Annotated in this window: 45 protein-coding genes and 1 pseudogene (2 of these 46 only partly in view); 39 read left to right on the top strand and 7 right to left on the bottom strand. The window is 41.9% G+C overall.

The features are described 5' to 3' along the window. Positions 1 to 219: the end of a Hint domain-containing protein gene (locus A7985_RS02720; protein WP_065788891.1), read on the top strand. 1,800 nt of this gene lie to the left of the window's left edge; the window shows 219 of its 2,019 coding nt (coding positions 1,801-2,019); the start codon falls outside the window, past its left edge; it ends in the stop codon at positions 217 to 219. 239 nt (positions 220 to 458) lie between these two features. Continuing rightward, entirely contained in the window at positions 459 to 4,220 is a 3,762-nt protein-coding gene (locus tag A7985_RS02725) for a PKD domain-containing protein (protein ID WP_065788892.1), read from the top strand. A gap of 107 nt (positions 4,221 to 4,327) precedes the next feature. Here A7985_RS02725 and A7985_RS02730 read toward each other — a convergent pair whose 3' ends face one another. Genes A7985_RS02730 through xthA form a run of 3 tightly spaced genes read right to left on the bottom strand, consistent with a single transcriptional unit; the run spans position 4,328 to position 6,609 of the window. After that, on the bottom strand, positions 4,328 to 5,140 hold the full coding sequence (locus A7985_RS02730) for a putative RNA methyltransferase (protein WP_065788893.1): 813 nt from the start codon (positions 5,138 to 5,140) through the stop codon (positions 4,328 to 4,330). Next, on the bottom strand, positions 5,137 to 5,760 hold the full coding sequence (locus tag A7985_RS02735) for an energy-coupling factor ABC transporter permease (RefSeq protein ID WP_065788894.1): 624 nt from the start codon (positions 5,758 to 5,760) through the stop codon (positions 5,137 to 5,139). Before A7985_RS02735 ends, A7985_RS02730 begins: the two co-directional genes overlap by 4 nt. 39 nt (positions 5,761 to 5,799) lie before the next feature. Continuing rightward, on the bottom strand, positions 5,800 to 6,609 hold the full coding sequence (gene xthA / locus A7985_RS02740; RefSeq protein ID WP_065788895.1) for an exodeoxyribonuclease III: 810 nt from the start codon (positions 6,607 to 6,609) through the stop codon (positions 5,800 to 5,802). Positions 6,610 to 6,848: 239 nt separating this feature from the next. Between xthA and A7985_RS02745 the strand changes: the two genes are divergently transcribed. The 3 genes from A7985_RS02745 (at position 6,849) to yccX (ending at position 10,628) form a co-directional block, all read left to right on the top strand. After that, positions 6,849 to 7,292: an exonuclease III gene (locus tag A7985_RS02745; protein ID WP_065788896.1), complete on the top strand. Its 444-nt coding sequence runs from the start codon at positions 6,849 to 6,851 to the stop codon at positions 7,290 to 7,292. 224 nt (positions 7,293 to 7,516) lie between these two features. Then, complete coding sequence (locus A7985_RS02750) at positions 7,517 to 10,183, top strand: TonB-dependent receptor plug domain-containing protein (protein WP_065788897.1); 2,667 nt, start codon at positions 7,517 to 7,519, stop codon at positions 10,181 to 10,183. A gap of 178 nt (positions 10,184 to 10,361) precedes the next feature. Beyond that, positions 10,362 to 10,628 (top strand): acylphosphatase, encoded by a 267-nt coding sequence (yccX, locus tag A7985_RS02755; protein WP_065788898.1) that lies wholly within the window; start codon positions 10,362 to 10,364, stop codon positions 10,626 to 10,628. A 119-nt stretch (positions 10,629 to 10,747) separates the two neighbouring features. Here yccX and A7985_RS02760 read toward each other — a convergent pair whose 3' ends face one another. Further along, on the bottom strand, positions 10,748 to 12,034 hold the full coding sequence (locus A7985_RS02760; RefSeq protein ID WP_065788899.1) for a citrate synthase: 1,287 nt from the start codon (positions 12,032 to 12,034) through the stop codon (positions 10,748 to 10,750). Positions 12,035 to 12,449: 415 nt separating this feature from the next. On the opposite strand from A7985_RS02760, the gene sdhC reads away from it, so the two are divergent. The 10 genes and pseudogenes from sdhC to A7985_RS02810 all read left to right on the top strand — a co-directional run bounded on the left by sdhC (position 12,450) and on the right by A7985_RS02810 (position 25,577). Beyond that, positions 12,450 to 12,827 carry a succinate dehydrogenase, cytochrome b556 subunit gene (gene sdhC / locus A7985_RS02765; protein ID WP_081227671.1) on the top strand — a complete coding sequence of 126 codons (378 nt, stop codon included), beginning with the start codon at positions 12,450 to 12,452 and terminating at the stop codon, positions 12,825 to 12,827. Further along, positions 12,818 to 13,165 carry a succinate dehydrogenase, hydrophobic membrane anchor protein gene (sdhD, locus tag A7985_RS02770; RefSeq protein WP_065788900.1) on the top strand — a complete coding sequence of 116 codons (348 nt, stop codon included), beginning with the start codon at positions 12,818 to 12,820 and terminating at the stop codon, positions 13,163 to 13,165. The genes sdhC and sdhD overlap by 10 nt, the downstream gene beginning before the upstream one ends. Beyond that, positions 13,166 to 14,938 carry a succinate dehydrogenase flavoprotein subunit gene (gene sdhA / locus A7985_RS02775; RefSeq protein WP_065788901.1) on the top strand — a complete coding sequence of 591 codons (1,773 nt, stop codon included), beginning with the start codon at positions 13,166 to 13,168 and terminating at the stop codon, positions 14,936 to 14,938. Positions 14,939 to 14,948: 10 nt separating this feature from the next. Next, entirely contained in the window at positions 14,949 to 15,674 is a 726-nt protein-coding gene (locus tag A7985_RS02780; protein ID WP_065788902.1) for a succinate dehydrogenase iron-sulfur subunit, read from the top strand. Between the two features lie 88 nt (positions 15,675 to 15,762). Then, positions 15,763 to 18,575 (top strand): annotated as a pseudogene (gene sucA, locus A7985_RS02785) (2-oxoglutarate dehydrogenase E1 component). A gap of 10 nt (positions 18,576 to 18,585) precedes the next feature. Further along, entirely contained in the window at positions 18,586 to 20,073 is a 1,488-nt protein-coding gene (gene odhB, locus A7985_RS02790; RefSeq protein ID WP_065788903.1) for a 2-oxoglutarate dehydrogenase complex dihydrolipoyllysine-residue succinyltransferase, read from the top strand. A 185-nt stretch (positions 20,074 to 20,258) separates the two neighbouring features. Further along, complete coding sequence (sucC, locus tag A7985_RS02795; RefSeq protein ID WP_023399327.1) at positions 20,259 to 21,425, top strand: ADP-forming succinate--CoA ligase subunit beta; 1,167 nt, start codon at positions 20,259 to 20,261, stop codon at positions 21,423 to 21,425. Further along, complete coding sequence (gene sucD / locus A7985_RS02800) at positions 21,425 to 22,297, top strand: succinate--CoA ligase subunit alpha (protein ID WP_046356227.1); 873 nt, start codon at positions 21,425 to 21,427, stop codon at positions 22,295 to 22,297. The genes sucC and sucD overlap by 1 nt, the downstream gene beginning before the upstream one ends. Positions 22,298 to 22,647: 350 nt before the next feature. Further along, complete coding sequence (locus tag A7985_RS02805) at positions 22,648 to 23,682, top strand: hypothetical protein (RefSeq protein ID WP_065788904.1); 1,035 nt, start codon at positions 22,648 to 22,650, stop codon at positions 23,680 to 23,682. A gap of 86 nt (positions 23,683 to 23,768) precedes the next feature. Beyond that, complete coding sequence (locus A7985_RS02810) at positions 23,769 to 25,577, top strand: diguanylate cyclase domain-containing protein (RefSeq protein ID WP_065788905.1); 1,809 nt, start codon at positions 23,769 to 23,771, stop codon at positions 25,575 to 25,577. Positions 25,578 to 25,607: 30 nt separating this feature from the next. Here A7985_RS02810 and A7985_RS02815 read toward each other — a convergent pair whose 3' ends face one another. Beyond that, on the bottom strand, positions 25,608 to 26,678 hold the full coding sequence (locus A7985_RS02815; protein ID WP_065788906.1) for a DUF3083 family protein: 1,071 nt from the start codon (positions 26,676 to 26,678) through the stop codon (positions 25,608 to 25,610). Positions 26,679 to 26,888: 210 nt separating this feature from the next. Here A7985_RS02815 and A7985_RS02820 point away from each other — a divergent pair, with 210 nt between their 5' ends. The 17 genes from A7985_RS02820 (at position 26,889) to A7985_RS02900 (ending at position 50,438) form a co-directional block, all read left to right on the top strand. After that, the gene (locus A7985_RS02820; protein ID WP_065788907.1) at positions 26,889 to 28,142 is read left to right on the top strand and encodes a hypothetical protein; all 1,254 of its coding nucleotides are present in this window, start codon (positions 26,889 to 26,891) and stop codon (positions 28,140 to 28,142) included. Positions 28,143 to 28,439: 297 nt separating this feature from the next. Continuing rightward, a complete protein-coding gene (locus tag A7985_RS02825) occupies positions 28,440 to 29,021 on the top strand; it encodes an RNA polymerase sigma factor (protein WP_081227670.1) in 582 nt (193 codons plus the stop codon). Positions 29,022 to 29,383: 362 nt separating this feature from the next. Next, the gene (locus A7985_RS02830; protein WP_065788908.1) at positions 29,384 to 29,899 is read left to right on the top strand and encodes a UpxY family transcription antiterminator; all 516 of its coding nucleotides are present in this window, start codon (positions 29,384 to 29,386) and stop codon (positions 29,897 to 29,899) included. Next, entirely contained in the window at positions 29,899 to 30,330 is a 432-nt protein-coding gene (locus A7985_RS02835; protein ID WP_065788909.1) for a glycoside hydrolase family protein, read from the top strand. Before A7985_RS02830 ends, A7985_RS02835 begins: the two co-directional genes overlap by 1 nt. 3 nt (positions 30,331 to 30,333) lie before the next feature. After that, complete coding sequence (locus tag A7985_RS02840; protein ID WP_065788910.1) at positions 30,334 to 32,286, top strand: ATP-binding protein; 1,953 nt, start codon at positions 30,334 to 30,336, stop codon at positions 32,284 to 32,286. Between the two features lies 1 nt (position 32,287). Then, positions 32,288 to 32,923: a DUF4255 domain-containing protein gene (locus A7985_RS02845; protein ID WP_065788911.1), complete on the top strand. Its 636-nt coding sequence runs from the start codon at positions 32,288 to 32,290 to the stop codon at positions 32,921 to 32,923. Positions 32,924 to 33,021: 98 nt separating this feature from the next. Next, positions 33,022 to 35,085, top strand: coding sequence for a tail fiber domain-containing protein (locus A7985_RS02850; RefSeq protein WP_065788912.1), 2,064 nt, complete (start codon positions 33,022 to 33,024; stop codon positions 35,083 to 35,085). Positions 35,086 to 35,102: 17 nt separating this feature from the next. Then, positions 35,103 to 37,127, top strand: a complete 2,025-nt coding sequence (locus tag A7985_RS02855) for an Ig-like domain-containing protein (protein WP_065788913.1) — start codon at positions 35,103 to 35,105, stop codon at positions 37,125 to 37,127. A gap of 144 nt (positions 37,128 to 37,271) precedes the next feature. Further along, positions 37,272 to 37,691 (top strand): hypothetical protein, encoded by a 420-nt coding sequence (locus tag A7985_RS02860; protein WP_065788914.1) that lies wholly within the window; start codon positions 37,272 to 37,274, stop codon positions 37,689 to 37,691. A 54-nt stretch (positions 37,692 to 37,745) separates the two neighbouring features. Continuing rightward, the gene (locus tag A7985_RS02865; RefSeq protein WP_065788915.1) at positions 37,746 to 38,102 is read left to right on the top strand and encodes a hypothetical protein; all 357 of its coding nucleotides are present in this window, start codon (positions 37,746 to 37,748) and stop codon (positions 38,100 to 38,102) included. Between the two features lie 37 nt (positions 38,103 to 38,139). Further along, complete coding sequence (locus A7985_RS02870) at positions 38,140 to 38,538, top strand: hypothetical protein (protein WP_065788916.1); 399 nt, start codon at positions 38,140 to 38,142, stop codon at positions 38,536 to 38,538. A 40-nt stretch (positions 38,539 to 38,578) separates the two neighbouring features. Beyond that, positions 38,579 to 40,846, top strand: coding sequence for a GNAT family N-acetyltransferase (locus A7985_RS02875; protein WP_065788917.1), 2,268 nt, complete (start codon positions 38,579 to 38,581; stop codon positions 40,844 to 40,846). A 70-nt stretch (positions 40,847 to 40,916) separates the two neighbouring features. Continuing rightward, entirely contained in the window at positions 40,917 to 42,083 is a 1,167-nt protein-coding gene (locus A7985_RS02880; protein ID WP_065788918.1) for a hypothetical protein, read from the top strand. Between the two features lie 150 nt (positions 42,084 to 42,233). After that, positions 42,234 to 43,979 carry a hypothetical protein gene (locus tag A7985_RS02885; protein WP_065788919.1) on the top strand — a complete coding sequence of 582 codons (1,746 nt, stop codon included), beginning with the start codon at positions 42,234 to 42,236 and terminating at the stop codon, positions 43,977 to 43,979. Between the two features lie 313 nt (positions 43,980 to 44,292). After that, the gene (locus A7985_RS02890) at positions 44,293 to 47,133 is read left to right on the top strand and encodes a hypothetical protein (RefSeq protein ID WP_065788920.1); all 2,841 of its coding nucleotides are present in this window, start codon (positions 44,293 to 44,295) and stop codon (positions 47,131 to 47,133) included. Positions 47,134 to 47,494: 361 nt separating this feature from the next. Next, positions 47,495 to 48,787, top strand: a complete 1,293-nt coding sequence (locus A7985_RS02895) for a hypothetical protein (RefSeq protein ID WP_065788921.1) — start codon at positions 47,495 to 47,497, stop codon at positions 48,785 to 48,787. 322 nt (positions 48,788 to 49,109) lie between these two features. Beyond that, positions 49,110 to 50,438 (top strand): hypothetical protein, encoded by a 1,329-nt coding sequence (locus A7985_RS02900; RefSeq protein ID WP_065788922.1) that lies wholly within the window; start codon positions 49,110 to 49,112, stop codon positions 50,436 to 50,438. Positions 50,439 to 50,488: 50 nt separating this feature from the next. Here A7985_RS02900 and A7985_RS02905 read toward each other — a convergent pair whose 3' ends face one another. Both A7985_RS02905 and A7985_RS02910 read right to left on the bottom strand, forming a co-directional pair. Beyond that, positions 50,489 to 51,277, bottom strand: coding sequence for a hypothetical protein (locus tag A7985_RS02905; RefSeq protein WP_065788923.1), 789 nt, complete (start codon positions 51,275 to 51,277; stop codon positions 50,489 to 50,491). Positions 51,278 to 51,607: 330 nt separating this feature from the next. Further along, entirely contained in the window at positions 51,608 to 52,222 is a 615-nt protein-coding gene (locus A7985_RS02910; protein WP_065788924.1) for a FecR family protein, read from the bottom strand. Positions 52,223 to 52,408: 186 nt separating this feature from the next. Between A7985_RS02910 and A7985_RS02915 the strand changes: the two genes are divergently transcribed. The 7 genes from A7985_RS02915 to A7985_RS02945 all read left to right on the top strand — a co-directional run. After that, positions 52,409 to 53,170 carry an enoyl-CoA hydratase-related protein gene (locus A7985_RS02915; RefSeq protein ID WP_081310402.1) on the top strand — a complete coding sequence of 254 codons (762 nt, stop codon included), beginning with the start codon at positions 52,409 to 52,411 and terminating at the stop codon, positions 53,168 to 53,170. Positions 53,171 to 53,279: 109 nt separating this feature from the next. After that, a complete protein-coding gene (locus A7985_RS02920) occupies positions 53,280 to 53,690 on the top strand; it encodes a hypothetical protein (RefSeq protein WP_141685253.1) in 411 nt (136 codons plus the stop codon). A gap of 568 nt (positions 53,691 to 54,258) precedes the next feature. After that, on the top strand, positions 54,259 to 55,959 hold the full coding sequence (locus tag A7985_RS02925; protein ID WP_065788927.1) for a phage tail sheath family protein: 1,701 nt from the start codon (positions 54,259 to 54,261) through the stop codon (positions 55,957 to 55,959). Between the two features lie 118 nt (positions 55,960 to 56,077). Continuing rightward, entirely contained in the window at positions 56,078 to 56,524 is a 447-nt protein-coding gene (locus A7985_RS02930) for a phage tail protein (RefSeq protein WP_039609825.1), read from the top strand. Positions 56,525 to 56,572: 48 nt separating this feature from the next. Further along, the gene (locus tag A7985_RS02935) at positions 56,573 to 57,034 is read left to right on the top strand and encodes a phage tail protein (RefSeq protein WP_065788928.1); all 462 of its coding nucleotides are present in this window, start codon (positions 56,573 to 56,575) and stop codon (positions 57,032 to 57,034) included. 17 nt (positions 57,035 to 57,051) lie between these two features. Beyond that, positions 57,052 to 57,285, top strand: a complete 234-nt coding sequence (locus A7985_RS02940) for a hypothetical protein (RefSeq protein ID WP_065788929.1) — start codon at positions 57,052 to 57,054, stop codon at positions 57,283 to 57,285. A gap of 2 nt (positions 57,286 to 57,287) precedes the next feature. Next, positions 57,288 to 57,671, top strand: the 5' portion of a protein-coding gene (locus tag A7985_RS02945) for a CIS tube protein (protein WP_065788930.1). 354 nt of this gene lie beyond the right edge of the window; only the first 384 of its 738 coding nucleotides appear in the window; the start codon lies at positions 57,288 to 57,290; the stop codon falls past the right edge of the window.

A 57,671-nucleotide genomic window follows, 5' to 3' on the forward strand; every position in this document is an offset into this window, starting at 1 on the left:
TACAAAGATAATGTATATAACCTTAAACTCGCACGTGTAAATGGTAAGCAAGACGCAGGCGAAACTTTTGTCATGTTTGCTAATGGTGTTTCTGTTGGTGATTTAGCGATGCAAACAGAAAACGAGCTAGAAACTCACAAGGAAACGGTTGAAGAAGCATTACAGCGTATTCCTCAAGAGTGGCACGCTGACTACCTAAATAGTTTAGAAACTAAGTAACCGGTAACCCTTTAAAAAAGCTGGCTTTATGCCAGCTTTTTTATTCAAAGCGATTATATTGAGAAAATATAAGCGTATTATTTTAATTTAATTATTTAAAAAAGCTGATTAATCTACTTGTGCATTCACCGATATTAATCAGGGTGCTAGATAAAAAGTATTTTTTAAAGGAATGATTGTAGAACATAATAATTAGTTGTGTAAAATAGAGGTTAACTTAATGAAATAAGGACTAGGCAGTGCGCATACTAGGAAGTGTCGTTGCACTATTTGCTTGCTTCTCCGCAGCGAGTAGTCAATCATCAAATCAATTTCAAAATGAAATCAATCATTCACTCCCTGCTGATTCATCAAGTGTGGAAGCGATTAATAACTCATCTCCATTTAGTTATAAGCAAATCAAATCGGTAGCAATATCACAAGAAAGCAAGTTAGAGCACTACGCACTTTACTGGCGCGATATTAAAGTTTTGAATAGTGATATCGTATTACGTGTTGATAAGAGCTTTAATCGGAGAATTGTTTCAGGCACGTTACATCAAGCGGATACATTGCAGTTGAGTCTATTGAGTCGTCAATCAATGTCAAATGCGTACCCTCATGATATTGAGGCTTTGAAGGAAACTGCCGTTAAACGCTATGACGTTGATAAGTCAAAATTAAGGAATATAAAGCAGTTCGTCGCTAAAAACAGGCTTGGTAATTTATCTCCGGTATATCAATTAGAGCTAGTTGATAATAATAAACAAAGAAGAGTGATAACCTTTGATGCGTCTACGCTTGTGGTGACTGGCGATATTAATGCAACGGCGTCATTTATCTCGCCTCATTCAGAAAGTTATTATGCGGTTGCCACAACCACAGGTAATTATAAGCTGGGCCTCAATTGTCATCAATCACCTGATATGTCGACTGAACAATGTCAAAATACAGTACTGCCCAATGAGCACCCTCTAGCTCAATTATATTTTCCTATTGCACCTACAATCAGTAACCTGTATTTCAGAAACTCAGGAGAAGGGGCATTTTCTGAATTTTCTGGTTATCCAATGGTCGTTAAATTAGAAAATGGGCAGTGTATATATAGTAATAATTTAGTGGAAACTTATTATGGCAGCAGCAATACACCTCATGCCTACGACTGCTCTTCTGGAGTGACAGAGAGCCATGGCATTGAAGGCAGTCCTTACATATATTATTTGGCGAAAGGCGCAATTAAAGCAGTAAATGATGCGCACTTCTATGCAGGTGTAACCGCACAGGTTGTTTACGACCATTTCTCAAACCTATACCCAGAACAAAATGAGCGATGCCCTGAAGGTGGGAGCTATTGCCTGAATGTTATTAAACAAAGAGCTGATTCGGGACACATTAGTCAAAGTAGTTGGGATGGTGAGTTTACAAATTATGCCAGTGGCTTTAGAGGCGCACCTTTCCCACACGGGAGTTCTATTGATATTGTGGCACACGAGATCGGTCACGCTATTTTAGAGTGGAACACGGGGAACATCATTTCAAATGTTGATGATATAGGAGACAGTGATGGCACTAGATCACAAAGAAGTGCTTTACATGAAAGTTTTGCAGATATTACCGCTATTGCAGTGAAGGACCACTATTATAGAAACCTGCTTTCAGATCCATCTGAGTCTAATTGGACAAATACGCCCGTGTTTTCAAAATTATCTTCACAGGAAGAGTACTTTTGGGCAATAGGTTGGGATGCACGTATCAGAAATACATATTCCAGGTTTCTTAAGCAGCCAAGGCGAGACGGAGTTAGTATCGATGACTATCGTGACTTTGAAAGTGTGACAGGTTCGCATCAAAGGGCAGGGGCATTTAACAAGCTATTCTATTTAATTGCGACCAGCGACGAGTGGAATGTTGAGAGAGCCTATGGGCTAGTTATCAAGGCGATGACTGCCTGCTTTAATGAAACAACGGGGATGCTAGAGGCTGCTCAATGTCTAATCGAAGTCGCGAATGATGAAGACAAACAACAGATAGCGGCACTGGCTAAGCGAGTTGGACTTATTCCACAAGATAGTCGGGCCACCACCTTAGAGGTATCTATAGAGCGTCTATTTGAACAAGTTTCTTATCATATCGCAGATGAACGTTTGTCTGGCGATACCGTTGATAAACTGATTATACGCCAAGGCGAAGAGACCTTGTTAGAATGGATTCCCAACACTCAAAAAACTTGGTTGGAGGCCTCAAAAGGAGAGTTCACACTAAGTAAAGGCGACCATGAGTTGTATTGGCAGGCAGAATTAAACAACGGCTCAACGTTAGAGAGCTATCGCATTGCCTCACTCATTGAGCAAGCCATTTGCAAGCCTGAAAGCTCAGCCGCATCACATCTAAATAGCCTCACCGTAAATGGAGAAGCTCTTGAAGTAACGGGGGGATACGAACATGTCAGACTTGTCGACGCAGTATACTCACAAGCACCTTTGAAAATTCAGTTGCCTATAGATATCAGCCAGTTGCAAGTTAAGGCGTATATTGATTTGGATCGGAATGGTTACTTTGATACAGAGGAGATAGCTTTACCAACCGGCATAACAAATGAAATCGTATTACCAAAGGAACCCTTTGGTGAATTAAAACAAGGGCCAGCTTTAGTTCGGTTAGTTGTAGGGGAGCAAAATGGCACTTCAAGTTGTACAAGCGAAGCAGAAGCGCAAACCATCGATGTGAAGTTTGCCTATTTACAAGGAGAGTATATCGCGCCAGCGCTAAGTTTTGGATACAAGCAGTTTAACGACACCATCAACCTAGACGTTCCTCATCAATATAGCAATGCATATTCATTTAAATGGTTAATTGACGATGAGCAATTTGACACAGACAGCTACACCTTTTCAAAGCAGATGTCTCAAAGTGCAGAAGTGAGCTTAGTTCTGCTTAGAGATGACGAAGAGGTAAATCGTGTTACTCAGCAAGTTACCGTAGTGAACGCACCTAACTTTAACGTGCAATGTGCGCAAAATGGCACTGTCTGTCAACTTAATTTAAATTACGACAATGAACTAACGGGGGCTAAGTATAGATGGGAAGTTAATGGCGAAACGATTGAGCGAAGTGATTTATCTACATTTGAGTACGATTTTGAGGCATATGGTGAGTATGTAATTTCGGTATTAACCTTGGTAGATGACGGTGCCGTACAGTTCACATATGAAGAAACGATCGAGTTACACGAGGCCCCAGAGTTAGACATTAATGTCACTCAACAAAATATGAACTTTACATTCAATATTGGAGAAGCACTCCCTGAAGGGTATGAGCTAGTGTTGATAATAGACGGTGTCGAGTATCAACACGATGCGCTTGAAACTGTTATTGAAATTGCTAAAAAGCCAAATCAAATCTCCTATGTTGTGAAAAAGGGTGGCATTGTGATTAAACAAGAGCCGTTGCAACTTGAATACATAGATGACCCTCAATTGTCTATTGATTGCTTACTTGAGGGCAGCACTTGCCAATTTACTTCTGAGCATGCGGATTTAGGGGAAAACCTGACATATCATTGGGATTTCGGCAATGGAGAGACGGCGATAACTGAAACGCCAACTGTTTCACATTCATATGAATACTCAGACACCTATATTGCAGCCTTGAAGCTAGTAGTGAATGAAGGTGCAGAGTTTACAGTGAGCACGGAGCTGACAATAGATAATCCAATTTCTACTTTTGAAGTAAGCTCAAGCCAACACAATCGAACGATTAAATTAGAAGTAACAGGTGAAACCTCGTCCGATATGAGCTTTGTTTGGTCTATTGGTTCCGAAAGACTATCTGGAAAAGTCGTCAGTTTTGATATTGCAGAACTAGGGGGTGAATACAATGTCCAGCTGCAAATACTGAAAAACGACGGTATCGTAAAAGAGATCAATAAAGTGGTGGTTGGACATCCTGATATAGGTTTAGACTTTGTTTGGAAGTTACATCGACCAAACACGTTGAATTTCGAGTTTTCTGTGTCTAAGTAATTCGTAAACCGGTTTTCAGACAGTAAATGCCCGATTGAGCAGCAGCTTATCGGGCATTCGCTTTTAGAGCGTTCAAAGCAATTATAAATCAGTTTTAAACAGTCGCTTTATTGCGGATGTGTTTTTCTGAATTGGGTAACCAAGAATGACAGAGTGATATCGTGGTGGGTTTTGCTTGATAATGCTTCAAAATGGGAATCTTTAAACTTCCAAGCAAAAGGCGTCATTTTTATTAAATTAAATATGACTTCAGTAGAAATGGAGTGTACTTCCTGGAACAATGTTTGTTCCGTTTCAATAAACCCTTCTGGGCAACCGGGCGATTCATGTAAACGCACTTCATCATATATGTGTTGTTTTAATTCATACAGGTGATGAGGACCTGGACTTACGATTATCAACGTGCCCGCAGGTGACAAAAGCCTTGCAGATTCTTTGTCAAAAACAGGGGCAAATATGCTCAAAACGACATCGGCTAACGCATCTTCAAAGGGGGCGTCTTTACTAGAAGCAACACTAAAGTTAGGTTTATCATAGCGTTTTGCTGCGTACTTGATCGCAGGTTTACTGATGTCTAAACCATAAATTGATGACTTTCCATCCAACTCATTGGCGATTGCTTGTGTATAGAACCCCTCTCCACACCCTAAATCAATCACCGTTTTTGGTTGTTTACTTGCTACAAGGCTGGCTAATGACCGTTGTAAAAATTGATAGTGAGGTGTGGCAAAAAACGCTCTTCTCGCTTGCACCATGTCTAAGTTGTCCCCTGGTTGCTTTGAGCGCTTAAATTGCACTGGCAACAGGTTTATATAACCTTCTTTTGCAAAGTCGAATTGATGACGGTTAGTACACCCTAAACTATTGCCTATTTGGACAAGTGATTCAGAGCATATTGGGCAACGGTATTCTAAAGTCATCTATCTAGGTATTCCTTATCATAAAAGGTTCTCACCCAATGAGGGCGATAAGTGATCAAGAGAGTTATGGCCATACCGTTTAGCATAGCTTCGGGAAACCACATGATCACGGCATAAAACATATAATTGCTTGTTAATACGTACCAGTCGTATTGGTCAATTGACCAATAGTATGCGCCAGAAAAGATAATTTTAATTGCAGCAACTAAACCGGCAGATATAAACGAACAAACAAAGATATAAATAAAAAAATGGCGCGGTAAATAGTGATAACACAACAGAAACAATGCATAACTTAGATAAACAGGCAGGATCCCGTTTAACAGCCAAAATGAGAAAAAGCTCACTTCGAAAGATGCTAAGAAATAGCAAAATATTGTGGCCAGCAACGTACTAAATAAGGACAACCGCCAGCCAAGGATCAAAGTTACCGCCGTTACGGCCAGTATATGGATGTTTAGGTCCGGTAATATGCCAGCTTTGATCTGCCATAATAGGGCCATTATCAATGCACAACTTAAGACGCCGATTTGTCTTTGCGGAGTTCTTAATAGTGCTTCGTACTGTAGTTTGTCTAAGCTGAGTACGAATGCAATTAAAGCAAACACAAAAGTCGTCATGATCTAACATCCAAATATTGGTTACGTATTGTTTAACAGCTAGATCTCAAAAGTCGCCCAGATAGGAGCATGGTCTGAAGGCTTTTCGATCCCTCTTAACTCATAATCGATATCACTTTCTTGACATACTTGCATTAGACTTTCTGTGGCCAATACAACGTCTATTCTTAGTCCGCGATTGTCATTAAACCCTTTTGAGCGATAGTCGAACCACGAGAACTTATCTTCTACTTCTGGTGTCAGTTCTCTAAACGTATCTTTGAAGCCCCAGTCCATTAATGTTTTTAGCCATTCTCTTTCTTCAGGTTGAAAAGAGCATTTGCCAGTTTTTAACCAGCGCTTACGATTCGCTTCGCCAATACCGATATCGCTGTCAGTTGGAGAAATGTTGATATCTCCCATCACCACTAGATTACTATCTGGTTTCTCGTACGTATTGAGGTGGGTCATTAAATCTTTATAAAACTGACGCTTGTAAGGGTACTTTGTTTCATGGCTGATGTTGTCTCCTTGCGGGAAGTACCCATTCATTACCGTAACATCATTGCCATTTGCACTCTCAAAAGTGCCAGTTATCATTCGTTTTTGAGCTTCGTCTGTGTCCGTTGTGAATCCCTTTTGAATTGATTTTGCGGGCATTTTGGATAACAAAGCAACGCCATAATGCGCTTTTTGGCCATGGAAATAGACGTGGTAGCCCATGGCTTCTACATCTTCTATTGGAAACGCTTCGTCATGTACTTTAATTTCTTGTAGGCCAATCACATCCGGCTGATGTTTATCTATGATGGCTTGTAATTGGTGCAGGCGGGCGCGCAGACCATTGATGTTGAATGAGATGATTTTCATATTTTAAGTTTAGAGAGTAAATAATGTAGAAGTGTATCATTTTGCTCTTTGAAAAGGGAAAAAACTATGTTTCCTGATACTTAGAGTTGTTAATTAAAGGGGAAAATTTAGCAGCTTTGAAGCATGAGTTTATTGGGATGTAAATAGCTCATTAAATGTTCAAAAAAGTTTATATTTGCCATTTACAAGGTTTAAATTGGCTATATAATGCGCACCAATTCGTTCTTTCGAGGTAAATTATGTTTAAGTCTCTCTCTATTGCTACTCTTGTTACTATCGCTTCAACTTCTGCATTTGCTGGCGGCAGCCAGAATTTTGTAGCGAGCGATGCTTCTGCAATTTCAAAAGTATGTGAAGTTGCTGCAAACCAAGGTTTGAGTGCTGCTCGCAAATTTGGTGCGCAACAAGGCGTGTTCATCTCACGCTTTTCACCATCAGTAGAGTGCAATGGTGAAGATATTCGTACATTCGCAAAATCTCATCAGGGTGTGCAAAATTCTCAACAATCAGTCAAAGCTAAATTAGTTGCTGAGAACGCATCTAGAGCAACTGAGCTATGTATGAAAGCTGCAAAAGAAGGTGTAGCTAGCTTACACAAGTACCGCAGCCAAGCTAGAGGCTTGAAGTGTAATAATTTACCTGTAAAACAATTTGTTAAAGAAGTTAAAAATACAGCTATCTAACAAGATTTTAATTGTTTTAAGCCCAGCTAAATAGCTGGGCTTTTTTTTGCTTAAATTTTATCAAAGTCGCTACCTCTATGCCTTGCAGACTAACAAGGTTAAATTTATGAATTGATAAAGAGGAAGAATGTAAATTCTTTTGGGTGTTTTTATTGTTTTTATTGTTTTTTTAGTGTGTTATAAAAGTTAAAAAGATGTTTTATACACTACGGAGAATAAAGATAATGAAAAAGGGGATTACGCTAATAGCATCTTCAGTTAGTTTTGCATTGCTTGGGGGAGCAAGTATCGCAAATGCAAATGAATCTGAGGTTGAACGTATAGAAGTGACGGGCTCACATATCAAACGTTCGGATTTAGAAGGGCCTTCACCGATACAGACTATTTCAGCAGGCGATTTAGCAGCGACAGGATCTACAGATCTGATCGGTGCACTACAAAAACTACCTGTTGCAGGTGCAGGTACGTTTAGTACCCAAGGTAACTCAAGTGACGATACGGCCAATGGCGGTTCGAGTGTCGCACTTCGTGGGTTAGGTGCTTCTTCAACATTGGTACTGATTAATGGTCGCCGTGTTGCTGTAAGTCCATTTGCAAAAGACATTGAGACTTCATTTGTTGATTTAAATACCATTCCGGTTTCTTCAGTGAAAAGAATCGACGTGCTAAAAGACGGTGCATCAGCAACTTATGGTTCGGATGCGGTTGCCGGGGTTATTAATATTATCTTGCGTGATGATATTGATGGATTTGAAGTTGCAGGTAAAATTTCTGATACGGCCGATGGTGGTGCAGAAGAGGAGAACTTTACCTTACTTTGGGGCAGCTCAACAGATAAAGGGCACCATAACTTTTCACTAGACTACTTCAAACGTGGCGACGTATTTTATGCTGACCGTGATTACGCCTCTACTGCAGATCAAAGATTTAGAGGGGGTAATAACGCACTAAGTTCATCAGGTTTCCCTGGCAGTATTGAAGTTGTAAGAAACCAACTTACTGATGCGCAATGGGAAGCACTACCGGTAACGCGCGTTGAAGATGATGGCACAAAAGTGAGACAAACCATCTTTGCTGATGTTTGGGGCAATGATAAATGTCCTGAAAATATGATCATTGGTGATATTTGTCGCTATGATTATGCACCACATATGACACTCATTCCTTCTACTGAGCGCATTAGCTTTAACTATAATGGCGTGCAAGAAATTATGGATGGGGTAGAGGGCTTTGCTGAATTTTCTGCGCAACATACATCTACGTTCATTCAAGGTGCCGCTAGCCCAAGCTTTACTGAGTTAACGATGGCTGGCGATAACCCGAATCACCCGCTTGCTGCATTGCCTGACCACTTTTTACACGGCGTAGATATTTCGATGCGTCGCCGTACTGTTGACATTGGCAATCGTAAGAAAGACGTAGATTCTGAATACTATCGTGCAGTTATGGGTATGCGCGGCGAGTTCAAGGAGTGGGACTGGGAGTTTGCCTATTCAGCAATCCGTTCAAGTGCAGTAGAAAAAGGTTTCGATGGTTTCCCAAATAAACTCAGAGCACAAGCGGCAATTGATAGTGGTGAATGGAACCCATTTGAACCTAGTCAAAATACTCAAGCTGCGCTGGATAAAATTGAGACAACCACTACGCGTTACGGTGCATCTACCATGCAGTCTTTCGATGCAACGATTTCGGGCGAGTTATTTGAGTTTGGTGATGGCTACGTTGCTGCAGCATTTGGTTTAGAGCACCGCTATGAGAAAATTGAAGACAATCCTGATGCCCAGTATTTAAATAATGAGATCTTTGGTACAGAAGCAACGCAAGCGAATGGTGACAGAGACAATACGGCGCTATTTGCTGAATTTAATGTACCAGCTACTGAAAATTTAGAACTACAGTTGGCATTAAGGTACGAGGATTATAGTGACTTTGGCAACACAACAGATCCGAAAGTCGCATTTCGTTGGACACCGACAGACGAAATCGTAGTACGGGGCTCTTGGGGGACTGCATTCAGAGCGCCGTCTCTCGTTCAACTCCACCTTGGTAGAACTGATGAATCGCCAAGCGTAATCGATAGAGATCGTTGTGTCATTACTAAAGACCCACTGGATTGTGAGCCATTCGAATATACGGCAGAAGTGGCTGGTAACAAAAATCTGCAACCGGAAGAGTCAACAAACTATAACCTTGGGGTTATTTGGCAGGCGACGGACGACTTTAGTGTAGGCGTTGATTACTGGAACTATGATCAAGAAAACTTAATTAAGAAAATTGGCGCACAAGATATCGTAGATTGTTGTGGTGATGATCCAAACTTGGTGATAAGAGAAGCGAGCACTGGTGCAACACCAGGGCGAATTCGCCAAATCAACGACACATTCGTCAACATTGGTGGCCGCAAAACGGATGGTATTGACCTTGATCTGGAGTACAGGCTCGAAACGCAAGGTTTGGGTGAGTTCAAGTTTGGTTATAACGTAACCTATGTCTTGAACTTTGATGAAGAGCTAATTCGAACAGACGAAAATGGCAATTCTGTATCAGTTATCATAGATGAAAACGGCGAGTATCAACATCCAGATCTGCGTTGGAATGCGCGAGTAGATTGGGCTCTTGACGATTGGATTGCTAATTTCAGCGTGAATTATATTAATTCATACAATGATTTGGCTGACAGTGCAGGAAATAAATTTGAAATTGATTCTTGGACTACAATCGATACAAGCGTGACATATGTTGGCTTTGACAAACTTACAGCAACGCTGGGTGCATCTAACCTAACAAATGAAGAAGCGCCATTTGCGCCTTCTGAGTCTATGGGCGTAGATAACAAGACTCACAGTATATTAGGTCGCCAAGTGTACGTGAAGTTTGCTTATAAATTCTAATCAAAAGCAACTTCGAGCATTTGAAACCTAAAGGCCCCAACGGGGCCTTTTTATATGCATCACTGTAAGTCATGGAATGTGATATTTCGTTCGTAATAAATGTGCCTTTTTCGAGAGCTTCAATTCCCGTAAGTTGGAAACTAAGCTTGTAATTTAAGTTATCAATGAGTTCGGTTAAATGAAAAGTTCAAAATTTATCGTAACAGGCGTAGTACAAGGTGTCGGCTTTCGCTATCACACCAAGCAAAGGGCAGTGAGACTCGGTCTATTTGGGTTCGCGAAAAACTTGCCAGATAGAAGTGTCGAAGTTGTTGTGTTTGGAGAGCAGTGTAAAATTGACGAACTGGCTATTTGGTTACAACAAGGCCCTACACTAGCAAGTGTTGACAGTGTAAGAGAAGAGGATACTGTCCAAGAAATCTACACAAGTTTTGAGATTTATTAAATTTGAATAAAATAATTGAGTCACTTATAGTGTAAAGAAATTAGTACGATTTAAAGGTGTGGTTAAAAAAAAGCCGAAAAAAAAGGGCGTTTAAGCCCTTTTTCTATACAAAGCGATGATTAACGTTCGCCTTGATCCTCATAGTCACGTGCAGTATAGCCTGTGTATAGCTGACGTGGGCGACCAATTTTGTGGCCTGCTTGAGATAGCATTTCGTTCCAGTGAGAAATCCAACCAACAGTGCGAGACATCGCAAAGATGACTGTGAACATACTTGTTGGAATACCAATTGCTTTCAAGATGATACCTGAGTAGAAGTCTACGTTAGGGTATAGTTTCTTTTCAACGAAGTATGGGTCTTCTAGCGCAATTTGCTCTAGTTTCATTGCTACGTCTAGAAGCGGGTCTTGGATGTTAAGCTCTTCTAAAACTTCGTGGCAAGTTTGACGCATTACAGTTGCGCGTGGATCGAAGTTTTTGTACACGCGGTGACCAAAGCCCATTAGACGGAACGGGTCGCTCTTGTCTTTCGCTTTAGCTACATACTCGTCGATACGGTCAACAGAACCAATCTCTTCAAGCATGTTTAGACACGCTTCGTTTGCACCGCCGTGAGCAGGGCCCCAAAGTGAAGCAATACCTGCAGCAATACAAGCATAAGGGTTTGCACCAGATGAACCAGCTAAACGAACTGTCGAAGTCGAAGCGTTTTGCTCATGGTCAGCATGAAGCATGAAAATACGGTCCATTGCTTTTGCCAACACTGGGCTTACTTTGTACTCTTCAGCTGGTACTGAGAACATCATGTGTAGGAAGTTCTCTGCATAGCTAAGGTCGTTACGAGGATATACAAATGGTTGGCCTACGTTGTACTTGTATGCCATTGCAGCGATTGTAGGCAGCTTAGCAACTAGCTTAGTTGCACAGCGCATACGCTGCTCTGCATCCGAAATGTCTAAGTCGTCGTGGTAGAAAGAAGACAAAGCACCAACTACACCACAAAGCATAGCCATTGGATGAGAATCAACACGGAAACCTTGGAAAAACGCTGCGATTTTCTCGTGCATCATAGTATTGCGTGTGATTTCATCAGAGAAAGTTGCAAGCTGTTCTGTGTTTGGTAGTTCACCGTTTAATAGTAGGTAGCAAAGCTCAATGTAGTTTGAGTTTTCTGCCAATTGTTCAATTGGATAGCCACGGTGTAAAAGTACACCCTTCGCGCCATCGATGTAAGTAATAGATGATTCACAAGAGCCAGTCGACATGAAACCAGGGTCGTATGTGAAGAAGCCGTGAGCACCTAACGTACGAACGTCGATAACATCTTGGCCTGCTGTGCCAGAGTGGATCGGTAGTTCGATTGGATCGTGCCCATCAATATGGACTGTGGCTTTCTTATCTGCCATCTATCTTATCTCCTATGAAATAACAACATTCTGATTGTTATGTTGTGATACTAATGTTAAGCAAATTCAGATCATTGTAACTTATAAATGGGGTGAAAAGTCAATTTTTCTCAGAATTATGCAAAAATGTATAATAAATATTCTAAGCAGATTAAATATTATACCATTGGCTAATTCGCAAGCGTACGAAACTAAACAAGAATTGTAAAAACACGGATAGCCTTATATACTGTCAACGGTTTTATACCGTGTCGTCTGTGGGTAAACCTATTTTTACATCGAAGTTTTACAGGCAAGTGATCTTTTAAGTGTTTAAACAGGTTTATCTAGAGTGTGCCATTTGTGCATGTCGTGCAAGTGGGTTGATAAAAACAAGTAGATGAAGCTCTAATCGAGCAAAGATGGGCAAGTAACTGTGAAAAAGCAAAGACCTGTAAATCTAGATCTTACGACTATATCTATGCCGCCAACGGCAAAGGCGTCGATATTACATCGTGTCACTGGTGTCGCGTTGTTCTTCGCGCTGACATTTGTCATTTGGGCGTGGTCTGAATCTCTCTCTTCTCCTGAAGGTTTTAACTTTGTAAAAGAGCTTATGACTGGCTTTATTGCAAAGTTTATTGCGTGGGGCACCTTCGCTGTATTGTCTTACCACATCATTGGCGGTATCCGTCACATGATCCAAGACATGGGGCACTGGGAAGAATTAGAGTCAGGCAATGCAAGTGCTAACATTGCAATCGCTCTATGGGTAATCGTGGCTATCCTTGGTGGAGTGTGGATATGGTCTTAAATCAAGCAACTCTTAAACGTGATGGTGTACAAGATTATGTATCACTTCGCGCTACAGCATTAATCATTGCAGCATACGCTGTATTTATTGTTGGCTACCTAGCATTAACTCCTGAACTAACGTATGAAGCTTGGTCTGGGCTATTTGATAACCTAGCAATGAAAGCGGCAACTATTATTACTTTAGTTTGTATAATGGTTCATACTCGTATTGGCCTATGGCAAGTACTGACTGATTACGTTAAGTGCTCAACGATGCGTACAGTTTTAGGCTTTGTATTGAATCTAATGGCACTTGCATACGTTGCTGTTGGTTTGTTTGTTCTGTGGGGTGTTTAAGTGAAATATAATGTCCGTGAATTTGATGCTGTAGTTGTTGGCGCCGGTGGTGCAGGCATGCGTGCAGCACTAGCGATTTCTGAGTCTGGTAAGACATGTGCGCTTATTTCAAAAGTATTCCCAACGCGTTCTCATACTGTATCTGCGCAAGGCGGTATTACTGTTGCGCTAGGTAATTCTCACGAAGATAACTGGGAATGGCACATGTACGATACTGTTAAGGGTTCTGATTACATCGGTGACCAAGACGCTATCGAATACATGACTAAAACAGGTCCTGAAGCTATTACTGAATTAGAAAACATGGGTCTACCATTTTCTCGCTTTGAAAATGGCCGTGTTTATCAACGTCCTTTCGGTGGTCAGTCTAAGCACTTTGGTGGCGAGCAGGCTGCACGTACAGCAGCGGCGGCTGACCGTACTGGTCACGCACTTCTTCACTGCCTATACCAACAGAACGTTAAAAACAAAACTAACGTATTCTCTGAGTGGTACGCACTTGATCTAGTTAAAAATGACAAGGGCGATGTTGTTGGTGTTACTGCAATCGAAATCGAGACTGGTGAAGTTGTATACTTCAAGTCTAAGGCTGTAGTACTCGCGACTGGTGGTGCTGGTCGTATCTATGCATCTACAACAAATGCACACATCAATACTGGTGACGGTGTTGGTATGGCTGTGCGTGCTGGTATCGGCATGCAAGACATGGAAATGTGGCAGTTCCACCCAACGGGTATCGCAGGTGCGGGTACGTTGGTAACTGAAGGTTGTCGTGGTGAAGGTGGTTACCTTCTAAACAAAGATGGCGAGCGTTTCATGGAACGTTATGCGCCTAACGCAAAAGACCTTGCGGGTCGTGACGTTGTTGCACGTGCAATGATGACAGAAATTCGTGAAGGCCGCGGTTGTGAAGGCCCTTGGGGTATTCACATTAAACTTAAGCTTGATCACCTTGGTGAAGAAATGCTTAACCTTCGTCTTCCTGGTGTTTGTGACCTGTCTAAGACTTTCGCGCACGTTGATCCAGCTAAAGAGCCAATCCCGGTAATCCCAACTTGTCACTATATGATGGGTGGTGTACCAACAAACGTTAACGGTCAGGTACTTGACGTTGATGTAAACGGTAAAGAGCGTATCGTAGAAGGTCTATTCGCGGTAGGTGAAATCGCATGTGTATCTGTACACGGTGCAAACCGTCTAGGTGGTAACTCACTACTAGACTTGGTTGTATTCGGCCGTGCTGCTGGTAACTTCTTAGGTTCTTACCTGAAAGACTTCGAGTCAACTGGTGAAGCGTCTACAGACGATGTTGATGCGGCTTTCGCTCGCTATAATCGTTGGGAGACGTCAGAAGTTGGTAAAGGCGAAGATCCGGTACAAATTAAGAAAGACTTACAAGAGTGTATGCAACTTAACTTCTCGGTATTCCGTGAAGGTGACTCTATGGCGGATGGCTTGAAAGAGCTTAAAGAAATCCGTGAGCGTCTTCAGTATGCGCGTCTTGACGACAAGTCAACTGAATTCAATACACAACGTATCGAGTGTCTAGAATTAGACAACTTAATGGAAACAGCATACTCAACTGCGGTTGCTGCAAACTTCCGTACTGAGAGCCGCGGTGCGCACTCGAGATTTGACTTCCCAGATCGTGATGACGAAAACTGGCTATGTCACTCAATGTATCACCCAGAGAGCGAGTCAATGACAAAGCGTGATGTAAACTTTGCGCCGACGACTCGTGAAGCATTCCCACCTAAAGCTCGTACGTACTAGGAGTTAAACGATGGCAACAGCAACTTTAGAATTCTCTGTTTATCGTTACAACCCAGATGTAGATACTGCACCTCGTATGCAGGAATACAAACTAGAGGTTGAAGAAGGGCGTGACATGATGGTGCTTGATGCACTGTTAATGTTGAAAGAGCAAGACTCTACTCTTTCATTCCGTCGTTCGTGCCGTGAAGGTGTATGTGGTTCTGATGGTGTAAACATGAACGGCAAAAATGGCCTTGCATGTATTACTCCGTTGTCAGCACTACAAAAAAATGGCAAAGGTAAAATTATCATTCGTCCATTACCAGGTCTTCCTGTTATTCGTGACTTGGTAATTGACATGAGTCAGTTCTACACTCAATACGAGAAAGTAAAACCATACTTGATCAATGATAAGCCAACAGGCGGCGAAGAGCGTCTTCAGTCAATCGAAGATCGTGAAAAGCTTGATGGCCTTTATGAGTGTATTTTATGTGCATGTTGTTCTACTTCATGTCCATCATTCTGGTGGAATCCAGATAAATTTATCGGTCCTGCTGGACTTCTTCATGCGTATCGTTTCTTAGCGGATAGCCGAGATTCAGCAACTGAAGAACGTTTAGCTGGTCTTGATGACGCGTTCAGCGTATTCCGTTGTCACAGTATCATGAACTGTGTTAGCGTTTGTCCAAAAGGTTTGAATCCAACCAAAGCGATTGGACACATTAAATCTATGCTATTAAACCGTTCGGTTTAAAGCATAATTATCTTAAGATGGCATGCTGGGCGTGCCATCTTGTTTTCGTTTAAGTTAAAGTTTCTGCGCTAGAGAAAAGGGCTAATAAATGCACGAAGGTGTGATGAAGGCATGGCTAGAATCTTCTCACTTATACGGCGCAACGTTGCGTATGTAGAAGATTTATATGAGGCGTATCTCGACGATGCGGCTTCAGTGCCAGAAGAATGGCGAGAAGTGTTTGATCAACTACCTAAAGTTGAAGGTGTTGATGTTGATATTAAACATTCGGATGTAAGAGCACAATTTGCTGAGCTTGCTAAGAACAAACACAGAGAAGTAGTAGTTTCTGCAGAAGGTGCGGCAGATGCAAAACAAGTGCGTGTGTTGCAGCTTATTAATGCATTTAGATTTAGGGGCCACCAAAATGCCAACCTAGACCCATTGGGTTTATGGCAGCGAGATCGAGTAAGAGAGCTCGACTTGGCTTACCACAATCTAGATGATGTAGATCTCGATAAAGAATTCAATGTTGGCTCTTTTGCCTGTGGCAAAGAGACAATGAAACTAAAAGATTTGTACGCAGCGCTTAAGTCGACATATTGCGGCTCTGTTGGCGCTGAGTATATGCACATCACATCAACAGAAGAAAAACGCTGGTTACAACAACGTTTAGAAGCTGGTTTCTCACAGACTCAATTCAGCAAAGAAAACAAACTACGCCTACTACAAGGCTTGATTGCAGCTGATGGCCTAGAAAAATACCTTGGTGCGAAATTCCCAGGCGCGAAGCGTTTCTCTTTAGAAGGCGGTGATGCGTTAGTGCCAATGCTTAAAGAGCTTGTTCACAGAGCAGGTGAGAGTGGCCAAGAAGAAGTCGTTATTGGTATGGCACACCGTGGTCGCCTTAACGTACTTGTTAACGTGTTAGGTAAGAACCCACAAGAGCTGTTTGACGAGTTCGCTGGTAAGTATGGTGAGTCAGCTGGTTCTGGTGACGTTAAATACCACATGGGTTTCTCTTCTGATTTCGGTACTAAAGGCGGCGATGTTCACATGGCATTGGCGTTTAACCCGTCTCACTTAGAAATCGTAAATCCAGTGGTTATGGGCTCTGTAAGAGCGCGTCTAGACCGTTTAAATTGTGCAAGCGGCTCAAAAGCATTGCCAATTACGATTCACGGTGACTCAGCTATCGCAGGTCAAGGTGTTGTTCAAGAAACATTTAACCTTTCAAAGACTCGCGCATACGGTGTAGGCGGCACAGTACGTATTGTTGTTAACAACCAAGTAGGTTTTACAACATCAAAACCTGAAGACACGCGTTCGACAGAATACTGTACTGACATCGCTAAAATGGTGCAGGCACCAATCTTCCATGTAAACTCGGACGACCCAGAAGCGGTTGCTTTAGTGACTCAGGTTGCCCTAGATTTCCGTAACAAGTTTAAGCGTGATGTTGTTATTGACTTAGTTTGTTACCGTCGTCATGGTCACAATGAAGCTGATGAGCCTAATGCAACTCAGCCTCTAATGTACCAAAAGATCAAAAAGCACCCAGTACCTCGCCAGTTATATTCTGACAAGCTAGTTGCTGAAGGCGTTTTATCTGCGCAAGAAGCAAAACAACTTGCAGATGACTACCGCAATGGCCTAGATAATGGTGTATGTGTTGTTGAAGAAATCCAACCAGAAACCAAGCACTCTTCTGAGTGGTCAAAGTACGTTGGCCACGACTGGGATACGCCATATGAAACAGGTGTTTCTGTAGAAAAGCTTAAAGAGCTAGGTGAAAAGGTTGCGACATACCCTGAAGGCCATAAAGCACAGTCTCGTGTTAAGAAAATCTACGATGACCGTAAAGCAATGGCGAAGGGTGACAAGTTACTAGACTGGGGTATGGCTGAAACACTGGCATACGCTACGATGGTTGATCAAGGCACAGACATTCGCCTAACTGGTCAGGATTCAGGGCGTGGTACTTTCTTCCACCGTCATGCCGTTGTTCACAACCAAAATGACGCATCTACTTATTTGCCACTGCAAAATATCAGCTCAGAGCAAGGTACATTTGAAGTATACGACTCTGTACTTTCTGAAGAAGCGGTACTTGCATTTGAATATGGTTACGCAACAGCAGAGCCGACGTCGTTGGTACTTTGGGAAGCACAATTTGGTGACTTCGCGAACGGCGCTCAAGTTGTATTTGACCAATTCTTAAGTTCAGGTGAGCAAAAGTGGGGCCGTCTGTGTGGTTTAACTCTATTACTTCCACATGGTTATGAAGGCCAAGGTCCTGAGCACAGCTCTGCACGTATGGAGCGTTATCTTCAGTTATGTGCTGACCATAATATGCAAGTGTGTGTTCCTACTACACCTGCACAGGTTTATGCGATGTTACGTCGTCAATCAGTGCGCCCACTGCGTCGTCCACTGATTGTTATGACGCCTAAATCGTTGCTACGTCATCCGCTGGCGGTGTCTAGTTTAGAAGAGCTTTCTGACGGTGTATTCCACAACATGATTGACGAGATTGACGAGATCAATCCTGAAAATGTTGAACGTGTTGTTTTCTGTAGTGGTAAAGTGTACTACGAACTACTGCAAGAGCGTCGCAAGCTTGAACTGAATAACGTTGCAATTGTGCGTGTTGAGCAGCTATATCCATTCCCACACAAAGAAATGGATGAAATTATGGCGCGCTACCAACACGTGAAAGATTTCGTATGGTGTCAGGAAGAACCGCAGAACCAAGGTGCTTGGTACTGTTCTCAACACCATTTCTGGGAAGCTATCCCAAGTGGAGCAAAACTTACTTATGCAGGTCGTCAGGCTTCTGCTGCTCCAGCTTGTGGTTACATGTCTACCCACACTAAAGAACAAAACGCGTTGATTGCTGACGCATTAACAATTAAGAAATAAGGAATAAGAGATGACAACCGAAATTAAGGTTCCTGTTCTTCCTGAGTCAGTTGCTGACGCGACAGTCGCAACTTGGCACGTAAGCGTTGGTGACACTGTTAGCCGTGACCAAAACCTAGTTGACATCGAAACTGACAAAGTAGTTTTAGAAGTTGTTGCACCTGAAGACGGTGTAATCGTTGCGATCTCTGAAGAAGAAGGCGCAACTGTACTAGGCGAGCAAGTAATCGCACAAATAGGTGCTGCCGGCGCAGCACCAGCTCAATCAAATGAACAACCAGCAGCGCCAGCAGCGGCGCCAGCAGCAGAAGGTAAAGAAGTGGACATTAAAGTACCAGTACTTCCAGAGTCAGTAGCAGACGCTACAATCGCAACTTGGCACGTTCAACCAGGTGAGGCAGTAAGCCGTGATCAAAACCTAGTTGACATCGAAACTGATAAAGTAGTTCTTGAAGTTGTTGCACCTGAAGACGGTGTAATGGGTGAACAGCTACATGCAGAAGGCGATACAGTACTTGGCGAACAGGTAATCGGTAAGCTTTCAGCAGGTGGCGCACCTGCAGCTCCGGCTGCATCTGACGCTGCACCAGCAGCATCTGACGAAAACGCTGACGTTCTTACTCCTTCAGTTCGTCGTCTAATCGCTGAGAAAGGCCTTGATGCTTCACAAATCAAAGGTACTGGTAAAGGCGGACGTATCACAAAAGAAGACGTTGATGCATTCTTGAAAGCGCCAGCTGCTAAGCCTGCTGCGGCTCCTGCTAAAGCGGCGGCTGCACCAGCTGCTCCGGTAGGTGACCGTACACAAAAACGTGTACCAATGACTCGTCTTCGTAAGACAATCGCTAACCGTCTTCTAGAAGCTAAGAATTCAACAGCAATGTTGACTACTTTCAACGAAGTGAACATGAAGCCAATCATGGATCTTCGTAAGCAATATAAAGACGTATTTGAAGAGCGTCATGGCATCCGCCTTGGCTTCATGTCTTTCTATGTGAAAGCCGTAACTGAAGCACTTAAGCGTTTCCCTGAAGTAAATGCATCAATTGATGGTGATGATATCGTATACCACAACTACTTTGATATCAGCATCGCTGTATCAACGCCTCGTGGTCTAGTAACGCCAGTTCTACGTGACTGTGACAAGCTATCAGTTGCTGAAATCGAAAAAGGCATTCGTGAGCTAGCGCTTAAAGGTCGTGACGGTAAACTAACTGTTGACGACATGACAGGTGGTAACTTCACTATCACAAACGGTGGTGTATTCGGTTCACTTCTATCTACGCCAATCATCAACCTACCTCAGTCTTCGATTCTTGGTATGCACAAAATCCAAGAGCGTCCAATGGCTGTAAACGGTAAAGTAGAAATTCTACCGATGATGTACCTAGCGCTTTCTTATGACCACCGTCAAATTGATGGTAAAGAGTCAGTTGGTTTCCTAGTAACAATTAAAGAATTACTAGAAGATCCAACACGTCTACTTCTAGACGTTTAATCAAAAGATTAAATCTTAAGCTGTATGCGTGCAATTAAGCAACATACAGCTTTTTTTTTGCGCCTTTGGTCTTACTGGGGTTTTCTTACTACGCCGTGGGATCTATACTATGGGCGCAATTTGGGATAGCTGATTATTTGCATAAATATTCAGCCTTTTTAGTATAAAAAATTGGATAAAGCATCATGAATTTGCATGAGTATCAGGCAAAACAACTTTTTGCCGAATATGGTTTACCTGTATCTGAGGGTTACGCTTGTGACACTCCTCAGGAAGCAGTTGAAGCTGCTGGTAAGATTGGTGGCGACAAGTGGGTCGTTAAATGTCAAGTACACGCGGGTGGCCGTGGTAAAGCTGGCGGTGTTAAGCTAGCTGATAGCAAAGACGAGATCCGCGCATTTGCTGAAAACTGGTTAGGTAAAAACCTAGTTACTTATCAGACTGACGAAAAAGGCCAGCCTGTTGCTAAGATCTTAGTAGAAAGCTGCACTGATATTGCAAATGAGCTATACCTTGGTGCTGTTGTTGACCGTGCTTCACGTAAGATCGTGTTCATGGCTTCAACTGAAGGTGGTGTAGAAATCGAGCAAGTTGCTGAAGAAACACCAGAACTAATTCACAAAGCAGAAATCGATCCACTAGTAGGCCCTCAGGCATACCAAGGTCGTGAGCTAGGCTTCAAGCTTGGTCTTAACCCTGCTCAAATCAAACAGTTCACTAAGATCTTCCTTGGTCTTGCGAACATGTTCATCGATCATGATTTTGCACTACTAGAGATCAACCCGCTAGTAATCACTGACGAAAACAACCTACACTGCCTAGACGGTAAGATTGGTGTTGATGGCAACGCGCTATTCCGTCAGCCTAAGATCCGTGAATTCCACGATCCTTCACAAGAAGATGCACGTGAAGCACACGCTGCAAGCTTCGAACTAAACTACGTTGCTCTAGACGGTAACGTTGGTTGTATGGTTAACGGTGCAGGCCTAGCAATGGGTACAATGGACATCGTAAACCTACACGGTGGTAAGCCAGCTAACTTCCTAGACGTTGGTGGCGGCGCGACTAAAGAGCGTGTATCTGAAGCGTTCAAGATCATCCTTTCTGATGACAACGTTAAAGCAGTACTAGTAAACATCTTCGGTGGTATCGTTCGTTGTGACATGATCGCTGAAGGTATCATTGGTGCAGTTAAAGAAGTTGGTGTAAGCGTACCAGTAGTTGTACGTCTTGAAGGTACTAACGCTGAAGCTGGCCGTGAAGTACTAGCTAACTCTGGTCTTGACATCATCGCTGCTGAATCACTAACTGATGCTGCAGAGAAAGTAGTTGCTGCTGCGGAGGGCAAATAATGTCTGTACTAATTAATAAAGATACTAAAGTAATCTGTCAGGGTTTCACTGGTGGTCAAGGTACTTTCCACTCAGAGCAAGCTATCCAGTACGGTACGCAAATGGTTGGTGGTGTATCACCAGGTAAAGGTGGTCAAACTCACCTTGGTCTTCCTGTATTCAACACTGTACGTGAAGCTGTAGAAGCGACAGGCGCAACTGCAACTGTAATCTACGTACCAGCTGCATTCTGTAAAGACGCTATCTTAGAAGCGATTGACGGTGGCATCGAGCTAATCGTTTGTATCACTGAAGGCATCCCTACATTAGATATGGTTGATGTTAAAGTGAAGCTTGAAGAAACTGGCGTTCGTATGATCGGTCCTAACTGCCCAGGTGTTATCACTCCGGGTGAGTGTAAGATTGGTATCATGCCTGGTCACATCCACTTACCTGGTAAAGTAGGTATCGTATCTCGTTCAGGTACTCTTACTTACGAAGCAGTTAAGCAAACTACTGACGCTGGCTTCGGTCAATCAACATGTGTTGGTATCGGTGGTGACCCAATCCCAGGTACTAACTTCATTGACGTACTAGAAATGTTCCAGAACGATCCTAAGACTGAAGCAATCGTAATGATTGGTGAGATCGGTGGTACAGCTGAAGAAGAAGCGGCAGAGTACATCAAACACAACGTGACTAAGCCAGTTGTATCTTACATCGCTGGTGTTACTGCTCCTCCGGGTAAGCGTATGGGTCACGCTGGTGCAATCATCTCAGGTGGTAAAGGTACTGCTGATGAGAAGTTCGCAGCTCTAGAAGAAGCAGGCGTTAAGACTGTTCGTTCTCTAGCTGAGATCGGTGCTGCACTTAAAGAAAAAGCTGGCTGGTAATCTACGATTTCCAATCAGATAAAAGGCTCCTTTTGGAGCCTTTTTTAGTTTTGATTCTTTGCTATTTGTATTACTTAATTAGATTGGCGTAGTTTTAAGGGGGTTTGTATTAAGAAAAAACATGCCGTTAACGTGTTGGCTCGTTTTCCAAATAGAAATCAGGTCAGTTGAGTGTACTTCTCAAATTAACGTATTAGCTTATTTTTACCAAACACTTATTTGTTCTTAGAAATCCTCATTATTACTTTTCACCCTCTAAAAATCTTTTGAAATCGTAACTAAATGTACTTGAAGTTAAGTATTGTTAACTGATATAAACGCAATCTCCCATTTTACTGATAGGTAAGACTATGTCTCAAAAGGATTTCATAAGCCACTTGTTAATAGAGTGTGATGTGATGATTCGTTATGCTTCAGGGCAGGGGAAAACAATACCCAGCTACATGCCAAACACAGTTTATCAACTTCAACGAAAGCAAGATGTCATTGCGACCGATGGCGAGAGTGTAGATGGGGGGATCGGGTTCTATGAACATGAGTTATCAGAGCTAACAAAATGCCATAAAGAGCTTTCTGTGTTGGTTTATCCAGCCAAGCCTCTCACATTAGCGATTATGGATAAAGAGTCAACATCAGTAGGGTGGATCCGCTTCCTAGGCCCAGTTAAGTTAGTTAGGCATATGTCTGTGTTGGCCATTTTCTTTTTACTTTCGATTATTGGGTTATCTATTTCCCCTGAAGTGAACCAAAAAACCATCAATGAAGGTCTATTCAATTCTGAAGGGAAGACTTTGCTGTTGAATCAGTTGTTCTTGCTATGTTGTGCAGGACTAGGAGCAACATTCGCGTGTTTGCATAAATCTCGTAACTTTATTCGCCAGTGCAATTATGATCCCAAATTTGACTCTACATACTGGTCTATGGTGATTATGGGTTTTATGGCAGGCTTGATGATTGCCGAATTAATACCAACGGCAGATCTGGCACAAAACAATCACACTATTAGTGATTTCCATAAACCGTTAGCAGCCCTATTAGGCGGGTTTTCAGCTGATGTGATTTACAGCGTGTTAAACCGACTAGTTGACGTATTCAATCAGTTGTTAGGTAGCTCAGAACAAAAAACCAATGAAAAGGTCAAAAACTCGGTCACACAAGCTGATTTGGCGGAGCAATTACATCAACAAAATAAAGATTTGAAAGAAAGTATGGCAACGGCACAGGACACCAACAGGCAGCTGCTTTCACTTATTGCAGATGAATTGACCGTATCGAGTGATAAAAAACGAGTACTACTAGAGCAACTTGAGCACATTCAAAATGTTTCACAAACCAGCACAAAACAGGTGCAAAAAAAAGAAGTAAATGAGTGTGAAGTGGTGTGATTAATCAAAGTGAAAATTTCAAATATTGTATAATTTAAAATAAAGGATTACATTTAAACTAGTATAAAGTGCTGGGATCTCCCTTCTTGAATTTACAGTTTATTATCTTTTCTTTGTTATTGTTTTCAAGCCTTTCTGTTGCTATGACAAAGCAACAGATGCTTGAATTCGAATCTCAAACTATCAAAGCGCCCATAGGCATCCTATCTGCACAGAACAAACCGGAATTAGTCAACGAGGCTTTTTGGCTAACGTTAAAGGCGCGTGTTGCCTTCTTCAAAGGCGATATTCGAGCGGCGAAGCGATACTTTGATGATGCAAAGTTGTATGTGAAAGACTATCCCTTAAGTTTGAGCTCTGGTTATTGGTACTTGTATCGCGCCTTTTTTTCAATAGAGCAAGGAGAACTTGAAAAAGCGAAGCAATATATTAAACAGGCAAGGCTGAGCTTTACTCAACACAAAGCGTCCGACTTATTGATAAGGACCTATGCGATGGAGGCCATTATTGCTGTGTGGCGAGAAGAGTATAGCCAAGCACTGAAGTCGCTCCAGGCGGCGCAAAGTTTTATCTCCAGAAGTGCAGAGGAAGTGGACGGAACGACGAAGCTCATGGTGTATGACAGTCTCACAGCGTACTACCTAACACTGCAATTTTATGTCAAAGCATTAAGTTATGCTTATCAAGCGAGAGATTTGGCACAGGAAGCTTCAAACGTATTGGATGGATTGCCTGTAAAATACAATTTATGTCTTGCCTTACTCAGAGCAAACCTTGACGATAAAGCTGAGCAATGTTACCGCGAAATGCATGAAGTGGCACACACAAAAAAATTACCAAGGTACGAGTTTTGGGCTTTGTCGGGGCTTGGAAAAATCGCTTTGAGTAAAAAAGAGTTCTTGCAAGCAATAGAATATCTGAATCAAGCTCGGTCCGAAAAAGACAACGCGATTATTAACCCTGCACACCTTATTGTATTACATAATAACCTCGCTTTGGCTTATGCCGAAGTGAAGCAGTTTGACAATGCTCTACAGCAACTAGTCTCCTCTAAGGAGTTATTGAAATCCTACCAGAATACGCTCAACAATCGCTACACTCGGCAAACGTTAAAAATTGAAGCCGATGTTTATCAAGCGAAAAGAGACTTACCCAAAACGATTGCCACATTGAGAACATATGTTAAGTTTTTAGAGGAAAATGATGCTGTGGCAAACAATAAAGTTGAATACGAAACCCAAGGGGTATTAGAAGCACAGCAGCTAAAAAATCAATTAGCAACTTCAGGCAGTGGTGTAGGTCGCAGTTCAAATGGAAAGAGTGATGAGCAAAAGAGTCATGACTTAATTAAGGCCTATGTCGTCATCGTGATATTAATCGCTATTTTGGTGGGCGTAGTTGCATATTATAGGCGTTCTAAGAATAACTTAACGGCGGTGTTAAATTACAAAGACTTTGGAACAGGGCTTTATAATAGGCGTTACTTTGTAGAACAGTTTGAGGTGGTTTCTAGCCGAGCCACGGATTATGCAATGGCACTTATCGAGTTAGATGGTTTAAGAAGTTCAGATTTACGCTATAAAAATACCGAAAGTAAACTAAAACTGGCAGCAGATTTAATTCTTAAGCAATTTAGAGATGATGGTGATTTAGTTTGTCGAGTAAGTGAAGAAGAGTTTGTCATTTTGTGTGAAGGAATGAAAAAAGCTGTGTTACAGAAAAGGTTAGCGGCATTTAAACAGGCACTTATCGAGCAAGAAGCGCTTGTCGATGTGAACTTTTCGGGAGCATTGATATGTTCTGAGGAAGGCGATTTTGGAAATATTTTCGCAGAGTTAGAAAGCCGTTTGGTGCATGTTAAAAGAAATGCACCAGGACAGGTCGTAGCATTTTGATCTGTCCTGATAATTAAACCCGATATGACATTAATAGGTATAGCTTATATGCTGGAAAAATCGCATCGTAATATCTTGCTTTTCAGGGTTTATTGGTAGCTGAGTCGTAAATCTCCTGACCATGGTTTCGGCATTGTTCATGAATTTGCCATAGCCAGCATCTTTGTTGTCTCTGTCGTTTGCAACAATGACAAAATGCATCGTTTCACAAAGGTGTTCAGGGTCCCAAATTGAATGTGTTTGACCATCCTCCAAAGAGGTATCGAAGCTCAATTTTTGAAGCTCTCTATTGTGATCCGATTTATCTATTTGGCTACTTCTAATGATGGGCATTCTGCCGTCTGCTACGAAGCCAACATGGCTCAATTGTAACTGGCTACAAATAGTCAGGAGTTTGTCTTCAATATATTGATAAAAAGGAGCATAGTCGCCGGGTCTGAGTAAATGTTGATATTCAGTTTTTATGGCGCGAGTTATCGGTATCGAAAAGCTCACGTAAGTTATTTCACTATGCTGTTCGGGTAAGGTACAGTTTCTTGCTTGATATCTAGGGTATAAGCTTCGTAGCTTGTAACCATATGTTTCTCTGTGCCCCTTTATTTTTGAGAAAATATCGTAGGTAAGGTGCTGGTGATCGCGTACTCTGAAATGCAGATCTTGTTCCGAATATTGTGATTGTAGCGCATCGAGAGTACGTTTTACTTTACTATGGAATGCGGCAGCATTCGCACGAAGCTCATCACCAGTCGCTAAAAACAGTAAGCGGATTTTACGTGCTTTATGCCCTTTGTCGCTGTATATTTTATGGGCTTCATGGTATTTCGGATTGTAGAAAAACAAAATTTGTTTATCTGTTTGCAAGTTGTAGGCTTCTTCATGATAGCGAACCACCGGCAGCTTATCATTGACTATAAGCTGTACGTTATATAGTTCAAACTCATCGCACAGGGCGAACAGTTTTCGAGCGAGCCTTTGATAAGCACTCTCGATATCATCAAAGCAGCTGTAAAACGACTCTTCTGGTTTGAACTCTGCCAAAATATAATGATTATTTCGGGCATTTGTGGGAATGTAGACGCGGTGTAAATTCATTGATGCCATTTTTAGTCCTTAACGATACATCTTACTTGGCCTCATATTATTGAATTTACATGACGATTTTATTGCGCTAGAACAAAATTTGTCACACTACTTTTAAGGGGAACCTGACAAAAAGTTACAATTGCCTTGGAATTTATATCTCATTTGGCAACAGTATGTAGACATGGTAATGATTCTTGTTTAGTGTTCGTTTTTAAAAAAGGAACTATTATGCATAAATCAATTCCCCTCATTCCTCTTAGTGCGCGAGCGCTCAATTTTTTGGCGTTGGCTGATGCAAATGGCAATGGTAACTCGTGTGACCTTATTATTCTAAAAGGTTGCCCCGATCAAAAAGTGCTGACAGAGGCAATAGATCAAATTGCCAAGCAGCACCCAGTGATGCAAAGTCGAATTGTACGAAAAAACTGGCAGTACCATTGGCAATTTGATGCGCATTTATTCCCAGAAAAGCAATTCTTAGATTGGTCCAGCGATTTCGATAATTTTGAGTCATGGCACAGAGCTTTGCGCGGCTATCTTTTTAACGATGTCGTTGACCCGTTTAGCGCTTCTCCCATCAAGTTTGTTTGCGTTCAGTTTGAGCAATATTTTGCATTGTTATTTATATCATCACACATCGCGTCAGATGGAAGAAGTGGGTATCTCTTGTTTGAACAACTTAACGCTTACCTTAACACACGCTCTATTGTGGAAGATGACAACAGCTTTGTGTGCGACTCTAAGTTATTTGAGTCATGTGGCGCGAAAGCTTACCTAGCGGCTTTTAGACAGTTGGCAAGTAACTTTGTGAGATCTCGAATAGAGGTAAAGGTGAATGAGGAGAAGCCAGAAAATTGTCAAGTGGATTATGTTGACCTTGGTGAAGTGGCAACGAAAAAACTAGTTGATTGGTCAAAGAAAAACGGTGTTTCTGTGAATGTTGCGCTCAATGTTATATTGAACAAATCATTTTTTCCAAATTGTGGACTCAGAATACTTGAAACTATGTCTGTACGGGGCTTATCTAAACAATCGCTAGAGGATGCCTATAACAACCTAGTTATTGTTTTTGAATCCCATGTAGGGGGCAGTGACGATTGGGTTAAGGAATATGTTCAACATCTTACATGGCTGAAATCCGGCGGGTATAGAGCTTTCCAAGCGCAACAACAAATTCAAGCTTTATCAATTAACTTGCTACCTAGACCGGCATTAAAAATGTTGGTTAGAATATACAAAAGGCTTTTCTTAAAGGGGAATGTAATTCTTTCAAATTTAGGCGCGTTAGATTTTGATTTGAGCCATTTGGGAAGGTATGAAATTATAGATGTCTATAACTTTAGTGTACCTTTGCCTCCAGCGGGACTCGCAATTGTTGTCAGTACATATCGGCAAAAACTGAGACTTTCCATCGCGCATAAAGGTGAGGATATCTCTCACTTTATGAAAGCGATAGAATCGAATATCTTATCAATTAAATAAGCATTCTTCAGGTTACTCATCGAAGAAATAATGGTTCGATTTTTATAATTTCATTGGAGATGGTTGCAAGGAGGTAGTTTGCTTTTAAAGGTTTTTGTTATTCGAAAGCCCATCTCAACTAGAGTATTTACTACGTTGTTTTGATGGTAGAATTCTGTTTTTCTTTTAATTTATTGTGTTTATTTATATAAATGTTGAAACTTATAGATACAATGGTTTACAAAATGTGTTAATTTTGTTTTCACAGAGCCTTTGAGACCCCGTCTTTCCTCCGATATAAATTTTTTTATTGGAGAAATGATGTTACATACAGGGGAGTTAGTTGCAGCAGAACAAAAGCAGCTAGAAGGACATAGTGAGTTTTGGAGACTCTGGTTAGAAAATAAAGAGAAATTATTAAGTTGTTGTTATCGTTGGCTGAGAAATGATAGCGATAAAATAGAAGATGTTATCGCTCAAACTTGTGAAAAAGCCTTTAAAGCTTACACACGCTCCAGTGCCATAATTGAAAATGAGTTTGCGTGGTTATGCCGAATTGCGCATAACCTATGTATGGATGTGCACAGAGCTAACGCAAAACACCAAGATATTGTTAATCATGTATCAGAACTTCCAAACCAATTCTACTTCGCAGACAACCAATCCACATCTTTAGAGAACGAACATTTAAACCTGAGTTTATATAACAAGATCATAAAAGAAATTGACGTTTTACCAAAAGAATTAAGACTCGTTATGCAATATAAGTTCATGTATGAAATGGAATATAATGAAATAGCTAGCCGCTTACAGTTATCACCTGAAAATGTGAGAAAGAGAGTTCAGTTGGCTCGCAAGCGACTATCAGTATTGAAGGATGAATATAGAGTGTTGAGTTGATATTACGCTAGGCCAAAGTTGTCTAATTAAAAATTAAAACTAATTGAGTTATAAAAAGGAAATAATCACAAAATTAAATTAGCTACGTCATATGGAAGCTAGGTTTTTGAACTATAGCCCAACCTTTAAAGTAATGATTGGCATCCAGTCATTACTTTTTTTATTTCTACCTCTTCAAATCTAACGTAAATGCTTTCACATTTTTTTTCAATTTTAGTTCACGAAACTAGCCACTTCACGTCTGCTCATTACAAAGAGGGTCAAAACTGTTTTTCTTCGCAAGTGACCTATCGATAAAACCAGCTCCAATTTACCTTGGCTCACTGTGTGGGCGATGTGGCGGAGCATACTTGGAATTTATAATGACAATAAATAGAAAGTGGTATGTGGTTTATACGAGGCCTAATGCCGAAAAAAAGTTTGCCGAACAAATTAAAAAAATCACGAGTGGGTGTGACTTTTATTTGCCATTAAAAACAGAGAGTAGGCAGTGGAGTGACCGTGTAAAACGAATATCAATACCGCTGTTTAAATCTTATGTGTTTGTTTTTTTAAACGACGATGAATATCACTATATAAAACGCTTAAATGGGTTTGTTGACTATATAAAGTTTAACGGTAAGCCGAGCGTAATAAGCTCGTCTGAAGTAGAAAAAATAAAAACCATTGTCGCTTCAGAGTTTCCCTGTGAACCTACGAGTCGCAAGTTCGCGCTTGGGCAAATCGTTGAAATTAAATCAGGTAGTTTAAGGGGATACCGAGGTCAGTTGGTTGATATTCAGAACGAATCTGTATTTGCGATCGAGTTACAAGGGATTGAACAAAGCCTCCTAATCTCCATCCCTGCATCACTAATTAGTCTGACGGAGGAGGCGTGATGCGTAATGCACTTTCCAATGAAATGATGGAAGCACTGAAAGTGCAATTAATTTGCCACGAAGGGCTAACTTGCGTCCCCCAAATAAATGAAACAGGGGAGCTGACGATTGGCGTCGGCAGAAAGTTATATCAAACAGGTATAAGTGAAATTGAAGCGGAACAAATGTTAGAGCGCGACTTGGCCGTTCTGCTTACTGCAATGAAGCAAGACCTGCCAATATTTCATCAACTTAGTGAGGCGCGTAAACAGGTTCTATTGAATATGGCGTTTACCATCAACATTGATGGGCTGAAGAAGCTTAAAAAACTACTGGCAGCTTTATGCATTGAAGACTTTACACTTGCGGCAAATGAAATTTTAGATTCCAACTGGATATTGGGGAATAAAGACAGAAAAGCAGAACTATCCATGTTGATGAAAGCGGGGTGATTGATGACTAGCCACTTTGATGAAAAGCAGCATGATGTTCAGGTTGAATTGGAAAAATCACTCGCCCAAAGTTTTTACCAAGTAGGCGTCTCGTTACAAAATAATGAAGATAACTTTAGCGCTCATTTGGCCAATCTTCATGATGTCTTGGATAAAATTATCACATTAGGCAAATTTCAGTTTGTAAAAGAGCGCTTTGGGTTAAGCGGCTACGAATTAAAGCTCATTGCTTTGGTATTTATTCAAGAGATCGAGCCAGACAGCCTGACGCCATATTTAGGACTGACCTGGTTTGAACAAGGGCCATATTTAAGCCTAGATAAGTTATTGGTTCTATCTCATCAACCTGCTCGAAAGCGTGCCATTTTAAACGCAGGTATCTGTCATAGCTTAGCTTTTAGGTGGGGGTTATTACAGTCAAACACACAACTAGGCTTGACTCAAAATATTCGCTTATTACCTGAATTACGCGCTTTTTTACAATCTAAAGAGATACGATTCACCGCTGAGGGCTTGTTTTCTTACCCAGTTACCAAAAGCGTAGATAGGGCATTTTCTGTGTTTAAGGAGCAGCTTGGTGACCTAGAAAGCTGTCAGTTCTATAAAATTAACAACCAAGATATGACTTTCAAACGCTGGTATGTCGAACAGCTGGCGGCTACGCATTCTGCGCTTGTAAGTTATATACCAGTTGAAGCGCCAGGTGACACTGGCAGCGCCTCTGTCATCCACGGCCTTGCCGCGTTACTTTTAGCATCTGGCGGGAAAAAGGTATTTGTTGTTGTACCCAGTTGGGTTGAGCGTCATTTTTCTTCCGATTATGACTTTATGGACATAGTAAAAAGGCAAAAAGTGCTGTGTTTTTTCTTTTCGAATGACGCAATGTCAGAGTCGTTGCTGAACTTTTGTGAAATCACACCGAGTCTTCCTAGTATCGACGTATTAACACAGGTGTGGATAAAGCTGTCAGCACAGGCGGCAATTAATTCAGAAGATAGAAACAAAGCGGAGCTGGTTGCTTCTAGATACCCCGTGCCTATTTACAAAATGTCAGCCATTGCTTCTGAAGCACAAAAACAATCTGGCGTAGATTTTTGGCAAGCCTTGAAATCTCGATGCTTGAAAGAACAAAGAAAAGGCCCTCAAGAGCTAGCGAGCTTAATGGAGCCGAGGTTTAGCCTCAATGATATGGTGCTGTCCGAAGGTGTCGCTCAGCAACTCCACGAATTAGTCTCGCGGATTAACTATCAAACAGAGTTGAAAAGTAGATTGCCCAGATTTACCGATGGCTGCAAGGCGCTTTTTTGGGGTCGCCCAGGTACCGGTAAATCAATGGCCGCTGAGGCCATCGCCGGTGAATTACAGCTTCCTATTTACATTGTCAATTTGGCAAACATTGCCAGTAAGTGGATTGGAGAAACAGAAAAGCATCTCGCGAAGTTGTTTGATGAAGCGGAGCGATACAACGCAATTTTGATGTTTGATGAGGCGGACGCCGTGTTTGCGAAACGCAGTGACGTAGAGTCTAGTCACGACAAAAATGCAAACATGGGCGTGAGTTATTTATTACAAAGAATGGAAAGGTACTCTGGGTTACTGCTGTTAAGTACAAATCTCAAAGCCAATCTAGATGAAGCGTTTCTCCGCCGCTTTCACAGTGTCATTGAGTTTACTTTGCCAAACCCAAGTCAACGCCTTGCAATATGGGAGCGTGTTTTAGGAAACAATGCTGACAAAACTTTAAATGATAGCGTCAGTGGGTTGGCAAAGCGGTTTGAACTCAGCGCAGCACAAATCATCAATATTACCGAAGTGGCTCTGTTGCAAAGCCTGATATTAAATCAATCGCGCATAAGTAAGGAAAATATCGCAAAAGCCTTACTTAGAGAGCTGTCAAAGCAGCATGAAGGGTTTATGGCGCAACACGAAATCAAAGTTTGGTTAGAAGGAAACTAAAATGGACCCAAAGATTGTTTATAAAGTGCAGCAAGCGCTCAAAACCTTTATTAACGAACGGATCTTATCTGTCGACCTTGATATAGAAAGTGCACAAAACAGCGAAATCGCTTTGAGCTTTGTGGCACCAGATAAGAACTTTTTTGATAAGGCCGTCAGTGATGAACCCACTGTCAACTGTTACCTCATTGGGATAGCCGAGGATGTGACACGGCGGCAAAGTGAACCCCCTAGAACATATTTGAACACGGCACAAACGCATCGAGTGTATCAAAAAGAACCTAGGTTTGTTTCTCTCACCTACATGCTTACTGTATGGAGTAAAGCAGAGGCGGGAAGCGCTGAGTTAGAGCATTTAGTATTGAGTTACTTGTTATGCGGCCTTGGCGCTTACGATTTTTTACCCGAAGAAATATTGAACAAATACGGTGTTGAAGACAAACCATATGGTATCCGGACGCAACTTTTTGGCAATGAGCATAGCGAAAAGGTCAGTGGCCAAGTGTGGCAAGCACTTGGATCTACGCCTAAACCGACACTGTTGCTCTCGTTGTCGGTACCAGTGCCGGTATTTACACCAGATATATTGCCAATTATTCAAGAAATAGAAACGGACATGGAAAATAAATCTACTTAGGTTTTTGCGCAGCTTTACGCCAATTACAGACTGCTACTCGGTGTCACTTTGAGTAGCTGCATTTCTTCACATAAACGATTAATCACCAAAGGTAAAATATGAAACATTCAGAGCTGAATACAGAGCTTAGAGGCTACTTTGAAAACGGAGACATCCCCACAGAAGACGAATTTCGTAAACTCATCGATGCCTCAACGGATAACAGGACAACATTTAGTTTGGTGGCGCACATCTTTGGTATGGTGGTTGACTGCGCGATTACTGAACCGCTTGCCGATCTGAGCGAGGACTTGGCGGAAGTGCTTGCACAATACCAATTAGTTTCTGGCGAGTCGGTACTTTTATACCTACAAGATAACCCGCAAGAAAACGGCGTATATACCTTCGGTTACAGCCATGGAGAAGGTGGGGTAGTTGCGACGTTGACGAAGCAGGTGATAGATGAGTTTGATGGCATGTTGATTAAAGCTAATCGCTCTAAAGATAATGATGCGAGTTACTACCATTATGTCACTGCGCCAGAAGAGCAAAGCTTACAATGGGAAAAGGTCGAAAACTTTGATGTACCAGACTTTTACGCATCAAGCTTCAGAAATGCTCGCTTTCCTGAGGTGGTGGACTTAACTCAAGGGGGCATGGCTGCGAGTTCAGTTTTAACAGCAGGTCGTATTGTCGGTAACGGTAATGATATTACCAATCTAAACAACGCGAGTTTGCCCGCGCATATTGATTTAACCGTCATTGCCGATGACTCCAAAGTGAAAGCGAAGTACTTTGAGGGTAATGGTAATTTACTCACATCATTGAATGCCAATGAATTGAAAGGTGGCCAAGTGCCACCAGACATGCTGGACTTTGCTGAGACAAGCGACATGAGAGATGGCAGCTCGGTAAAGGTACTCAATGCTGACCACGGTCAATGGTTAGATCAAAAAATGGATAGAGTTGCCAATCCATTATTAAGCGAAGCAACGATTGTGTGCGTGGAAACAGAGGCAAATATTGATCTGTCGGCTGCGCCGAGCCAAATAGATGGAATTACGCTACAAGCCGGTGATTTAGTGTTGCTAACGGCTCAATCAAATGCTGCCGAAAATTGCATCTGGCAATATGAAGCCAATGCTAAGTTCGTGGAACCTGATCCTGCCCATGCGATTATATTGCGTCATGGGTATGCGGTGGAAATACATGAAGGCGCAAGGCATCAGCATAAAGTCTTTGTATTACTCTCGCGATTTGAAAATGCAGATGGCGAAATAGATAATCAATGGCAAGCCACAGCACAAATAACACTCGCTGGGATGGGCATACAAGTTACTAATAATCAACATGCAGCGGATATTGCGACATCAGCAGATGTGGAAGCTGAGCGTGTTCATAAGTTGCTTGATGCCGCCTTGTTTAAACAAAAGCTCAATGCCTCTGAACAAGGGCTCACCGCCGATTACACCGCTAAGATAAATGAACAAAAGGATCGCATCGATAGTATCTTACATGCCAGTGATGCGGATGCTGATTCTTTCAAAGAAATTGTCGATTTAATTAACTCTATTGATACCGAGTCGGATGCCGCATTTGCGACCTATGTGCTGGAAAACGATGCGCGAAGTCAAAAGATAGAAGAAGACTTAGACGGAGAAATTACAACAAGGCAGCAACAGGTCGCAGGATTGCAGTCCAGTTTACAGCTAGAGGTTTCTACTCGCACTGCTGAGTCAACTAATCGCTATACCAAGGCGGAGTCAGATCAGCGCTTTTTGAAGTCACTCAACACCAAGCTTGTCGGTCAAGTAAACATTACAGAGGCGACATTTAATGGTGATTTGAACGTCACCGGTGCAATTACCGCAACGAAAGATGTCACCGCATTTTCAGATGAACGATTAAAAGCAGATATCAAACCTATTGAAAACGCATTGGAGATTGTGAACAAGTTAGATGGTGTGACTTTCGAGCGTTCAGATTTTGATGATAATAGGCGCTATACCGGTTTAATAGCACAACAAGTCAAAGGTGCGTTCCCTGAGGCGGTGCATCAAGAGGGTGAGTACTACTCAGTGGCTTACGGTAATTTAGTCGGGCTATTGGTAGAAAGTATTAAAGAGCTTAACGGTAAAGTCGCTAGCCTACAAAGTAAGCTAGTTACGCTTGAGTCCAAATAGCAGTGAGGTGAAGGATTATGACTTTACAAAGCAATGGCCCTATTTCTCTCAAAGACATTGGTGAAGAGTACCGCGATTCTCAACCTTACGAGCTGGGCTTCTACAGTGAACATGTTGACAAGGTGCCCGGAGATACCATCGCTATTAGCGAATTTTACGGCAAATCAGCCATGACAATTCGACTGCCTGACAAGACTTTTGAGGTTTATACGCAGCGCAAAGCAATAATTCCAATCGCCAATATTCTTTCCGGCAGTTTCGACGAATACAGTAATGGTAATGACCCGGTAAACCTTATAACAGTGCAAAATGCCCAATTTGGCACCGTAAGAATTGATGGCTCAAATATTGAGTTTACTTCCACAAATGTTGTGGGGAGTGCAGCTCGCTTTGATTACACAGTTGAAAACAGTAGTGGTATAAGAAAAACACATTTTGTGACTATGTCAGTAATTGCGGTGCCGCCAATTGTTTGCAACCCAGATACCTTTAGCTTACAGCAAGGTGAGTCGTTGCTGATCAGCAGACAGCAGCTGGTGAATAATGATGAAGACGGCTCAGGAACTGGATTAACATTGATTTCAGTAAGTAATGCACAAGGTGGTACGGTATCGCTCAGTGGTAATACAATTACGTTTACCTCAACAGGGCTTGCAGAGCAACCTGCACAGTTTAATTATAGAGTCCGTAACGGCCACAGTATAGAGCAAACAGGGGTTGTCTATATTAACGTGACTCCTCTACCAGAGCTCGAATCGTTTGTTTATCGCACGCAACAACAAGCTGAGCAAGCTCGGCAAAGTTATAGCCCGCCGACCATGCAGGATATATTCAATGACTGGGCACGTTTTAATGGCAATGAATATTTTACGAATAAGCAAGATGCAGAATCCCGAGGCAGCTCAAATGCAACAGCATGGTATTACAATGCATCTTCAGACAGTGTTGTTATGCCGCTTAATGTCTCGCCACCTAACGGGTTTGTGTCATCAGAAAAAGTCGATAATTATACCTTAGAGGCCACACTTACTTCTGACAATGGCGACAACGATACGATTGGAGTTGTGGCTGCTTTTGTTCGTGAAGGCAATATCAACTATGTATTGACGTTGGTATTGAATACTGGAGGTACGCCGCCTAGCTCTACAGGTTGTGGCGTTTACTTTGGCTACGCGGGCGTGGGAAGTGGCTCAGACAAATTACTTGGCCAATATAATATTGGTACCGGAGGCGGTTGGAGCAACAAAAAAGTTCGGGTCAAAGTACAAAGGCAGGGGGATATATTTAAGTTCTACGTGACCCCTTGGAACCAGCTAAATGACTTCCAATCTGCAAGTGAAATTGTTGTGGACTTAAACTCAGACTCAGCATTGCACCGTTTTAAAGGTAAGCAGTCATACGGCTATATTACATACTCTCAGCCAAATTCTACCTACCTTAATACAGATCTGCGTGGTGGTTTGGATGTGTCGAAAATTTACGATGCGCAGAATAATACAGTGTGGGAATACATTAACGGTAGTTGGCAACAGATATCTGGCAGTCTACAAAGTCATTTAGGCTTTATTCGAAAAGTGTTCAACCCGTCGAGTAAAGAACGGTTCTTGATTGCACAAAGCTTAGTCACATACTTAGGTAAATTGGTTGAAAATAACCACTGGGATAACAGCAAGCTGTTAGATGAGCGTCAAAATGTACTCTATGACCAAGATGTTGCACAAAATGGCGCACCAGCTAGCCGACGAATAGTGGCGTTATATACAGCTGGTAAAGAGGAAAAGAATTACCTCAAAGATAAAGCAAGTGTGTCGACCACTTCAGCGCATAGCCATAATAGCTCAACCCCCGGTTTTAATAACCTTGGTAGTCGGAGTTGGTTTGAAGACCACGGTATTGATCTCAATACAACGGACTTTACTGGTGGCACCATCGCGTTTGAAGGAGGCATCGTAGGTCGCATTACCAGTATAGGTAATGACAATGGCACAAGTGCGTTTGTACATTATCAAGTTTCGAACTACCGTTTGTTCGACAAAAGTTAATCGATAATCACTTTTTTATTTCCAATCAATATCTTATTAAGCGGATTTTGGCTAAGCCCCAAGTGAGTAGTTCGCTTTTTCAATTCATAGTTCATACACCCGTAGCAAACTGATATACACGCTACCTTAACCAAGGAGGCCGTTATGGCACAGAAGACACTTTCTGGAATTCTCGCTGCGATCGATGCAGAGCAAATCGCAGTTAATATGACCGCGACTAAATCACTTTATAGATACACAGGTATTGTTGATCGTGTCAATACAGTTAAAAAGGATGCGAACGTTGATTTATCGACAGCGAACAATGATAACTTTTTGACTAATACCTTAAACCTCGCTGATGGTGACAAGATATTGCTAACTAAGCAATCGATACCTTCGCAAAATGGGGTTTACCAGAGAATCGCCGATACTCTGAACAGAATCACCTATCCAAATATTGAGTTAGGCAACCTAGTGGAGCTTTTAGGCACACCGCCTACATCATCGACCGAATTCTACAAGTTGATGGAAGGTGATCAGTGGTCCCACGTCTTAATCAGTGACGGTGCAGTCATAGCATAACCAAAGTGGCCAAGTGAAAAACTTGGCCACTTTGATCTTATGAGGTTGGCAAGCATGGCTTTTGAATATTTGAACGTCAACGCGCTACTTAATCGTTTTAACGCACATCAACAACACATGGAAAGGTATATCGGCTTTCTTGGCACTGTGGATTTTGTATTTGAATCCGAGCAAGTGTTAAGTAAACCACTGTCACCAAAGCACTGGCAATCTAAAGTGCTTTTAATGGCACAAGTAGATGAAACGCAAAATGGACTGTATGAAATTACAGAAACAGGCCTTTGGCAGCGCGTTGAAGGCGAGCTTGAAGTGGGCAATGTTACAGCGTTGCGTAAAGAGTCGAGTAAGTTTTTTAAACTGGTTGCTTTGAAAGCAAATAAACAGCGTTGGCAAGCGTTTAACCTGATATAGCCAGTAACTCAGAATAAAAATTAATTGAGAACCCATCATGACAAAGCTGTTGAGAGAAACGCTCAAGTCTTTTTTTCGTCGAGGTGCCAAGCCTACAGAGTCTCAATTTGCAAAGTTGATAGATGCCTGCGTCATGTTTGGTGAAGATGGAATCAACAAACGAGACTCAGGTATTGAAATAACCGAAAACCTCACTGTCAAAGGCAGTCTGATTGTCGATGGCACGTTTTGGTTAGCCGCATCACCACAAACAGAAAGTAACTCGGTGGCTCCCCCAATTTTAGGTCAAGTACCAATGGGAGTTGTTTTGTTATGGTTTGGAGACGATTTACCACATGGCTTTGCAAAATGCGACGGAATAGCTGGGCGGCCGTTTATCGAACCACCCAGTCATGGTTCGGGTAAGTTAAATTACATCATCAGGCTAGCGGAGTAGTGGGGGCTAATACCTGAAATAACCACAACAGAAATGAACAATGACAGAAAGAAATGAAGCAAATCTGGATAATTTAGGTAAGGCGTTTAAAGGCGTGGAGTACGCAACGCTCAGTTTGGCGCCTCAGTCAACGCCATTAACGGAGGAGCAAAAACACGGATGCGCTTTTATGCCTGCTTTAGAAGCAAAGGTTTGGCCCAAAACGATTCGAAACCTTGGGTATAATCAAGCGTGGATTGAACTGTATGCTGAGTCTATACTGGCTTGGTTGCATGAAGCGAATCAAAGTAAGCTGCTTGATCTATCAAAACCAGTTTATTTATTACTACTTGGTGTTGTTAACTATCGCCTTGGGTTAGCCTTGCTACGTAGACTGTTGCATGAACAGGCGTCACAGGGACTGATAGAAACCAAGCTATGCATGGTTTTTACTGTTGATGGCAAGCATAACCAAACACTTTTATCTAACCACCCTGACTTTAGCTACTTTTACGAAAGACAACAGGCGCTGATAGTTAATTGGGACACATCATCTTCGAGCACGATACCGACTCATGCACTCGATGGCACTGCCTTAATCACTGATGCAAACCCAGCAATACTCATTGGCCATAAGGTCTTCTCTCAACTCCCCCAGACTATTTATCATATTCATTACCAACAAATTTTCCGGGCGGAACTGGCTTTAATTTCAAATTATGGGGATTGCTTAAACAAGGCGTCTCATTCTCAGCAAGCGCAAAGCGAAATGCCATTGCTTTGGGAGATGCATAAACAACACACTTTAAAGCGCGTAGCGCAACACAACAACCAAGAAGTGGCAATAAACTGGCTACAAACATCTATTGATGAAGAAGCCACCAAGCGCAATGAAGCGCTCAGTGAATGGGTAAAAAAAGTACTTCAGCATCATACCCTAGATGGCGTGAGTAAAATGATTGCGGTCCCGGACAACGCCGTCAAAGTGATACGTGAATTTGAGATAACATTTCCCAAAGGAAGCATGCAGCTTATCAGTGATGGCGCGCAGCAAGCACAAGGGACCACGCTACCTGGGAACATGCGCGACTGCGAGATAACTCTGCCACTTGATTTTATGGCGCTTAACCAAGTGTTAGCCGATGACAATAAAGTGAAAACCATAGAGCTACCATGTGGTCATGAGCAAGTGAGCTTATCGATGAGTCATCGATTGAACAGCAACTTTGACTATACACGACATGTCTTCGAGCAAATATGTAAGTCCAGTTCACCCGTAACCAGCGCGCACGTCATTAATAGCTTGGGTAATGTAGTGGATGTATTAAGCGAGGAGCAGATCCAAGCGCATCTTGTCCAAAGTGGGTATGACCCAAAAGTACTTGCCAAATTTTTACCGCGCTTATTGAAAAAAGGGGTCTCTGTTTCATCTCGAATAGCTTTGTGTGACATGCTCGACAACGTGTGGCAGAACCACGTGGTCGACATGGAATATGAGACCTTTGCATTTGAACTGGGCCTTTTAGCCATAGATCTGAGTCATTGGTCGCTTGCAAAATCCTGCATGCTCATGCGAATGGACATCAGTGGCCCAAGTACGGCTTGCTTGCACAATTTAGCACTATCGGCTTGGGCTACGGGTGAGCTAGATATCGCCGAGCAAAGTATTACCTTAGCGTCGGATTTGAATCCTGATGACACCCAAGTGCGAAAGTTAAAATCGGATGTTTTTGCCTTTCGAAATCGCTGTGCACGGGTTGCATGGTTTGAGCCTTCTATAACAGATGAGCGATTAGAAGGAGTGGGGCTAAAACTTTTACCTCTTGGTCAACACCAATTAGGCGAGTTTTTTTTGCAATATCGTCGCCCAGACATTGCAGAGCGATTACGGAGTGTGCGCTTAAACACGTTTGCTCAACTGGAGTCGATTTGGCCAATTTGGCTTGAGGAAGGGGACCTTAATCAAAAAGCGCATTTTGCGTTAGTGCACGAAGGCTTCGGCTTAATAGGCGGTGTGGTCGTTGACTTTGATAATCAGGAATACTGCGCAGATGCAGGAGACACTTCAAGTGCATTACGAGCTGCCCAGATGTCATTTTGGATTGGTTGCGACTATCAAAACCGAGGCTTTGGTAAGGCGGGGGTGAAGCTGGCGATCTCTCATATCCAACAACTTGCAAAGCCTCTACACCTTTCTCACATCAAAACTTCAGCTTGGCTGCACAATTATGCGTCTAGACGCATTTTGACGCGCACCGGTTTTACCGAATACAAGCGAATAAAAGTAGGCGGCAGCACAGAGGAGGTTTTTTATGAATTGAGTCTTTAGCTTCGAGTTTTATCGCGTACATAAAATCGCAAACTAGGTAAAACGCGCAGGAAATGTCTTTGGAGGAAACATGCAAGCCAGCAAAAAAGTAAAAGACGTACGACTAGACGATAACGTTAAATATGGTGCTGAAAACACACAGCTACAACAATTGGGGAAGACGGTATATCAAACTCAAACATCACTTTCTGTGGCTCAAAGCGCGGCGAAAAAAATGAGTATAGAGGTGCCAAACAGTGAAAATGGGGCTTTGGGCGTCATGTTTGCCGGGTCTCACTCTTTGGGCGCTGTTTCGGGAGAAAAGGCATCTGTTAAAGCCCGTATATTTAAGGACAGGGTTGCCAGTGAGTATGGTCTATCGGCGGTAAGTAGAGACCCAATGACCAAGCGCACCTTCCTAGCCAGTTTAGAAAATGAATTAAAATTAGAGTCAGAGGAGGAGCAAAAAGCAGCTCAAAGTGCAGTTTCAACCGCGTTTGAAGAGAGTGACTGGACATGTGCGGCACCTAAATTACTCATGGATTCTATAGAGCGTAAATCGTCGGGCCCTTACTTTATGAGTGAAGTGTGGTTTGGCCCAGATAAAGCGCCATGGCGTAAGGAGCAGCCTATGGCGTCATGCGTGCAACACTGTGCAAATTTTTTATCGCTGTTAATCAGTAAGTTAGATCGTTTTTCGAACCAGCTGGACCCTTCACGAGAGAGGCCTGAAACGGAGGCAGACCGAGTCATTGAGAAAGACAGGTTAAGGCTTGTACAAGCGCAGGAGCATGCCCGCTTTCAAAAATTGCAGCAACAACAAGCGGATGAAGCGAAAGACCAGCACATTGCAACGGAGAGTGGAAAAATTCAGGCAATGTTGGCTTCAATTTACGAGAAAAATGACGAAGAGATTGAGCGTAAATTGGGGTCAGGCACCTATTTCGAAGAAGCTGTGTTGGCTAAACGCATTATCGAACAATCGGAATCTGTACACCAACAAATACTCGGTCTTTCAGATAAAAAACGCGCAAGTTTAACTTCTTATGAAACGTTTGATTATGAGGTTCTATCTTTAGGAAAAAACCAAGGGTTCAATTTGCAAAGTAAAGACAGCGAAAAGAGTAAGCAAAAGCTGAGGCAGTATTTTACTGAGAAAATGCAAGGCGTGATTGAAAACGCCATTAAAGAAGATGAGTCAGGTGATGACATAACCAAAGTTGTTTTAGAAAAAGTCATATTCAAACTACCTAAATGACCTTTCTAGCTACCTATTTGGGTAAATGATCCTACAGGCACTGTCACTTTGGTCATCTATAAGGTTATCGCACCAAACACGAAAAAAGAACGAAACGAATAAGCAGAGGTAATTTGTTTCTCTGACCGAGTGTGATCAAGGAGTATCAAAATGGAAACAGAACAAAAGAAACATGTTTTAATTGGCGCAATGATAAAGGGCCAAGATAACCCGGCTTTCAATAAAGACGTTGGGAAATGGAAAGATGTTTCGACCGATAAAGTATTTAATAAAAGTCTGCATCGTGGAGGAATTAATTATGTGCCCCCTGCGGGACATTTTAAATGGGATGTCGATGGGTTAAATCATAATGTTTCTCGTATCAGAGGCATGGCTGGCTTTTCAGAAGATGACCCAAACTTTCATATTATTGCTAATGTAAATACTTATCAAACACCTGGGTTTGGTGATATCCCCGCAAGTAGCGAACAAAAACATATGACGACATTTGGCAGCGGATGGGCATTGCCTTATAAATTAAATCCGTATTCAGATGCTGAAAATTATGAAGAAGACCATCTAGAAGTATTGACGCATTGGCAGAAGTACCCGCTTGACCCAGAAGAGAAAATGAATGGCAACAATAGCATGGGCCCTGATAATGCCAAGCATGTACTCAGATATCTTACTAAAAAATATTGGTCAGAAAATAAGAACTTTGTTATTCCGCATCGAGGCCTTAGAAATGAAACCATTAAGCATATCGGTAGCTTAAAAATTATCGATAAAGCTGCTGATGGAGAATACGATTATCTATCCATCATTCATTTAGATGATGACATGCAAATCAAAGATCCCAGTATTGTAAAAAAAATACTCGAAGAGAATGAAGTTAGAGCTGACTCTGAAGTATCTAAAACGAAGAAGGAGCCCCATGGCATTGCTTTTTCAACCCCTGGGTACATATATAATATGGAGTCAAACTTACTTGAGTACACGGCGAGTATTTTAAGCCATATTGGGGGGAGAATCACAGAAGATGCTTATCCATCGGAGCCTGGGTTAACCTTTACGTATAGGAAAGATGCAGAAGAAAATGTATGGCGTAAGTTTTTAACTCAGAACCCATGGGGAGTCGAGAACGATAACCTACAGGAATTACCTTCATACGGTAAAAAGCAACAGGCTGCGCGTGTTGAGTCAAAAGAAGGAAGAGCATTTGCCGCGATGTTTTCGAGTTACATGATTACTCAGCGCAAAGGACTTAAAAATGCGGCCAAATATAAGGTACCCATCAGAAATAGTGGCTTCTTTTCGGTTGATATGAGCAGCCTCGCCAAAACAGAGATACTCGGTAAAAATGACGATATTGATCTGAAAAGTCTAGACCTTAATGCCGTACAAGATTTAATCCACACTTACATTAAAAGAAATAAATACCACCCATTAAACAGCTCATCAAGGAGTGCTCAGTCATTCATAAAGTATGTTCTGCCTAAAGTCGCTGAATTTGTCAAAAGCGTGATTGAAGATACAGAGACGTCTGAAAGCAATAAGGCCGACAAAATTCTACACGCCTTGGAAGAGAAATCTGACGCTTGGTATAAGTCTCAAATGTCACCGAAAAAAGAAGCGCAGCCAACCGATTATATAGAGGCTGTGAAGCACTACTGGGAAGAAAACGTGCTCAATACAGTGCAATATGTGAATGAAACTTTTAGTGGACATATGAATTTTGAAGAAGTTGATTATGATGACGTTGTTGATGCGTTAACAGATAGCCAAAATGCGAGTCGAACTGACAACCCATTCGAACTAGATTACGTGACTGGTGAAACTGAATATATTCAATATATTGGTGAAATTAACACAGCGATACGTGCGTATATAGATAAAGTTAAAAGCGATTACGTTTAATTTATAATCAGCTCTATTTTTAATACAGGGCTAGACATTCTAAATACATCATTTCAGTCTGGTCCTTAAAAATTCACCTCAATTGCTACCTACTTAACTTAGTACATTGAACGCGTCATCTCGATTTCGAAGCCGCTTTGGAGCACCTACCAAATCTAAGTTACCGCGTTGCTCCGCGACAACCTGAAAGGGCTATGAACTGCACTGTCGAAGGGTTGTAAGTTGGCTCTTCTACAGCGCAGGTATTCAAGCCTTTTTAATTCTATTCACACCTCTTCATATTTCTTTGTCTCAACAAAAGGAAAACTTTTAAATGCAAAAACAACAGCAAGAACAGGAGTTAAACCCTGTTTCACAACTTTACCCCACCAAAACAGCGCTCTCAGTCAGCAAGGCACTTGATGCCGATTCTGTAAGTGTCGACTTGCTGTCTTCAGGCGTCGACGTTGCAAAACGTTATGCATCTCAAGTTGTTTGGGATCATTTTAATGGAGACCAAACCGCTAAGTTAATCATTGCCAGTGTTTTTAACTACGCAATGACATCGCTGAAGTCTTTAAACCCATGGGTGACAGCCATTGCTCAGGCGTTGGTTTTTCTGGCGAAAGTACCAGCGGGAGTGGTGTCTGCCGTTTTATGGGCTATTGGTAAAATGTGGTTGTGGGTAGCCAACAAATTTTACAATGGAGGCTGGGTGGCCATGGCTTGGGGGGATATAGATGAAGCATACATCTATCAGTGGCTCAAAAAAGGTAAAGATGCTCATGCAGCATTAAGTGCCTTAGTAGAAAACCTAGAAGCTTGGGTTAAGTATATTCAAGATAAGTTATCGAGCAGAGTGGCGGGCTTAATTGGCGTGAGCGCGGATAGTGACCCATCTGAAGAGCAACCATCTGATACAGACTCCGACTCCGACTCCGAGTCATCGCCAAATATTGTCGATAATAAGTTTATTTCACTCGGTATTAATCAGCCGGACTTAATGGAGTGGGAAGATGGCGCAAATCGACCGAAGCGGGCTGGTCTTCATGGTACAGGCGTGGCGAAGGTAAATCTGCTCGGTCAGCAATTTGGTGGTGACATTGATGTGAAATTGCCATTCGGCTCAGGTTGGGAGGTGTCAGTCGCACCTGTATTTGCCAGTCAACAAGGTGTCGGATTCAGTGGATTTATCAGTGCGCATCAAGTGCTAGGCGATGAACTTGTCATAAATGAAGAGGGTTTGTCTAGCTTTAAAGCCAGTATTGTCGGGTTAGATATTGCAGATAAGCGCGTTTATTCAGATCTATTATCCTTGCACTACAATAAGCAGCAAAAAGAAGTGCATTTCGCAGGTGATGCCCATGTGCCTCTTTGGGATAAGAAAAAACTCGATGGTGACTTTAATTTAAAACTGGATACAGCCGGTAAATTTAAATCTTCACGTGCAAAAATTTCTTCAACCGATACGTTTGAAGTAATCCCAAACTATTTATCTGTAAGTAATCTTTCTGGCGAAGTTGAAGTTGCCAAGGATGCGGCGCCTGAATTTGAAGTAGGAACTGATGTTTCATTGTATGGTTTGCCTGCAGGGGTAAAAGCATCGGTAACCCAAGCAAAGGTGATGTATCACGACGAGCAGCTAGGAGGTGAAATAGAGGAAGCGGAAGTTGAAATACCCGTTAGCAAACATACAACGATGACACTGGCTCTGAGCAAAGCAAAATTCACGAAAGAAAAAATTGAAGCAGAAAATGCCTACATGGATCTGGATCACGATAATTCAAAGATCGCTAATGATAAAGCGGTTGTGGATTCTAGTTTTTTCTCTGGTAATTTCGACTTTGGCAAAGTCTTTGAACTAAAACAGTTAAAAGTGCATCAAGGGTTATCATCAATTAAGTTCGAAGGTGGTAAGTTTACGTATGAGAAAGATGAAAATAATGGCCTACAACTACTGCGAGCCAGAATCTTAGGTCTTGAGGCTTATTATGATAATGATAAGCGAGAAGGGGGCATTAAAGGAGAATGGAAAAAGGGCATTGACTTCCCTGCATTTTCACTAGACTTTCCGGTCGGAGCAGGGTTTGCAGGTGTCGCTATCGATGTGAGTGGTGGGTTTGAGTTTGGCGCCGGCATTGGCGCGACTTTAAAAAATAAGGAAGAAGAAAACACCGAAACCGACATGATATTTAACGTTATTGGTGAGGCATCTGCAAGTGCTAAGGCAAAGGCAAGGATAGAAGCGGGTGCATTTGTCGGCGTACCATACCTTGCAAAAGTGCAGGGTGGTCTATTTGGTGAGATTAGGGGCGGGGTAGAAGGCAAAGTTCTGGCTTCAGGGAGACTGAAGTATACGCGGGGTAAAGGGGGAGATAGCTTTGGCCATTTTGGTATTGATAAAGACTGGCCCATGCAAGGTGACTTTAGTTTAACTGGCTCACTCGAAGCTGAGGTGGGTGCGTCCATTAAAGCCAAGGTATTGACCTTTGAAAAGGAAATCGCGTCAGTTTCTATTGGTGATTGGACATTAGGTGAATATACCTTGGAAGGGACTATTAAAAAGAACCCAGACGGCAAAGGCTATCATATTGAACGCTCCAGTGGAGAATTTGCGAACAAAAAGCCAGAACCCGTGAAAGTTACAAAAGAAAACTTAGGCGTCGATAAATGGGTGACACAGTTAGAGAAAGACGGCAGTCAAATAGAGTATACAGAAGAAGAAGCAAAGAGGAAGTTACCTGAAGTCGCGAGAAAAACAGTTTATAGCCCTCTCAGCCGAGACCAAAAAGAGGATATTAAAGAAAGGTATACAAGCTTGCTGAAGCTGATGCCACAGCAATTGAAGTTTGGAAAAATTTATCAGAAATTTAAGACTGAGCGGGAGAAACTCCCAAACAGTGGTACATATATTTGGACTTCAAAGGTATGGAGTGAAGCTGTACAGCGTAAGAATTTCTGGTTCATTGAGCTGAGTTGGAGTAAAGCTAAAGTGGCTGACAAACTTGATGAGTATCACAAAGCGAAGTCTATCTTAGACCGTCGAGTGATTTTACAGAAGCTCGAAGAGATAGCGACTGACTATCGAACCAATCGCTCGAAGAATGAGGAAAATAAGGCCGCAGCACAAGAGTTCCTAGATAGTATCGATAAAGAAAGACTTATTTTAATGTAGTAGTGTTAGGTTTTTATTGTTTGTACAGCAATGGTTGTAAGGTGAGTGTAATACCTTGGGTAAACTTTTACAGTTATGGTTTTGGCAGGTTGAGGAAGCGGAGATTGAATTGGCTGCAACCTCAACTACTCCGGTATAACATGTAAAAGGAACAAACGTATGTTGAATTTGGTTGGATGTAATACAACATGACTCTCCCTACACACTGTTAGTATTTCTAATATGAGTCGAAATATAAAGCAGCCGAAGGCTGCTTTTTTTATGATAAAAATCATAATGTTACTTTTTGTAAAGGTGCTAATGCTTTGTAGTTGTTTTGTGTACAATGGCTGGGATTTAGTAATATTAGGGACAAAGACTCATGAAGAAGTTCTTTATTTCGCCAGTCGTCGCTGGTTTAGCCATTTCATTAAGTGGCTGCATCGATTCATCTAATGACAACAAGCCACAAATTCGAAAAGCAGAAAAACCAAAGCTTTCTTTTACGGCTCAAAAGTATACTCGATGCGGTATAAAAGATTATGCTGGCACTACAATCATATTTCATGACAAAGCAGGGCAGGAAATAGCCACATTTAAATCGCATGATTCAGCGCAGTTTACTCAAGAGATCCCTACGGGTGCGCAGCATGTGTCAATTATCGGCGAAAACGCGGTATTTGAATCTGAGAAAATTACAGGAGTGATCACGGCTCTAGATATTTCCCGAGGTGCCAAGCTTTCAAACGTCATGTTTTACGACCTGACAGAATCTTGTGAATGTAGAGATGTGACCGCAGACTTTACATCTTTGAATTCAACGCACAGTGCTTTTTACATTTTAGATTCGTACTTGTACCCGATAAGCGATGATCATGATGATTTAAAAGTATGTCAAAACAAGCGCAGTGCTTTTTACGCCATAAAACTACCTGGGTATGATGATGTTTTAGCGACATTGCGTGATATCCCAGCAGACAAGGATGAGCTGACCTTTAGTGGTAGCGATTTTAGTCATGAGGGTGTAAAGCTGGATGTGAGCGCATTACCTTTGAATTCCCGATACACTGTCAGAGGGATTGGAGAGTCTGATCAAGTCATTTATTCCCAAAGCAGCAGTGTCTCCGCCTCCGAAAGACAGGCTTATACATTCCCTTCGATTACAAGTGAAAACTACATAACTAGCTTCCAATCAGAGAGTGCAGAACTTGGCAATCTATCTTTTTACACGGTGAGCGGCGGCGTTTCTAAAATTGATGATACAGGTCTTGTGACCAGCATATCGATACCAGAACAACCTATGGACATGCTCGAAACCGTTTCAAATATTTTCGGACGCAGCACATTGGAGTATGACTTTTCCAATGTGGATAGTCGACTTAGGTTGGCACATTGGCGGTTTGAATACCAATGGATTGACAGCAGTGTCAACAGAGTTGACTGGGAAGTACAGGGATCACTCAAAGCAGAAATCCCTGAGCTTTCATTCGGAGACTTTTTAACTTTGCCAGAAGATCGACAAACGCAATCTGTCAAAGTGGTGATCAGTGGACATCAAGGGGCACCGACAGGATTAACAGAGTACAGAGCCAACATTAAAGATAACACGGATTTTGTGCACTCAGATAAATACCATTTTGTTAGGGTAGAAGCGACAAATTCGGTAACGTATTAGAAAGTGTTCTGGTTGCAGTCAAAAAGGCTGCAACGAACAGCTTAATTTGCATTCAATTCAGTTTACCTAGTGTGCTTTGGTTAAGGTTAAGAGCGCCAAATTAATAGTGTGTCCACTGGTTATTAATTAGAATAGGTTAAAATAACACCATTTTAAACTTAGAATGCCTTGCCCTAAACTAATCTTATTAATTATGTGTATTTTTGATTGAATATTAAACAACTTTATAATTTTAATAAAGCGCGGTTTGGAGCCGTCAAAAAAGATATACATAGACTTTTATAGTACAATAATTAAATCCATGATTTTGAGAAGTAATATAATGAGTAAAGTGTATAAACCCGCGCTATTGGCAGGGTGTTTGATACTTGCAGGGTGTGGTGGTTCTTCCGATAGAGCTTCAGAAAATAAGCCTAGTATATCAGCCGGTGAAGAGCAGCCAAAACTAACCTTTAATGTTAAAACACGTACGGACTGCGGCACCATACCTTATCCTAATGCCAGTGTGGTATTCCATGATACTGACGGTAACGTTTTAGCGACACATAAAACTGACAGCGTGGGCTTTTTTAGTCAAGATATTCCAGCCGGTGCCCTGCATGCTTCAGTAATAGGTGTCGAAGATTACGGCTACAATCGATTGGGGACAGGCGATAAGGGCAAGATCCGTAAAATACACACTGCACTCGATATTTCTGAAGGCGCACAATTAGAAACAATTGAGTTTTTTGATGCCTCTGGTTCGTGCCCCTGTCGAGATATAACCGTTGACTTGAGCGAACTTGCAGTTACCCATAGTGACTATAAAGTTTCCAGAGAGGATGGCGTAGGTTTTGATGGTTATAAAGGGTCGGTCAGTGTATGTGGACACAATCCTAAATTATATTATTCCATTAGCCTATCAGGTTACGACATGAGTAAATTGGCAGTCATTGATGTTCCAGCAGCATCATCGAGTGTGGTAATCACAGAGAGTGACTTTGTCCATGACAGTGTACGCGTTCCAACCGCGCACCTTGCTGATAAATCGAAAGTCTCTGTGAATGGTAGAGATAGTTATGGTGAGAAGATTTTATCTAACTTCGACGATGCAGGTGAGCATACAGTATTTAAAATTTACCCATCACTCTCGAACATTAATGAGCTGTTTAACTATAAAAGCACAGTAAGTTATCCTGAAGAGTTACCGGTTATTCATTCATGGGGGGTTATTACACACCTTGATAATGAGGGGAAAACAAACGAATTCGTGCTACCAGAAGCGCAGTTTGAACTTGCAAGTGAGTTAACTAAGGCTGTGTTAATGCAAGAGCAAGGGGATGTATATGCCTATAACTTCGAGGGCTTTGATACACGTTTGCAAGAGGCTACAGTGATTTTCAATTTCGAATTACTCGGCTCACCATACAAAAAATTAAAATGGATAGTCGCTGGTGGATTAAATTCTGAAATACCAAAGTTAACCTTTGGAGAGGAGTTTAAGGTTTCTAAGAGAAATGTTACCCCACATGCATCCCTTCATTTGTCAGGTTACCATGGTGCACCAACGAGCCTTGTTGATTATAGACAATATGTTCAACAACATATCGGCAAGACTTCAATAGGAGATCAGGTATTTATTCGTACCACACAAAGCCTTAGTGTGAATTAAAAAATGGCAGCTATTTAGCTGCCATTTTCCTATCTATATTTAGAAGATAATTACTTGATGATAAGTTGATCTTCGTAAGTGTAAATACCATTAGGATCTGTTAGGTTGAATACTTTAACAGCCATTGTTTTACCCGCTGCATTTTCACACTCGATGATTTGATAAAGCACAGGCTGTGCCGTGTCATTCGTGTATACTTTGTCTTGAGTGAATACATCAGCGTGGAAAACATTTGATGTATCTTTTCCGTGGAATAAACCCAGTGAAACACCACGGTTTGCAACTGTGTGGCAGTATGACTGAGAACGGTTTTGGTTATCTACATTAAGTGTGCTCTTCACGCGGTATGCAGAGTGGTAACCAAAAGAGTAAGGTTGGTTTACGAATTCACCAGCAGGCTCAACGGTAATATCCCAATTTACAATTGGTGCGCCTGGTACATTGACTAGTACGTGGTACCAAGTATTGTCTGCATCATAACAACCAAGCTTAAGTAACTTAGAATCTGTTAGGCGCGCTTCAGGGATACCGTTATTAACACCGATAGTTGCTTGACCTACGATGTTAGTATCTGGTTGCACAGCAGCATTCACAATGTGGCTGCCATCAACGTTTGAATATAGGTTGCCGTACTCACAGCGTGCGCCATCACGTAATTCAATGTCAGCTGAGAAGTTATGCGCAAATTCACTTGTGATTACTACACGGCTAACTGGGCCATCAGCATATACAGTGTGGCGATCATAACCATTTGTATCAGCGATATTGATAGGCGCAGCAACTGCACTTACTGAAGTTAACATTGCAGCAGCGAACGTACCTAATTTAAACATTTTCATTTTTAATCCTTTGGATAGTTTTTTAAACCAGCCTCATAGAGCTGGACTTTCACTTGTCAGTTTTAGTTAGTAGTTAGTTATCACTTGGGCCCAAAGCGGTAACGCGAAGCAAAAGTAGCAAACAAAAATAAAGCCGGCAAATTCGGTGAGCTTTTTTCAATTTTTGTGTTTTTATATTTTTATTTATATAAAAAACAAAAAGATATGATTTTTGTAAGTGGAAGGCGTAAGCTGAGTTAAGGTTGATGAAATAATTCATAATGAAGCATCACGGATTCTTCGCAACCCATTTTGCGAAGATAATGAATCATATGTTAGTTAAAGTGCGAATTATTGGATTGTTTTGACTGCGTCTTTTAATTTTTGCTCTGACCATTTCTCTGGTTGTGAAGGGGCTTCACCTTGACGCAAAGTTGACCCAGTACCTGGCTCGGAAATAACGACTCGGCCAAACTGGTTTTCAATGATGATAGGGTGTTCGCTGTCAAGCAAGATTACATCAATGGTTTCTTTACTGTAAAGGTTGCCACCCCAAAAATCGGTACCTCTAATACCTATTGAGCCTAACGGTGTTTTAATTTTGAAGTTAGGTCTGACAACTTTCGTGATTTCGCCTGTGACAACTCTAAACGCACCCGTTACAAATTCTAGGGTCGCGTTGGGGGATGGATGATCTGCACTGTGATTAAATTCCAAGATTGAAAAGCGCGTGTCTGCACCCAATGTGAGAATTGTGCCTTCAGTAAATTTTATTTGAGCACGTGCTTGTTCACCTGTAACAATGAAATCTTTAGCATATACCGCTGACTTTCTTTTTAATTTTCTTTGGTTTTTCTTTTGTTCTGCGACGACTGAATGTTTGGCTAATATAGTTTTTGCGATTTGTTCAGCGCTGGCTGAGAATGCAAAAATGCAGTAGCACAATAACGTTGTTGCAAGTTTCATATGTTCCTCATTTTTGAATTAATAACCTTCCTCTTCAACTTAGGTTTTAGTTCTTTTGTAAATTTAGCGCAAATAATCAATCACAATTTTATGCCGAGCACGTCATCAGAGTGAAAGAAACAATAACGGTAGCGATTTTCTGTGCGGGTAAATACATCGATACAACCGAGTGAGCCTATATCTGTAATGAAAACAAGTTCGATGCAGTGGGCACGTATGCAGTTGCATACCAAGGCTTGTTTAAGCAGCTCTGTCTTAAACCAGCTAAATCACTTTTTTAGTTCGGGATCTCAAGCTCAACCTCCTACTTTCAAAGTACTTAGTGGTAATAAAGACGGGGATTTCTGCTTGGGTGCTGATTTAAGCTTGTTATCTGAGCTTATTGAAAGTGGTGATAAGGACAAATTAGAAAATTACGGCAGCAGCTATTTGATGTTAATTGATCAGCTTCTTTGTGGTGCCAGAGACAACTTTACCAGTGTCGCAATAGTGCAGGGTCGTGCTTTTGGTGCAGGTATGCTGGTGGCATTGGCAGCAGATATTTTAATAGCAGAGACTCAATCTGAGTTTATGAACCCAAGTATTTTGTTTGAACAGTATCCATGTGCCGTATTAGCAAAAAAGCTGAGCGACAGAGCGTCTAGTGATGTGATTTTAGATGTATTCAGATCAGGAAAAAGATATGACGCGCAAGCATTGTTTGAATTGGGGTTGATCGATGTTGTATGTGATAAAGGGGCCGCCGAGCAACAAGTTTGCGAACTCATTGCGCATGCAAAGCAGCATCATTGTGGGCGAATTGCATTACAAAATTATCGCAATCGTCGCAACGGGCTAACCAACAAAACAAGAAAACAGTTGGTTGATAATTGGGTTTCGAAAGTCACCAAGGGTGATAAGCGCCTCGTCCAGTACTTACGAAGATTGGGGCGATTGCAAAGCGAATGAGAGTAGTGTGAGTTGGCAAACTGTATTGCGCGCAAGGATGGGGCGCAGTTTGCCTTTTTTTACTCACGGAGCAGTGCTTTTTGCCTACCTAAATGACGGAAATATACACATGATAAAAATACTCAACGCAAGTACGATATTTAACTTACTCTTAGACAAAGGCGTATTAATTGTACCGACTGCAGGACCTTTAGATGTTGTCTCCAAGGGGTTGATTTGCCAAGGAGAGATTGCTGTTCAAGACGACATAGAAAAGTTTTTACAAAAAAAAGTGAATATGTCTCCTTATATTCAAGGGGCATATGTCGCTGGAGGCTCAGTAACTTTTAGTGCGATTACTGATATCGTATTGTCTGAAGTTACCTTCAAAGGCGGTGCGCCAATTGTTTTAAAAGGTGATATAAAGTGTTCACTAAGCGTCATTCCTGCTTTAAATGATAAAGGGATCCCAGATCCGTCTCCACCTACCGAATTAACAGTCAAGTTTGTGCCAACTCAGCCCATTACCGTATCTAAATAAGCTTGGAAGCTGGCGCGTAACAAAATTGCCCGCCTGTCGGTAATTTACGAGTGTTAAAGAGCCTCTCTAGATGTGCTACAAGGCAAACTATCACTCGGTAACACTTTTAGCCAGCTGTGCGTTGACGATATAGCTCAATAGCAGCCCTTGCTTCTCCTTAAGACAGTATTCTCATTGCTTGTTTGTGCCTCATAGGCTTACTTAGCCGCTTCAATTATCTATCCCTTAAAGAAACTTCTTCTTTCTTTTTTGTCATATTTTTGGGCACTTTTCACCCATTTTAAAGTGACACGAAAGCATCTCAAAAAAAGTCACAGTTATTTTTCACAGCGCCAGATAAGAGGCGTCTTAGCCATACAAAATAATTTACAAGACACATCGGTTGGGACTGATGTGGCGGAGCCGTGGTAAAGGCTCTTTGTCTTAAGAGGCGCAAGCTTGTTTGGGTGGATTTATTCCCATTGATTTGCCACTCAATAGGTTGTCAGTTAGCCGAGTTTGCGCCTCATTTACCCAATTCTTGCCGTACTGGCTCATTAGAATGTAATTATCAACGTAAGGAAATATTATGCCTCAATATAAAACCCCAGACGTCTATGTCCAAGAGAAATCAACACTGCCACCTTCAGTGGCAGAAGTTGCAACGGCCATTCCAGCTTTCATTGGTTACACAACCAAACTGAATGAAGCAGGTGATGCACCAGCATACAAGAATACACCAGTTCGTATTACGAGCATGGTTGAATTTGAAGCGGTATTTGGTGGCGCGTACCAAGAGAGCTTTAAGCTTAAACCTAAGTCAGCAGGTGGCTTTGCAGTGATGTCTCCAGAAGGCGAGCTAGAAGATGCACAATACTTCTTGCATCAAGCTGTCAGTCATTACTTTGCCAATGGCGGCGGTGCATGTTACATCGTGAGCATTGGTACTGCGGGTGAAATGTTAGCAGCTGAAGGCTTCACTAAAGCAATTGATTTACTTAATAAAGTTGACGAAGTAACGTTAATCTCTAGCCCAGAGTCAATTGGCTTAGATACAACAAAACACTACGAAGTACAGAATAAAGCACTCGTTCACGCTGAAAAAAGAATGGACCGCTTTGCACTTGTCGACGTTCAAATGCAGGCCGATGTGGATAGCATTGACCCTATCTCTGAAGATGCAACAGCACTTCGCGCTGGTGCGACACTTGGCCTTAAGTATGGTGCTGCATACTATCCATACCTTACAACAACGATTGCGCGTGCATATGACGCGACTAAAGTCATTGTGGATGCGCCGTTGACTGCACAAGTCTGGTGGCCAAAGGATGTTTCACACAAATTGGTTTGCCTAAATGGTGCTGATTGGGCCGATATTGGTGAAGATTACTTACTGCCAAAAGGTGACAATACGGATGATATTGATGGTGATGAGTACGATCCATCAGGCAAGCGCTATTTAGTGCCTGAAACTGTGTTCGCGACGGATGGTACAAGTTATTACCGTTTAACCGATGGGGTAGAAGTTAAGCTTGAAAACGGTGCAATCGTTGAAACAGGCGGCACGCCATTAGTAATCGAAAACGAATTTGAACTGACACCAGTTACACTGAACTCACTTCAACTGGCAGCAATTGGCGACCCAGCTTACCCATTCTCTTCAGCAGATGTGTATAACCAAGTTAAAGCAGAGCTTGGCAAAAACTACCTAGACCTTCCTCCTTCACCTGCAATCGCCGGTGTTATGGCTAAAACGGACAAAGATCGCGGTGTATGGAAAGCGCCTGCGAATGCTGCACTTGCACAAGTACTCATGCCAAAGCTTACCATTGACAATGCAGACCAAGAAGGTCTAAACGTTGATGCAACATCAGGTAAGTCAATCAATGCTATCCGCACATTTGTAGGTAAAGGCACACTGGTGTGGGGTGCACGTACGCTTGCGGGTAATGACAATGAGTGGCGCTACGTATCGGTTCGCCGTTTGTTCAACATGGTTGAAGAGTCTGTTCAAAAAGCAACGCACTTTGCAGTATTTGAGCCAAACACACCATTCACATGGTTAAAACTAAAAACCATGATTGAAAGTTATTTAGAGAGCCTATGGCGTTCTGGCGCATTCTTTGGTGAAACGCCAGAGCAAGCATTTTTCGTGAACGTCGGCCTTGGTCAGACAATGACTGAAGATGATATTAACAATGGCCTAATGAACATTGAAATTGGTCTTGCAGCGGTGCGTCCAGCTGAATTCATCGTACTAACTTTCTCTCACAAAAGCTTAGAAGGCTAATCCTAGCTTTTGATTTTCCGCGAATCACAACGTCTATTTGGCCCGTTTGAGCAGCCAAATAGACACCTATTTTTCACTACAGCATAGCTGTAATTACAGTATTTTTTGGAGTTAATAAATGGCTACTACTAAAGCAGATATCGCAGCAGAATATCCAATTCCGGTCTATCGATTTGTTGTCAGTTTTGGCGAAGAAAGCATTCCTTTTTCAGAGGTTTCTGGCCTAGATATTGGTGTTGAAACTATCACTTACAAAGATGGCTATGGCAAAAAGCATATGCCTGGGCAACCAACTGACGTGAACATTACGTTAAAGCGTGGCCTTGTTAAGCAAAAGAGCCAGTTCTACGATTGGATTTCTTCTATCAGCTTAAACCTTGTTGATAAAAAGGACATCACAATTTCACTCACCAATGAAGATCGTTCTCAGCCTCTCGTTACTTGGAAAGTAATCAATGCATTTCCTAAGAAGTTGACGGCACCGAGCATCAATGGCGGCTCAAATGAAGCGAGTGTTGAGTCACTAGAAATGATGGCTGACGATATCAAGATCGAATTCCATTAATTTTATTCTCTTTTTTAGGGCACGAGAGTGCCCATTTAGGTGTGAAATATGTTTCAAGATCCTAGAACACCAATGGTTGGGTATCGTTTTCTTGTCAGTATTGTTACAGCCGGCATACCTAACCCCGTTGATATTCTTTTTAAAGATGTCAGTGGACTGAAAATGGCTAGGAGCATCGAATATACCAACAATCGTGTAAGTGTTGCGAATGCAAAGCAGGCCAGAGCCTTAACTCTAAAAAGAGGGGTTTTCCAAGGTGGCAGCTTATTGATGCTACAAAACTTGGTATTTGGCGATGCTTGGAGTACCTATTTGGTTAAGAACGATATCTTAGTCACGATATTAGACGATAACTTTTTGCCTGCTCAAGCATGGCTCGTTCAAAATGCATTTTTGGAAAGTTGGGAGTGGGAAGGTGTTGATGCCAGCCGAAATGACGTTTTAATTGAGTCACTTAGCTTTAGCTATCGGGACCTCATTGCGGTGCCAATTCCAGGCTTACCTTCATAACAAGGAGTAAGCAACATATGGAAATAAAGTGTAATCAAGTGCATGTCAAAGCACGTATTCGAGCGGACCAACCAAGTGATGCGACCGCTGACAATACAAACGGCTCTTCTCAACAGATACCTGCAATCGAAAAACACAGTAACGCGCTAGGCCGTTATGAAGTTCAGGAGTTGCTTTGTCAATTGGAAGCCGATTTAAAGCGCCATATTGAATTTAGGTTTGCAAAGTTTGGTAAAGAAAAAAGGCCCTGACTATGAATAAATCAAGCGGTATTAACGCAAGTGGTTTGCCACTTTGCAAAGTGACATTCTATAAAAAAATTGAACGAGGCGATGGTAACAAGTTAGGTGAACTCACGTTGCCTTATGACCCAAAATCTTTAAACGTGACGCATCAGAATCATTTGGTAGAGTCAAAGATCATTGGCTCAGAAAGTGGGTCTGCGCGTTATCAGAAGTCACCAACCTCGATTCTGACTATTAAATTCCTATTGGACGATACCATCATTGAAACGCCCGGTCAGCTCGCGATGGGAGAGAGTGGAGAGACAGAGACCGAAGACAGCATTCAACAATTGTTGAAGTACGGTCTTGCAGTACAAGGTGAAACTCATTTGCCCGCTTTTGTGACCATCATG

This window comes from Pseudoalteromonas luteoviolacea, assembly GCF_001696455.1.
Lineage (GTDB): Bacteria > Pseudomonadota > Gammaproteobacteria > Enterobacterales > Alteromonadaceae > Pseudoalteromonas > Pseudoalteromonas luteoviolacea_C.

Bases quoted from the DNA above. Each gene is read 5' to 3' on its own strand.
- A7985_RS02730 (WP_065788893.1), bottom strand. From the start codon at position 5,140: ATGACTTTAGAATACCGTTGCCCAATATGCTCTGAATCACTTGTCCAA.
- A7985_RS02735 (WP_065788894.1), bottom strand. From the start codon at position 5,760: ATGACGACTTTTGTGTTTGCTTTAATTGCATTCGTACTCAGCTTAGAC.
- xthA (WP_065788895.1), bottom strand. From the start codon at position 6,609: ATGAAAATCATCTCATTCAACATCAATGGTCTGCGCGCCCGCCTGCAC.
- A7985_RS02745 (WP_065788896.1), top strand. From the start codon at position 6,849: ATGTTTAAGTCTCTCTCTATTGCTACTCTTGTTACTATCGCTTCAACT.
- A7985_RS02750 (WP_065788897.1), top strand. From the start codon at position 7,517: ATGAAAAAGGGGATTACGCTAATAGCATCTTCAGTTAGTTTTGCATTG.
- yccX (WP_065788898.1), top strand. From the start codon at position 10,362: ATGAAAAGTTCAAAATTTATCGTAACAGGCGTAGTACAAGGTGTCGGC.
- A7985_RS02760 (WP_065788899.1), bottom strand. From the start codon at position 12,034: ATGGCAGATAAGAAAGCCACAGTCCATATTGATGGGCACGATCCAATC.
- sdhD (WP_065788900.1), top strand. From the start codon at position 12,818: ATGGTCTTAAATCAAGCAACTCTTAAACGTGATGGTGTACAAGATTAT.
- A7985_RS02780 (WP_065788902.1), top strand. From the start codon at position 14,949: ATGGCAACAGCAACTTTAGAATTCTCTGTTTATCGTTACAACCCAGAT.
- odhB (WP_065788903.1), top strand. From the start codon at position 18,586: ATGACAACCGAAATTAAGGTTCCTGTTCTTCCTGAGTCAGTTGCTGAC.
- sucC (WP_023399327.1), top strand. From the start codon at position 20,259: ATGAATTTGCATGAGTATCAGGCAAAACAACTTTTTGCCGAATATGGT.
- sucD (WP_046356227.1), top strand. From the start codon at position 21,425: ATGTCTGTACTAATTAATAAAGATACTAAAGTAATCTGTCAGGGTTTC.
- A7985_RS02805 (WP_065788904.1), top strand. From the start codon at position 22,648: ATGTCTCAAAAGGATTTCATAAGCCACTTGTTAATAGAGTGTGATGTG.
- A7985_RS02815 (WP_065788906.1), bottom strand. From the start codon at position 26,678: ATGGCATCAATGAATTTACACCGCGTCTACATTCCCACAAATGCCCGA.
- A7985_RS02820 (WP_065788907.1), top strand. From the start codon at position 26,889: ATGCATAAATCAATTCCCCTCATTCCTCTTAGTGCGCGAGCGCTCAAT.
- A7985_RS02825 (WP_081227670.1), top strand. From the start codon at position 28,440: ATGATGTTACATACAGGGGAGTTAGTTGCAGCAGAACAAAAGCAGCTA.
- A7985_RS02830 (WP_065788908.1), top strand. From the start codon at position 29,384: ATGACAATAAATAGAAAGTGGTATGTGGTTTATACGAGGCCTAATGCC.
- A7985_RS02835 (WP_065788909.1), top strand. From the start codon at position 29,899: ATGCGTAATGCACTTTCCAATGAAATGATGGAAGCACTGAAAGTGCAA.
- A7985_RS02840 (WP_065788910.1), top strand. From the start codon at position 30,334: ATGACTAGCCACTTTGATGAAAAGCAGCATGATGTTCAGGTTGAATTG.
- A7985_RS02845 (WP_065788911.1), top strand. From the start codon at position 32,288: ATGGACCCAAAGATTGTTTATAAAGTGCAGCAAGCGCTCAAAACCTTT.
- A7985_RS02850 (WP_065788912.1), top strand. From the start codon at position 33,022: ATGAAACATTCAGAGCTGAATACAGAGCTTAGAGGCTACTTTGAAAAC.
- A7985_RS02855 (WP_065788913.1), top strand. From the start codon at position 35,103: ATGACTTTACAAAGCAATGGCCCTATTTCTCTCAAAGACATTGGTGAA.
- A7985_RS02860 (WP_065788914.1), top strand. From the start codon at position 37,272: ATGGCACAGAAGACACTTTCTGGAATTCTCGCTGCGATCGATGCAGAG.
- A7985_RS02865 (WP_065788915.1), top strand. From the start codon at position 37,746: ATGGCTTTTGAATATTTGAACGTCAACGCGCTACTTAATCGTTTTAAC.
- A7985_RS02870 (WP_065788916.1), top strand. From the start codon at position 38,140: ATGACAAAGCTGTTGAGAGAAACGCTCAAGTCTTTTTTTCGTCGAGGT.
- A7985_RS02875 (WP_065788917.1), top strand. From the start codon at position 38,579: ATGACAGAAAGAAATGAAGCAAATCTGGATAATTTAGGTAAGGCGTTT.
- A7985_RS02880 (WP_065788918.1), top strand. From the start codon at position 40,917: ATGCAAGCCAGCAAAAAAGTAAAAGACGTACGACTAGACGATAACGTT.
- A7985_RS02885 (WP_065788919.1), top strand. From the start codon at position 42,234: ATGGAAACAGAACAAAAGAAACATGTTTTAATTGGCGCAATGATAAAG.
- A7985_RS02890 (WP_065788920.1), top strand. From the start codon at position 44,293: ATGCAAAAACAACAGCAAGAACAGGAGTTAAACCCTGTTTCACAACTT.
- A7985_RS02895 (WP_065788921.1), top strand. From the start codon at position 47,495: ATGAAGAAGTTCTTTATTTCGCCAGTCGTCGCTGGTTTAGCCATTTCA.
- A7985_RS02900 (WP_065788922.1), top strand. From the start codon at position 49,110: ATGAGTAAAGTGTATAAACCCGCGCTATTGGCAGGGTGTTTGATACTT.
- A7985_RS02905 (WP_065788923.1), bottom strand. From the start codon at position 51,277: ATGAAAATGTTTAAATTAGGTACGTTCGCTGCTGCAATGTTAACTTCA.
- A7985_RS02910 (WP_065788924.1), bottom strand. From the start codon at position 52,222: ATGAAACTTGCAACAACGTTATTGTGCTACTGCATTTTTGCATTCTCA.
- A7985_RS02915 (WP_081310402.1), top strand. From the start codon at position 52,409: ATGAAAACAAGTTCGATGCAGTGGGCACGTATGCAGTTGCATACCAAG.
- A7985_RS02920 (WP_141685253.1), top strand. From the start codon at position 53,280: ATGATAAAAATACTCAACGCAAGTACGATATTTAACTTACTCTTAGAC.
- A7985_RS02925 (WP_065788927.1), top strand. From the start codon at position 54,259: ATGCCTCAATATAAAACCCCAGACGTCTATGTCCAAGAGAAATCAACA.
- A7985_RS02930 (WP_039609825.1), top strand. From the start codon at position 56,078: ATGGCTACTACTAAAGCAGATATCGCAGCAGAATATCCAATTCCGGTC.
- A7985_RS02935 (WP_065788928.1), top strand. From the start codon at position 56,573: ATGTTTCAAGATCCTAGAACACCAATGGTTGGGTATCGTTTTCTTGTC.
- A7985_RS02940 (WP_065788929.1), top strand. From the start codon at position 57,052: ATGGAAATAAAGTGTAATCAAGTGCATGTCAAAGCACGTATTCGAGCG.